The 55,745-nt window shown below is 55.9% G+C and carries 59 protein-coding genes and 1 other RNA gene (2 of these 60 cut by a window edge); 39 read left to right on the top strand and 21 right to left on the bottom strand.

Features of this window, described 5'->3' with window-relative positions; all coding sequences use genetic code 11:
* Positions 1-404, bottom strand: the 5' portion of a protein-coding gene (locus R0J87_RS12120; RefSeq protein ID WP_498886371.1) for a transglycosylase SLT domain-containing protein. 1,546 nt of this gene lie to the left of the window's left edge; 404 of the gene's 1,950 nt are visible here — the first part of the coding sequence; the start codon lies at positions 402-404; its stop codon lies off the left edge, out of view.
* A 117-nt stretch (positions 405-521) separates the two neighbouring features.
* On the opposite strand from R0J87_RS12120, the gene R0J87_RS12115 reads away from it, so the two are divergent.
* The 4 genes from R0J87_RS12115 to sixA all read left to right on the top strand — a co-directional run bounded on the left by R0J87_RS12115 (position 522) and on the right by sixA (position 4,616).
* Entirely contained in the window at positions 522-869 is a 348-nt protein-coding gene (locus R0J87_RS12115) for a YkvA family protein (RefSeq protein ID WP_498886369.1), read from the top strand.
* Between the two features lie 97 nt (positions 870-966).
* Positions 967-2,871, top strand: a complete 1,905-nt coding sequence (htpG, locus tag R0J87_RS12110) for a molecular chaperone HtpG (protein WP_498886368.1) — start codon at positions 967-969, stop codon at positions 2,869-2,871.
* 116 nt (positions 2,872-2,987) lie between these two features.
* A complete protein-coding gene (locus tag R0J87_RS12105; RefSeq protein ID WP_404342186.1) occupies positions 2,988-4,055 on the top strand; it encodes an NAD(P)H-dependent glycerol-3-phosphate dehydrogenase in 1,068 nt (355 codons plus the stop codon).
* Positions 4,056-4,133: 78 nt separating this feature from the next.
* Complete coding sequence (gene sixA, locus R0J87_RS12100; RefSeq protein ID WP_404346041.1) at positions 4,134-4,616, top strand: phosphohistidine phosphatase SixA; 483 nt, start codon at positions 4,134-4,136, stop codon at positions 4,614-4,616.
* A gap of 104 nt (positions 4,617-4,720) precedes the next feature.
* Here the strand turns inward: sixA and gatB are convergent, their stop codons facing one another.
* From gatB to gatC, 3 genes are read right to left on the bottom strand one after another with little or no spacing between them, the layout of a single operon-like run.
* Entirely contained in the window at positions 4,721-6,175 is a 1,455-nt protein-coding gene (gene gatB / locus R0J87_RS12095) for an Asp-tRNA(Asn)/Glu-tRNA(Gln) amidotransferase subunit GatB (protein WP_404342184.1), read from the bottom strand.
* A complete protein-coding gene (gene gatA / locus R0J87_RS12090; RefSeq protein WP_498886367.1) occupies positions 6,175-7,635 on the bottom strand; it encodes an Asp-tRNA(Asn)/Glu-tRNA(Gln) amidotransferase subunit GatA in 1,461 nt (486 codons plus the stop codon). Before gatA ends, gatB begins: the two co-directional genes overlap by 1 nt.
* Positions 7,636-7,694: 59 nt before the next feature.
* A complete protein-coding gene (gene gatC, locus R0J87_RS12085; RefSeq protein ID WP_083005849.1) occupies positions 7,695-7,982 on the bottom strand; it encodes an Asp-tRNA(Asn)/Glu-tRNA(Gln) amidotransferase subunit GatC in 288 nt (95 codons plus the stop codon).
* Positions 7,983-8,211: 229 nt separating this feature from the next.
* On the opposite strand from gatC, the gene R0J87_RS12080 reads away from it, so the two are divergent.
* Genes R0J87_RS12080 through tldD form a run of 7 tightly spaced genes read left to right on the top strand, consistent with a single transcriptional unit; the run spans position 8,212 to position 18,158 of the window.
* Positions 8,212-9,249, top strand: coding sequence for a rod shape-determining protein (locus R0J87_RS12080; protein ID WP_018915723.1), 1,038 nt, complete (start codon positions 8,212-8,214; stop codon positions 9,247-9,249).
* A 23-nt stretch (positions 9,250-9,272) separates the two neighbouring features.
* Positions 9,273-10,217, top strand: coding sequence for a rod shape-determining protein MreC (gene mreC, locus R0J87_RS12075; protein WP_404342179.1), 945 nt, complete (start codon positions 9,273-9,275; stop codon positions 10,215-10,217).
* Positions 10,217-10,705, top strand: coding sequence for a rod shape-determining protein MreD (mreD, locus tag R0J87_RS12070; RefSeq protein ID WP_404342177.1), 489 nt, complete (start codon positions 10,217-10,219; stop codon positions 10,703-10,705). Before mreC ends, mreD begins: the two co-directional genes overlap by 1 nt.
* Positions 10,698-11,330 (top strand): Maf family protein, encoded by a 633-nt coding sequence (locus R0J87_RS12065; RefSeq protein ID WP_404342175.1) that lies wholly within the window; start codon positions 10,698-10,700, stop codon positions 11,328-11,330. The genes mreD and R0J87_RS12065 overlap by 8 nt, the downstream gene beginning before the upstream one ends.
* A 59-nt stretch (positions 11,331-11,389) precedes the next feature.
* Positions 11,390-12,853 carry a ribonuclease G gene (gene rng, locus R0J87_RS12060; RefSeq protein ID WP_498886365.1) on the top strand — a complete coding sequence of 488 codons (1,464 nt, stop codon included), beginning with the start codon at positions 11,390-11,392 and terminating at the stop codon, positions 12,851-12,853.
* Positions 12,853-16,707: a YhdP family phospholipid transporter gene (locus R0J87_RS12055; RefSeq protein ID WP_498886364.1), complete on the top strand. Its 3,855-nt coding sequence runs from the start codon at positions 12,853-12,855 to the stop codon at positions 16,705-16,707. The genes rng and R0J87_RS12055 overlap by 1 nt, the downstream gene beginning before the upstream one ends.
* Positions 16,704-18,158, top strand: a complete 1,455-nt coding sequence (gene tldD, locus R0J87_RS12050) for a metalloprotease TldD (protein WP_498886363.1) — start codon at positions 16,704-16,706, stop codon at positions 18,156-18,158. Before R0J87_RS12055 ends, tldD begins: the two co-directional genes overlap by 4 nt.
* A 9-nt stretch (positions 18,159-18,167) precedes the next feature.
* Here the strand turns inward: tldD and yjgA are convergent, their stop codons facing one another.
* Positions 18,168-18,689, bottom strand: coding sequence for a ribosome biogenesis factor YjgA (yjgA, locus tag R0J87_RS12045; RefSeq protein WP_498886362.1), 522 nt, complete (start codon positions 18,687-18,689; stop codon positions 18,168-18,170).
* A gap of 95 nt (positions 18,690-18,784) precedes the next feature.
* Between yjgA and pmbA the strand changes: the two genes are divergently transcribed.
* Positions 18,785-20,125 (top strand): metalloprotease PmbA, encoded by a 1,341-nt coding sequence (gene pmbA, locus R0J87_RS12040; RefSeq protein WP_498886361.1) that lies wholly within the window; start codon positions 18,785-18,787, stop codon positions 20,123-20,125.
* Between the two features lie 15 nt (positions 20,126-20,140).
* Here pmbA and R0J87_RS12035 read toward each other — a convergent pair whose 3' ends face one another.
* From R0J87_RS12035 to R0J87_RS11990, 10 genes are all read right to left on the bottom strand, one after another.
* Positions 20,141-20,410 (bottom strand): HPr family phosphocarrier protein, encoded by a 270-nt coding sequence (locus tag R0J87_RS12035; protein ID WP_404342169.1) that lies wholly within the window; start codon positions 20,408-20,410, stop codon positions 20,141-20,143.
* A 60-nt stretch (positions 20,411-20,470) separates the two neighbouring features.
* Positions 20,471-21,379 (bottom strand): RNase adapter RapZ, encoded by a 909-nt coding sequence (gene rapZ / locus R0J87_RS12030; protein WP_498886359.1) that lies wholly within the window; start codon positions 21,377-21,379, stop codon positions 20,471-20,473.
* Positions 21,380-21,445: 66 nt separating this feature from the next.
* A complete protein-coding gene (ptsN, locus tag R0J87_RS12025; protein ID WP_498886357.1) occupies positions 21,446-21,913 on the bottom strand; it encodes a PTS IIA-like nitrogen regulatory protein PtsN in 468 nt (155 codons plus the stop codon).
* A 4-nt stretch (positions 21,914-21,917) separates the two neighbouring features.
* Complete coding sequence (gene hpf / locus R0J87_RS12020) at positions 21,918-22,226, bottom strand: ribosome hibernation-promoting factor, HPF/YfiA family (RefSeq protein WP_027335376.1); 309 nt, start codon at positions 22,224-22,226, stop codon at positions 21,918-21,920.
* 97 nt (positions 22,227-22,323) lie between these two features.
* A complete protein-coding gene (locus tag R0J87_RS12015) occupies positions 22,324-23,739 on the bottom strand; it encodes an RNA polymerase factor sigma-54 (RefSeq protein ID WP_404463253.1) in 1,416 nt (471 codons plus the stop codon).
* Between the two features lie 105 nt (positions 23,740-23,844).
* The gene (gene lptB, locus R0J87_RS12010) at positions 23,845-24,570 is read right to left on the bottom strand and encodes an LPS export ABC transporter ATP-binding protein (protein WP_404346040.1); all 726 of its coding nucleotides are present in this window, start codon (positions 24,568-24,570) and stop codon (positions 23,845-23,847) included.
* A 44-nt stretch (positions 24,571-24,614) separates the two neighbouring features.
* Positions 24,615-25,109: a lipopolysaccharide transport periplasmic protein LptA gene (gene lptA, locus R0J87_RS12005; RefSeq protein WP_404342162.1), complete on the bottom strand. Its 495-nt coding sequence runs from the start codon at positions 25,107-25,109 to the stop codon at positions 24,615-24,617.
* 24 nt (positions 25,110-25,133) lie between these two features.
* Positions 25,134-25,706 carry an LPS export ABC transporter periplasmic protein LptC gene (gene lptC, locus R0J87_RS12000; protein WP_404342160.1) on the bottom strand — a complete coding sequence of 191 codons (573 nt, stop codon included), beginning with the start codon at positions 25,704-25,706 and terminating at the stop codon, positions 25,134-25,136.
* Complete coding sequence (locus tag R0J87_RS11995; protein WP_404342158.1) at positions 25,706-26,248, bottom strand: KdsC family phosphatase; 543 nt, start codon at positions 26,246-26,248, stop codon at positions 25,706-25,708. Before R0J87_RS11995 ends, lptC begins: the two co-directional genes overlap by 1 nt.
* Positions 26,249-26,292: 44 nt before the next feature.
* The gene (locus R0J87_RS11990) at positions 26,293-27,279 is read right to left on the bottom strand and encodes a KpsF/GutQ family sugar-phosphate isomerase (RefSeq protein WP_404342157.1); all 987 of its coding nucleotides are present in this window, start codon (positions 27,277-27,279) and stop codon (positions 26,293-26,295) included.
* A gap of 281 nt (positions 27,280-27,560) precedes the next feature.
* On the opposite strand from R0J87_RS11990, the gene R0J87_RS11985 reads away from it, so the two are divergent.
* The 9 genes from R0J87_RS11985 (at position 27,561) to hisD (ending at position 34,339) form a co-directional block, all read left to right on the top strand.
* Positions 27,561-28,382, top strand: coding sequence for an ATP-binding cassette domain-containing protein (locus R0J87_RS11985; RefSeq protein WP_404342156.1), 822 nt, complete (start codon positions 27,561-27,563; stop codon positions 28,380-28,382).
* The gene (gene mlaE / locus R0J87_RS11980) at positions 28,383-29,183 is read left to right on the top strand and encodes a lipid asymmetry maintenance ABC transporter permease subunit MlaE (protein ID WP_404342154.1); all 801 of its coding nucleotides are present in this window, start codon (positions 28,383-28,385) and stop codon (positions 29,181-29,183) included.
* A gap of 15 nt (positions 29,184-29,198) precedes the next feature.
* Positions 29,199-29,663, top strand: coding sequence for an outer membrane lipid asymmetry maintenance protein MlaD (gene mlaD / locus R0J87_RS11975; RefSeq protein ID WP_498886356.1), 465 nt, complete (start codon positions 29,199-29,201; stop codon positions 29,661-29,663).
* A gap of 14 nt (positions 29,664-29,677) precedes the next feature.
* Complete coding sequence (locus tag R0J87_RS11970) at positions 29,678-30,331, top strand: MlaC/ttg2D family ABC transporter substrate-binding protein (protein ID WP_404342150.1); 654 nt, start codon at positions 29,678-29,680, stop codon at positions 30,329-30,331.
* On the top strand, positions 30,328-30,660 hold the full coding sequence (locus R0J87_RS11965) for an STAS domain-containing protein (protein ID WP_404342148.1): 333 nt from the start codon (positions 30,328-30,330) through the stop codon (positions 30,658-30,660). The genes R0J87_RS11970 and R0J87_RS11965 overlap by 4 nt, the downstream gene beginning before the upstream one ends.
* Positions 30,661-30,801: 141 nt before the next feature.
* Positions 30,802-31,053, top strand: coding sequence for a BolA family protein (locus R0J87_RS11960; protein ID WP_188638385.1), 252 nt, complete (start codon positions 30,802-30,804; stop codon positions 31,051-31,053).
* A 10-nt stretch (positions 31,054-31,063) separates the two neighbouring features.
* Positions 31,064-32,326 carry a UDP-N-acetylglucosamine 1-carboxyvinyltransferase gene (murA, locus tag R0J87_RS11955; RefSeq protein WP_498886355.1) on the top strand — a complete coding sequence of 421 codons (1,263 nt, stop codon included), beginning with the start codon at positions 31,064-31,066 and terminating at the stop codon, positions 32,324-32,326.
* A 29-nt stretch (positions 32,327-32,355) separates the two neighbouring features.
* Positions 32,356-33,009, top strand: a complete 654-nt coding sequence (gene hisG, locus R0J87_RS11950) for an ATP phosphoribosyltransferase (protein ID WP_404342145.1) — start codon at positions 32,356-32,358, stop codon at positions 33,007-33,009.
* 13 nt (positions 33,010-33,022) lie between these two features.
* Positions 33,023-34,339 (top strand): histidinol dehydrogenase, encoded by a 1,317-nt coding sequence (hisD, locus tag R0J87_RS11945; RefSeq protein WP_498886353.1) that lies wholly within the window; start codon positions 33,023-33,025, stop codon positions 34,337-34,339.
* Positions 34,340-34,370: 31 nt separating this feature from the next.
* On the opposite strand, the gene R0J87_RS11940 is transcribed toward hisD, so the two are convergent.
* Positions 34,371-35,636, bottom strand: a complete 1,266-nt coding sequence (locus R0J87_RS11940) for a Do family serine endopeptidase (RefSeq protein WP_498886352.1) — start codon at positions 35,634-35,636, stop codon at positions 34,371-34,373.
* A 140-nt stretch (positions 35,637-35,776) separates the two neighbouring features.
* On the opposite strand from R0J87_RS11940, the gene R0J87_RS11935 reads away from it, so the two are divergent.
* A complete protein-coding gene (locus tag R0J87_RS11935) occupies positions 35,777-36,538 on the top strand; it encodes a Nif3-like dinuclear metal center hexameric protein (protein WP_498886351.1) in 762 nt (253 codons plus the stop codon).
* 77 nt (positions 36,539-36,615) lie between these two features.
* Here R0J87_RS11935 and R0J87_RS11930 read toward each other — a convergent pair whose 3' ends face one another.
* Positions 36,616-37,053, bottom strand: a complete 438-nt coding sequence (locus R0J87_RS11930) for a ZapG family protein (protein WP_498886349.1) — start codon at positions 37,051-37,053, stop codon at positions 36,616-36,618.
* 215 nt (positions 37,054-37,268) lie between these two features.
* Between R0J87_RS11930 and zapE the strand changes: the two genes are divergently transcribed.
* From zapE to R0J87_RS11890, 8 genes are all read left to right on the top strand, one after another.
* A complete protein-coding gene (gene zapE / locus R0J87_RS11925; RefSeq protein ID WP_498886347.1) occupies positions 37,269-38,450 on the top strand; it encodes a cell division protein ZapE in 1,182 nt (393 codons plus the stop codon).
* Between the two features lie 176 nt (positions 38,451-38,626).
* Positions 38,627-39,055 (top strand): 50S ribosomal protein L13, encoded by a 429-nt coding sequence (gene rplM / locus R0J87_RS11920; protein ID WP_044629965.1) that lies wholly within the window; start codon positions 38,627-38,629, stop codon positions 39,053-39,055.
* Between the two features lie 13 nt (positions 39,056-39,068).
* Complete coding sequence (rpsI, locus tag R0J87_RS11915; protein WP_044629966.1) at positions 39,069-39,458, top strand: 30S ribosomal protein S9; 390 nt, start codon at positions 39,069-39,071, stop codon at positions 39,456-39,458.
* Positions 39,459-39,665: 207 nt separating this feature from the next.
* Positions 39,666-40,265: a ubiquinol-cytochrome c reductase iron-sulfur subunit gene (petA, locus tag R0J87_RS11910; protein ID WP_404342131.1), complete on the top strand. Its 600-nt coding sequence runs from the start codon at positions 39,666-39,668 to the stop codon at positions 40,263-40,265.
* The gene (locus R0J87_RS11905; protein WP_404342129.1) at positions 40,265-41,524 is read left to right on the top strand and encodes a cytochrome b; all 1,260 of its coding nucleotides are present in this window, start codon (positions 40,265-40,267) and stop codon (positions 41,522-41,524) included. The genes petA and R0J87_RS11905 overlap by 1 nt, the downstream gene beginning before the upstream one ends.
* On the top strand, positions 41,524-42,291 hold the full coding sequence (locus R0J87_RS11900) for a cytochrome c1 (protein ID WP_404342127.1): 768 nt from the start codon (positions 41,524-41,526) through the stop codon (positions 42,289-42,291). The genes R0J87_RS11905 and R0J87_RS11900 overlap by 1 nt, the downstream gene beginning before the upstream one ends.
* A 150-nt stretch (positions 42,292-42,441) precedes the next feature.
* Positions 42,442-43,068: a stringent starvation protein SspA gene (sspA, locus tag R0J87_RS11895; protein WP_253501747.1), complete on the top strand. Its 627-nt coding sequence runs from the start codon at positions 42,442-42,444 to the stop codon at positions 43,066-43,068.
* A gap of 61 nt (positions 43,069-43,129) precedes the next feature.
* Entirely contained in the window at positions 43,130-43,642 is a 513-nt protein-coding gene (locus R0J87_RS11890; RefSeq protein WP_404342124.1) for a ClpXP protease specificity-enhancing factor, read from the top strand.
* A gap of 77 nt (positions 43,643-43,719) precedes the next feature.
* On the opposite strand, the gene R0J87_RS11885 is transcribed toward R0J87_RS11890, so the two are convergent.
* Genes R0J87_RS11885 through R0J87_RS11870 form a run of 4 tightly spaced genes read right to left on the bottom strand, consistent with a single transcriptional unit; the run spans position 43,720 to position 46,822 of the window.
* Positions 43,720-44,292 (bottom strand): BON domain-containing protein, encoded by a 573-nt coding sequence (locus tag R0J87_RS11885; RefSeq protein ID WP_404342122.1) that lies wholly within the window; start codon positions 44,290-44,292, stop codon positions 43,720-43,722.
* A 44-nt stretch (positions 44,293-44,336) separates the two neighbouring features.
* Entirely contained in the window at positions 44,337-44,930 is a 594-nt protein-coding gene (locus R0J87_RS11880) for a phosphoheptose isomerase (RefSeq protein ID WP_498886343.1), read from the bottom strand.
* Between the two features lie 22 nt (positions 44,931-44,952).
* On the bottom strand, positions 44,953-45,324 hold the full coding sequence (locus R0J87_RS11875; RefSeq protein WP_404342120.1) for a YraN family protein: 372 nt from the start codon (positions 45,322-45,324) through the stop codon (positions 44,953-44,955).
* Positions 45,314-46,822: a penicillin-binding protein activator gene (locus tag R0J87_RS11870; protein ID WP_498886342.1), complete on the bottom strand. Its 1,509-nt coding sequence runs from the start codon at positions 46,820-46,822 to the stop codon at positions 45,314-45,316. The genes R0J87_RS11875 and R0J87_RS11870 overlap by 11 nt, the downstream gene beginning before the upstream one ends.
* Positions 46,823-46,934: 112 nt before the next feature.
* Here R0J87_RS11870 and rsmI point away from each other — a divergent pair, with 112 nt between their 5' ends.
* The 9 genes from rsmI to murD all read left to right on the top strand — a co-directional run.
* On the top strand, positions 46,935-47,792 hold the full coding sequence (gene rsmI / locus R0J87_RS11865) for a 16S rRNA (cytidine(1402)-2'-O)-methyltransferase (protein WP_498886340.1): 858 nt from the start codon (positions 46,935-46,937) through the stop codon (positions 47,790-47,792).
* Positions 47,793-47,824: 32 nt separating this feature from the next.
* Positions 47,825-48,196: RNase P RNA component class A (gene rnpB, locus R0J87_RS11860), an RNA gene on the top strand.
* Positions 48,197-48,248: 52 nt separating this feature from the next.
* The gene (gene rsmH / locus R0J87_RS11855; RefSeq protein WP_404463243.1) at positions 48,249-49,202 is read left to right on the top strand and encodes a 16S rRNA (cytosine(1402)-N(4))-methyltransferase RsmH; all 954 of its coding nucleotides are present in this window, start codon (positions 48,249-48,251) and stop codon (positions 49,200-49,202) included.
* Between the two features lies 1 nt (position 49,203).
* Entirely contained in the window at positions 49,204-49,539 is a 336-nt protein-coding gene (ftsL, locus tag R0J87_RS11850; RefSeq protein WP_404342112.1) for a cell division protein FtsL, read from the top strand.
* Positions 49,536-51,242: a peptidoglycan D,D-transpeptidase FtsI family protein gene (locus R0J87_RS11845; protein WP_498886337.1), complete on the top strand. Its 1,707-nt coding sequence runs from the start codon at positions 49,536-49,538 to the stop codon at positions 51,240-51,242. The genes ftsL and R0J87_RS11845 overlap by 4 nt, the downstream gene beginning before the upstream one ends.
* Before the next feature lie 16 nt (positions 51,243-51,258).
* Complete coding sequence (locus tag R0J87_RS11840) at positions 51,259-52,749, top strand: UDP-N-acetylmuramoyl-L-alanyl-D-glutamate--2,6-diaminopimelate ligase (protein ID WP_498886335.1); 1,491 nt, start codon at positions 51,259-51,261, stop codon at positions 52,747-52,749.
* Positions 52,749-54,104: a UDP-N-acetylmuramoyl-tripeptide--D-alanyl-D-alanine ligase gene (locus R0J87_RS11835; RefSeq protein WP_498886333.1), complete on the top strand. Its 1,356-nt coding sequence runs from the start codon at positions 52,749-52,751 to the stop codon at positions 54,102-54,104. Before R0J87_RS11840 ends, R0J87_RS11835 begins: the two co-directional genes overlap by 1 nt.
* A 9-nt stretch (positions 54,105-54,113) precedes the next feature.
* On the top strand, positions 54,114-55,196 hold the full coding sequence (gene mraY, locus R0J87_RS11830; RefSeq protein WP_188638406.1) for a phospho-N-acetylmuramoyl-pentapeptide-transferase: 1,083 nt from the start codon (positions 54,114-54,116) through the stop codon (positions 55,194-55,196).
* A 69-nt stretch (positions 55,197-55,265) separates the two neighbouring features.
* Positions 55,266-55,745 carry the 5' portion of a UDP-N-acetylmuramoyl-L-alanine--D-glutamate ligase gene (murD, locus tag R0J87_RS11825; protein WP_498886332.1) on the top strand. The gene runs 900 nt beyond the window's last position, so 480 of the gene's 1,380 nt are visible here — the first part of the coding sequence; the start codon lies at positions 55,266-55,268; its stop codon lies beyond the right edge, outside the window.

The following is a 55,745-nucleotide window of genomic DNA, read 5'->3' as shown; positions in this document are numbered from 1 at the left end:
TCGAGGAGCGCAGTGTAGTAGTAGCACTGGCGCGCTGTGCCAGAAGGCTCGCCATCGGCAACGGTGAGTAGATCGCCGTAGCGTCCTGCATAGCCATAGTTGGCAATGGCTTGGCCGCGCATCCACTCTGAGAGGGGGGAGTCGGCGTGCTGGTCAATAAATTGAAGCACCTGGCTGGCTGCGACGTTGGGGAGCTGGTTGCGTAAACGGTGATACTCCACGTAGCCGCTGAGAATATGCCCTTCAATGGCGCGTTCGTCGATTTGCTGCCACTGCTGTTGGCGTGCGGCTTCAAGTGCATCACGCATGGCGTCATCGGAGGCCGCCCACGCTCCTGCGGGTAAGCCGATAATAACCGCTGCGCACAGGGTGCGAAGGGTAGAACGAAATGGCGTAGCCGGCATGGCACTCCCTCTTGCTCGCTGGTAGGGTCAAAGACGCAATAGTGAACTATACGGACAAGTGAACTATGCGGACAAATAGTGTTCAGACAATCGTGACACTTGGAGGATTCAATTACGATGGCACGATTATCCACTTGGTGGTTATTTCGTCGACTGAAAACGCGCGCTTGGGCGATTAAGCGTATTGCCCGTGCGCTGAAACTCTTTTTACCCATGACCCGAGATGTGCTGCGGGGCAACTTTAGGCCTATTCCTTGGTCAGCGTTCGGCACTATGGCGTTGGCCTTAGCGTATTTGGTGATGCCGTTTGATTTAATTCCAGACTATCTGGTACTGCTTGGCGTCGTTGATGATGTATTGATTGTGGGCTGGTTGCTCAATCGTGTCGATGCACAGCTGGCCGACTACCGCGCCTGGAAATATGCTGCTGAGTCAAACGCCGCTTCTTCGCATACACCTTCTTGAAATCCCTTCGCTTATCCCCATATTGAGTTCACCACCTTTTCCGCCCCTGCCGAAGGGCAGGGGCGCTAAGCACACGTGATCAATGAGGGCTAAGCGCATGACGACTGCGACCCACGAAGAAACTCTTGGCTTTCAAACGGAAGTTAAGCAGCTCCTGAACCTGATGATCCACTCCCTGTACTCCAACCGGGAGATTTTCTTACGCGAGTTGATTTCCAACGCCGCGGATGCCTGCGACAAACTGCGCTATGCCGCACTCGACAACGATGCCTTGTACGAAGGCGATAGCGAGCTGCGTATCGAAATCGAACATGACCGCGATGCCAACACCATTACCCTGCGGGATAACGGCATTGGCATGAACCGGGAAGACGTCATCGCCAACCTGGGGACGATTGCGCGCTCCGGCACCGCAGAGTTCTTAAAGCAGCTCTCCGGCGAGCAGCAAAAAGACGCCAAGCTCATCGGCCAGTTCGGGGTTGGTTTCTATTCAGGCTTTATTGTGGCCGATGAAGTAGCCGTGCGTACCCGTAAAGCGGGCACCGCTGCTGCTGAAGGCGTTGAGTGGCGCTCTAAAGGCGAAGGCGAGTTTACTGTTGCTGATATCGAGCGTGAGGTGCATGGCACTGAAATCACGCTGCATCTGAAAGAGGATGCTAAAGAGTTTGCCGATGACTACCGCCTGCAAGGCTTAGTACGCAAGTACTCTGACCATATCGAAGTGCCCGTTTGCATGCCGAAGACAGAAACGGCGAAAGACGATGAAGGCAACGATATTGAAGGTAGCGAAGTCACCACCTGGGAAACGGTTAACGAAGCTACTGCGCTGTGGGCACGTCCGAAAAGTGAGGTAACGGATGACGAGTACAAAGCGTTTTATAAGCACGTCGCCCACGACTTCAGCGACCCGTTAACCTGGAGCCACAACAAGGTAGAGGGCAAGCTGGACTACACCAGCCTGCTGTATGTGCCAGGCCGCGCCCCGTTTGATATGTTTGAGCGTGACGGCTCTCGCGGTGTGAAATTGTATGTTCAACGCGTCTTTATTATGGACGATGCCGAACAGTTCCTGCCGCTCTACCTGCGCTTTATTAAAGGCGTGCTGGATACCCGCGATCTGTCGCTGAACGTTTCCCGCGAGTTGCTGCAGCAGGATCCCAAAGTCGACAAGATCAAAGGGGCGTTGACCAAGCGTGCGTTGGATATGCTTAAGAAGCTATCCAAAGAGAGCGAGCAGTACCAAACGTTCTGGAACACGTTTGGTAGCGTGCTGAAAGAGGGGCCGGGTGAAGATTTCGCCAACCGTGAAAAAGTAGCAGGACTGTTACGGTTTGCTTCCACCCACACCGATAGTGCGACGCAAGAGCACTCGCTGGCCGATTACATCGAGCGGATGAAAGAGGGCCAGAAGAAGATTTACTACGTGGTGGCGGATAGCTTCAACGCAGCGAAAAACAGCCCGCATCTGGAGATCTTCCGCAAGAAAGGCATTGAGGTGCTGCTGCTCTCTGACCGCATCGACGAGTGGCTGATGAGCCATTTGACCGAGTTTGACGGTAAGTCGTTTGCTGACGTGGCCAAGGGCGACTTGGATCTTGGCGATGTAGAAGACGAAGCTGAGAAGAAAGCTCAAGAAGAGACCGCGAAGGCGAAAGAAGCCCTAGTGAAGCGCGTTAAAGAAGCGCTGAGCGATGGCGTTCAAGAAGTGAAAATCACTCACCGTCTTACCGACTCGCCTGCCTGTGTCGTACTGCCGGAGCACGAGATGGGCTACCAGATGCGCCGCATTATGGAAGCCGCTGGTCAGAAAATGCCCGAAGTGAAGCCTATCCTTGAGCTGAACCCGGATCACGCGCTGGTCGCGCGCCTAGAGAGCAGCGAAGGCGATATGTTTGGCCAACTGGCGCATATCCTGTTGGATCAGGCGATCATTGCAGAGGGTGGGCAGCTGGATGACCCGGCGGCCTATGTGAAGCGTCTTAATAGCGTACTCACGGCCTAAGTACTGCCGGTGACGTAGACGCGGCCCGCTTGGCTTTCCAAGCGGGCCGCTTGTTTTTGGACGGTTAGTGATAAAGTAATCGCCCAACGTATGAGATTAACGATCAGGATATTGCCATGGCGGATGAACAGCAGATAAAAGTCGCGGTGCTGGGAGGCGGCAGCTTTGGTACCGCGCTTGCCAGTATTGCAGCAGATAACGGTGCCGCTGTGCGCCAGTGGATGCGTGACGAAGCGTTGGTGGCGCAAATTAATCAAGAGCATCGTAATGGACGTTACTTGCCTGATTACGCTATCAATCCAGCGGTCGTTGCCTCTTCTGATTTGGCAACGGCGCTGGCAGGCGCTGAGTTGGTGCTCATTGCTATTCCGTCCAAAGCTTTTCGCAGCGTTGTTCAAGCGGCGAAGCCTTGGCTGCGGCCTGAGCAAATTCTGGTCAGTACAACGAAGGGCATTGAGCAGGATAGCTTCATGCTCATGAGCCAAGTATTGGAGCAAGAAACCGGTTTCCCTCACATTGGTGTCATTGCCGGGCCTAACTTGGCGTCTGAAATTGCCGATAAGCAGCTGACCGCCACGGTGATTGCCAGCGCCGACGCCTTAACGCGCACACGAGTGCAACAGGCGCTAGGCTGCCGCTACTTTCGCGTTTATGCCAGTAACGACCGCCACGGCGTTGAGCTGGGGGGCGCGCTAAAAAATATTTATGCCATTGCCGCAGGGATGGCGGCGGCGTTAGGCATGGGTGAGAACACCCGGAGCATGCTGATGACCCGAGCACTGGCCGAGATGAGCCGTTTTGCCGTTGCCCAAGGGGCAAACCCGATGACGTTTTTGGGGTTGGCGGGAGTGGGCGATTTGATTGTGACCTGCTCTTCTAACCTGTCGCGCAACTACCGAGTCGGCTACGCGCTTGGAGAGGGGCGGAATTTAGAAGAAGCGGTGGAAGCCCTTGGGCAAGTGGCGGAAGGGGTTAATACGGTGAAGCTCGTGTGTGCTAAGGCTCGCGAGATGGGCGTTTACATGCCGTTAGCCGAAGGTTTAAACCGCGTGCTGTTTGACGGGGTGCCTGCCCAGGAGATGGCGCGTACGCTGATGATGGGCGAGCAGAGTAGCGATGTGGAGTTTATTCTGCCCCGCGAAGCGGTCCAGCAGGCGCATCGTGATCAAGCACAACAAGACTGAATACAATAACGCTAGGTAGATGATTAGCCAGAGGACGTTGGCATGCAAAGCAGTATGAAACGTGAAGCAGATAGTGAGATGAACCATGTGTTGATTATGCGCCACGGTGAAGCAGCACCTGGATTTCCTGACCATGCGCGGCCACTGACGTCTCGCGGAGAGCAGGAAGTGGAGGCGATGGCGCGCTGGCTGGCGCAGCGTGTCGAGCAAGGTGAGCTTACGTTGCCAACGTTGTATGCGAGCCCCTATGTGCGTGCTCAGCAGACCGCCCAGCGCATTAGCGATGCGCTGGGCGCACCACTGCAAACCCTATCGTTCATTACCCCAGAGGATATAGCGGCGGATGTTAGCGAGTGGTTGATACATCACAATGATGAAGCACCGATTATGCTGGTCAGCCATATGCCGCTAGTGGGTGATTTGGCGGGTTTGCTGGTTGAGGGGGCGCCAAGCCAGGGGTTGGGGTTTCCTACGGCGGCGATTGCCGAACTTGAAGCGGACGTGTGGGCAGCGGGCTGCGCACAGCTAAAGCGTTTTACCCAGCCCAGCCAGCTGGTTTAACGGCATAAAAAAAGCGGCTGCCGAAGCAGCCGCTCTTCACACGATGATGCACTGGCTATTTATAGCAGGGCCTCTTATAGCAGGGCCTTTTATAGCAAGTCCTCTTACAGCAGGGCATCCAGCTTCTCTTTCAGCACACCGTTTACCTGCTGTGGGTTAGCGGTGCCGCGGGATGCTTTCATCACTTGGCCCACGAAGTAGCCAATCATCTTGCCGCGCTTTTCAGGCTCAGAGTCACGGTACTGCGCTACCTGGGCTGGGCTCTCTGCGATGACCTGATCGATCATCGCTTCAATCGCGCCAGTGTCGGTCACCTGCTTTAAGCCTTTGGCTTCGATAACGGCATCCGCGCTCTCGCCCTGGCCATTCCATAGCGCTTGGAACACCTGCTTAGCGGCTTTACCGTTAATGGTGTCATCCAGCACGCGACTGATGAGTTCGCCAAGCTGTTGGGCTGACACGGGGCTATTTTGAATGCTGAGATTCTCGCGGTTCAGCGCGCCGGAAAGCTCGCCCTGTACCCAGTTGGCCGCCTGCTTGGCGTCGCCACATACCCGGTGTACTTCCTCGAAAAACTCCGCCATTTCACGGCTGGCCGATAGCACATTAGCGTCGTAAGCCGACAGCCCCAGCTCATTCTGGAAGCGAGCGCGTTTATCGGCGGGCAGCTCCGGCAGTTGGCTGCGCAGGTGGTCTAAGTAGGCTTGATCCAGCACCACCGGTAGCAGGTCGGGGCAGGGGAAGTAACGGTAGTCGTTGGCTTCTTCCTTGGTGCGCATGCTGCGGGTTTCGTCGCGCTCTGGATCAAACAGGCGGGTTTCTTGAACCACTTTACCGCCGTCTTCAATCAGCTCAATCTGACGCTCGACTTCAAACGCAATGGCGCGCTCCACAAAGCGGAACGAGTTAACGTTTTTAATTTCGGCGCGAGTGCCAAATGCCTCTTGCCCTTTAGGGCGTACTGACACGTTGACGTCGCAGCGCATCGAGCCTTCGGCCATGTTGCCGTCGGAAATGCCCAGATAGGTGACGATGGAGTGGATCGCTTTGAGATAGGCGGCCGCTTCTTTCGCGCTGCGCATATCTGGCTCAGAAACGATCTCTAACAGCGGCGTGCCTGCCCGGTTCAAGTCAATGCCGGTCATGCCCTGGAAATCTTCGTGCAGCGACTTGCCTGCGTCCTCTTCCAGATGGGCGTGGTGGATGCGAATCCGTTTGGTGGTGTCGTCATCCAAGGTAATCTCAACGTCACCAGCACCCACAATGGGGTGGTACATCTGGCTGGTTTGGTAACCCTTGGGAAGATCCGGGTAGAAGTAGTTTTTACGATCAAAGATCGAGACTTCAGGAATCTCAGCATGGACGGCCAAGCCAAACTGAACCGCCATGGCCACGGCCTGCTCATTAAGTACCGGCAGGACGCCCGGCAGGCCCAAATCAACGGCACAGGCCTGGGTATTTGGTTCGGCGCCAAACGCGGTGGAGGCACCGGAAAAAATTTTAGAGCGCGTTGCGAGCTGAACGTGAACTTCCAGCCCAATCACGGTTTCCCATTGCATTAGGCGTTCTCCTCGGCAAAGGCAGGCAGTTGAAGGTGCCAGTCGGTGGCTTGCTGGAACTGGTGCGCGACGTTGAGCAGCTGCGCTTCTGCAAAGTGAGTGCCCAAAATCTGTAAGCCTACCGGACGGCCGCCTGCAAAACCTGCGGGAACGCTGATGCCAGGAATACCCGCCAGGTTAACCGCAATGGTGTAGATATCCTGCAGGTACATGGAAACCGGGTCTTTCTTCGCGCCGAGGTCAAAGGCCGGCGTGGGAGAGGCGGGGCCCATCAGTACATCGACATCCTCAAAGGCGTCGAGGAAATCTTGACGAATCAGGCGGCGCACTTTCTGCGCTTTGGTGTAATAAGCGTCGAAGAAGCCTTCCGATAGCGTATGCGTGCCAATCAGAATACGGCGCTTCACCTCTTCACCGAAGCCTTCCGCTCGCGAACGAGTGTAGAGGTCGATCAAGTCTGCAGGAGCATCGCAACGATGGCCAAAGCGCACGCCGTCGTAGCGCGACAGGTTAGAGGAAGCCTCGGCAGGGGCGATGACGTAATAAGCGGGAATCGCGTAGTGCGTATGCGGCAGGCTCACTTCGCGCACCGTGGCACCCAGCGACTCATAGACTTTCACCGCGTCATGCACGGCTTTTTCTACTTCCGGGTCTAAACCGTCGCCAAAGTACTCTTTCGGCAGGCCGATTTTAAGCCCGGAGAGCGGCGCGTTCAGGGTCTCGGTGTAGTCCGGTACGCCACGGGCGACGCTAGTGGAGTCGCGAACATCGTGACCGGCAATCACATTCAGCAGGTGCGCACAATCTTCAGCGGTGCGCGCCATGGGGCCTGCCTGGTCCAGGCTTGAAGCGTAAGCAATGATGCCGTAGCGAGAAACGCGCCCGTAGGTGGGCTTTAGGCCGGTAATGCCGCAGAACGCCGCTGGCTGGCGAATGGAGCCGCCGGTGTCGGTGCCCATCGCCGCAGGCACAAGCCCCGCTGCCACTGCCGCTGCGCTGCCGCCGGAGCTACCGCCAGGAACGGCGGAGAGGTCCCACGGGTTTTTAACCGCGCCGTAATGGCTGTTTTCATTGGAGGAGCCCATGGCGAACTCGTCCATATTAGTTTTGCCTAGGCTAATGGTGCCAGCGGCGCGCAGTTTTTCCACCACAGTAGCGTTATAGGGCGCGATAAAATTATCGAGCATCTTTGAGCCACAGCTGGTTTTAACGCCTTGGGTACAAAAAATATCTTTGAGGGCGAGCGGAATGCCGGTGAGTTTGCCCGCTTTGCCGTCGGCACGGGCCTTATCGGCCGCTTCCGCTTCGCTGAGGGCCTGTTCAGCGGTCACTGTAATAAAGCTATTGAGCGAGCCATCGGCTTTCTCAATGCGCTGTAAAAAATGGGAAGTCAGCTCTCGGCTAGAGAGTTCACCGCTTTTTAAAGCGGCGGCGAGCTGCGTTACGGTTTTATCATGCATAACCCAGAAGCTCCGTTCAGGGGCGATTAAAAGAAGCAGAAACGAGCGGTGCGATGGAGTTATTCAACCACGCGTGGCACCAAATAAAGGCCGTTTTCCACTGCCGGAGCACAGCGCTGGAAAGCGTCGCGCTGGTTCGTTTCCGTGACTTCATCGGCACGTAGGCGCTGGGTAGCGTCTAGGGGGTGGGCAAGCGGGGCAACGCCGTCGGTGTCCAGGCTTTGTAGCTGGTCGACCATGTCCAGGATGCGGCTTAGATCGTCGACAAAGCCACTGGCTTGGTCATCGCTAACGGCGAGTCGGGCCAAGTGTGCGGCCCGGCGCACATGAGATTCTTCAAGCGCCATGATCGAGGTTTCCTCGCAAACGTGATGGAACATATTCCGCTTTCAGCGGTATACATACAGTCATCTTAAATTCGTCTTGTGGAGCAGACGTGGAAAATAGCCGCAAAAGGTACCACATAATGCCCCCTTCAGGCACTATCAGGCGCGACTCGTGCTTGCTGCCAAGGGGTTGCGGTGATACCGTTTGCATCCGCACAGGGTTCCCGGTCTGCACTAGGTAACAACATCCATGTTCAAACGTTTGAGGGGGCTGTTTTCCAGCGATCTGTCGATCGACTTGGGTACGGCCAACACACTGATTTATGTACGCGGTCGTGGCATCGTGCTCGATGAACCGTCCGTGGTCGCCATTCGTCAATCTGGCAATATGCGCAGCGTGGCGTCGGTAGGTGCCGATGCTAAACGTATGCTCGGCCGCACGCCTGGTAACATTACGGCGATTCGCCCGATGAAAGATGGCGTGATTGCTGATTTCACCGTTACCGAGCAGATGCTTCAGCACTTTATTCGTAAAGTGCACCAAAGCACCTTCCTGACGCCGAGCCCACGGGTTCTGGTATGCGTACCGTGCATGTCCACCCAGGTGGAGCGTCGTGCGATTCGTGAGTCCGCTGAAGGGGCGGGTGCCCGTGAAGTGTTTCTGATCGAAGAGCCGATGGCGGCTGCGATTGGCGCAGGGCTGCCGGTCGAAGAGGCGCAAGGCTCCATGGTCGTGGATATCGGTGGTGGTACCACTGAAATTGCGATTATCTCGCTCAACGGCGTTGTTTACTCAGAATCTATCCGCGTAGGCGGTGACCGTTTTGATGAGGCGATCACCGCGTACGTGCGCCGCCACTATGGCAGCTTGATTGGTGAAGCGACCGCCGAGCGCATCAAAGAAGAGATTGGCTGTGCCTACCCCGGTGGCGAGCTGCGCGAAATTGACGTGCGTGGTCGCAACTTGGCAGAAGGCATTCCGCGTAGCTTCACGCTGAACTCTCACGAGATTCTCGAAGCGCTGCAGGAAACGCTCGGCTCTATTGTCGCCGCCGTTAAGAGCGCGCTTGAGCAGTCTCCGCCCGAATTAGCGTCCGATATCGCTGAGCGCGGCCTCGTGCTTACCGGCGGTGGCGCGCTGCTGCGTGACCTGGACAAGCTGATTGCTGAAGAGACAGGCTTGCCGGTCATCGTGGCTGAAGACCCGCTGACCTGCGTTGCGCGTGGTGGCGGTAAGGCGCTGGAAATGATTGACCAGCATACCTTTGAGTTACTGTCGAGCGACTAATCGCAGCGGTTTAACGCGGGGGATTGCCTATTAAACCGCTGTTCTCACACGGGCCGTTACCCGGTTACCGGCTGTTCTTCTGTGTGCTGGCGGCAAGCGCTTTGATGTTTGTCGACCATCGTTTTACTCGCATGGAAGACGTTCGCGCCCAGATGACCATGGTTGTTGCGCCCATACAGTGGGTGGTGAGTGTGCCTAGTGACTTACTGAATTGGGGCGCGCTTGCGCTCTCCGATCAGCAGGCGCTGGTGGACGAAAACCGCCGTTTGCGCGAACAAATCCTAACGCTTTCCCATCGTGGCCAGCGCCTTGCCAATCTAACGGCTGAGAACACTGAGCTTCGTAACCTGCTTAGTGCCGCTGAGCGCCGTGATATTCCCTATATCACGGCAGAGCTGCTTTCGCTGGATAACGACCCTTTTAGCCATCAGATGGTGGTGGGGCGTGGGCACCGCAACGGTGCCTATGTGGGCCAGCCGGTTATTGATGCCTCTGGTTTGGTAGGGCAAATCACAGCGGTCTCAGCGTACTCTAGCCGAGTGCTGCTGCTAGCCGATGCAAGTCATGCGCTACCGGTTCAGGTCAATCGTAATGGGCTGCGCTTTATTGTTCAGGGCACAGGGCGCTATGGCAGTGTGAACGTTCTTCATGTGCCTGACACCGCGGATATTCGAGAAGGTGACCTGCTAACGACCTCTGGGTTGGCCGGACGTTTTCCGCCTGGCTACCCCGTGGCGCGCGTCACTGAGGTGTATCACGACCCGGGCCAGCCGTTTGCACGGGTGGTGGCTGAGCCTTCAGCGCAGCTTCAGCGCTCGCGCCATTTTCTACTGCTCTTTCCGCCCCCTCGTGAAGAGTTAGATGCCTCTATTTGGGATGAGTCCATGGATATTTCTGCCGAAGCGCTACATGCTGCTCAGCGGCTTGGGCAGCAGCCAACTCCCCCAGTCGTGCAGGAGGAACGCTAATGGCGCGTGCGCCGATAGTGCCCCTGGCAGTCGTCTGGCTAAGTCTAATCTTTGCACTCTGTTTACAGGTGATGCCGCTAGCCGACGGCTGGCAGGTGTTTCGCCCAGAATGGATTGGGCTCATGCTCATCTATTGGTGCATGCGCGCCCCAGACCGCGTCGGGGTTTTCCATGGCTTTGTGTTTGGTCTACTGATGGATCTCATTGAGGGCACCGCACTGGGTCAGCATGCATTAATCTTATCGTTACTGGCGTTTTTAGCCGCCCTGGTATACCCAAGATTTCGCGCTTATTCGTTAGTGCAGCAGTCGGTGCTGGTTCTTGTGCTACTCGGCTTGGTGCAGTTGATTGAGCAGTGGCTGCGAACGCTAACAGGGGATTTCTCTATCCATCTCTCTTTCCTGATCCCTTCACTGGTCAGCGCGTTCTTATGGCCGTGGCTCTCTACTATGTTTAAAGCCATTGAGCGGCGGATTGCCAATGCGTGAACATGATGACGCGCCGATAAGGGGCGCTAAGCCAACGGTGACGCCCGCGCTGTGTTTGGCATCGGCGTCTCCAAGACGCCAGGCGCTGCTTGCCTCAATCGGCGTCCCTGTCTGTGTTATGCCTAGCGATATTGATGAAACGCCCCACGGCAATGAGTCGCCCCAGGCCTATGTTGAACGGCTAGCGGTGGCAAAAGCGCAAGCGGCGATGGGGAAAACTTCGCTTCCCGTGCTAGGGTCCGATACGGCAGTGGTCATTGATAACACGATCTTAGGCAAGCCTAATGATCAGCAGCATGCCGCTGATATGCTGAGCATGCTCTCAGGTCGCACCCATCAGGTACTGACGGCAGTAGCAGTAAGCGGGCCGCTGGGTATACTCTCCAGCTGTGTGACCACGAATGTCACCATGCGCGAGTTAACAGCAGAAGAGATCGCCTGCTATTGGTTGACGGGAGAGCCAGCCGATAAGGCGGGAGGCTATGCAATTCAAGGTTTAGCCGCCATCTTTATTGAACATATTCAGGGTAGCCACTCCGCTGTTGTTGGGCTGCCACTATTTGAAACAACGCACTTGCTACGCCAGCAAGGGGTTCCCGTTTGGGCGGGCCGTTATCCTTCGTAACCACCGACTCATCGCCTGCTGCGCTGGTAAGGAATAGGACATCCAACAAGGAATTTTGCATGAGTGGTGAAGTCCTCATAAATCTAACGCCCATGGAGACCCGCGTTGCGCTGGTGGAAAACGGCGTATTGCAAGAGGCGCTGATAGAGCGTTCTCGCAGGCGCGGTATCGTAGGCAATATCTACAAAGGCAAAGTAGTGCGCGTACTGCCTGGCATGCAGGCTGCTTTTGTTGATATTGGCTTAGAGCGCGCAGCGTTTATTCATGCCCACGAAGTTATGCCGCCTGGTACCTCCAACGATGAGCAGCAGACCATCGGGCAGCTTCTGCATGAAGGCCAGTCGCTCGTGGTGCAGGTCACCAAAGATCCTATCGGTACCAAGGGTGCGCGGCTCACGACGCATCTTTCTATTCCTTCTCGCTATTTAGTCTATATGCCCGACTCGCCTCATCACGGCGTGTCGCAGCGCATTGAAGATGAGCGCGAGCGTGAGCGTTTGAAAGCGCTGCTGGATAAAAGTATTGAGGAGCAGACTATTGATGTGACGGGCGGCTTTATCGTCCGCACGGCGGCTGAGGGAGTTGGCGACCAAGAGTTGGCCAGCGACATGTACTTCCTGCTGCGCATTTGGCGCAAGGTGAGCGAGCGCAAAATTACTGCCACGCCGCCTAGCGTGATTTATGACGACCTGCCGCTGTTCATGCGCACGCTTCGGGATGTGATGCGCGATGATATTGAAAAAGTGCGCATCGACTCCCGGGAAAACTTCGTCAAGCTTGTAGAGTTTGCTGAAGAGTTTATGCCCGATGCCGTTGACCGCATCGAGTACTACCCGGGTGAGCGCCCGATTTTTGATCTTTATAGCGTTGAAGACGAGATTCAAAAGGCGCTCGGGCGCAAGGTGCAGCTCAAGTCCGGTGGGTATCTCGTCATTGACCCTACTGAAGCGATGACGACCATCGATGTAAACACCGGTGGGTATGTGGGGCACCGCAACCTCGAAGAGACCATTTTTAAAACCAATTTAGAAGCCGCGACGGCGATTGCGCGTCAGCTTCGGCTGCGCAATTTGGGTGGCATCATCATCATTGATTTTATCGATATGATCGATGTGGAGCATCAGCGCCAGGTACTGCGGGTGCTCGAAAAAGCGCTAGAGCGTGACCACGCTAAAACCAAGTGTACCGGAGTTACCGAGCTGGGCTTGGTTCAGCTGACCCGCAAACGCACCCGTGAAAGTCTAGAGCAGACGCTGTGCGAAGCCTGCCCTACCTGTGGTGGGCGCGGCACGCTGAAAACGCCTGAAACTATATGCTATGAGATATTCCGTGAAATTTTGCGCGAAGAGCGGGCTTATAGCGCCGAGACGTACATGGTGTTGGCATCGCAGCCGGTGGTAGACCGTTTGCTAGACGAGGAGTCCGCTGCCGTTGCCGACCTCGAGACGTTTATCAATAAAACGATTCGTTTTCAGGTCGAGCAGCACTACTCCCAAGAGCAGTACGACATCGTACTGATGTAATGATGGACCCTCGCTCTCTTTTTCGCGGCTTTCTCATCACGTTAGCCGCTCTATTGGGTACGCTGGCAGTGCTGATGCTGGCGCTGCGGCTTTTCGCCAGTCAAGTGGATGCGCTGACCCCGCGATTTGAGGCGCTGTTAGAAGCGCGGGTTGGCGTGCCGGTCACCATTGACCGGGTGGTGCTTTCCCTAGAGCGCAGCGAGCTACATCTTCAGCTCGAGAATCTCCATGCAGAAACAGCGGATGATCAGGCCCTCATCGGGCTTGATCGCTTGTCGCTGCGTCTGGATATATGGTCAACGCTACGACATTTAGCACCGGTCTTTAGCGATGCGCGCATGTTCGGGCTCGAGTTTCATCTCTATCAACAGCCTGATACGACCTGGGGCTGGCCTGCTCCGGCTAAGCTGCCGCTTGGCGTGGCTCCTCAACCAGAGGTGAGCCTTGAGTCACTGGACGCTTGGGCAGGCCTACTGCTGCGTCAGCGGCTTTGGGTGGATGATAGCCGCGTTATGTTGCATGGTCAGCAGCAAACGGTGATGTTGCATGCACCTTCATTGCTGTTAAATGGCGATCAGCGCCGCACACGGTTAGAGGGGGCGCTCAACATTGTTGAGAGGCCCGATACGCTGGAGTCTGAACTTCCCGCAATGACCATGCGCGCGGAAATGCAGCCCGGCCAACAAGGCTTCAGCGATTTTTCTGCCGCGCTACAGCTCGATATGCAGTTAGATCATCTAGTGGTTCTGGCGGCACTGCTTCGCCCCGATCAAATGCCCTTCCTGGAGCAGGTAGGCGGGCAGGTTCAGCTTTGGGGGCGCTGGCAACAAGGCGCGCTGGCGGATGCGCGACTGGATATCGATGTGCCCGAGCTAACTCTGCGTAAAGACGTAGAGTATGCCGTTTTGCGCAATATACATGCCAGCGGGCAGTGGTTGCGTAACGGTGAAGGCGGTGAGGCTTGGCTGAGTGGCAATGCAGAAACCGTCGAGTGGGCACAACCCGAGGGCATCAGCGATGGTCCGGCTCTCCCGCGTCACTGGTATCTATCCCACCAACCAGGGCAGTGGGAGCTGCGAACCAGCGCGTTCGAACTCTCCTCCTTGGCGGCGTGGCGCGAGTATGCACTGCTGCCGGAATCCCTAACGCGAGTACTGCAAACGCTCTCACCCCGTGGGCAGGTGCAAGGCTTACGCCTTGGGCAGCGAGACGGGCGCTGGGGAGTCGATGCGGCGCTCACCAACGTTGCCGTGCTGCCTTGGCAGCAAGCCCCTGGCGGCGGCCCCCTGGATGCCTGGGTGCAAGCCCGAGATCTCCGTGGTCGCGTGACGTTTAACAGCGCGGGTGACAGCACGCTCTATTTTCCTGAACTGTTTGAAGTGCCGATGCAGCTTCGTCATGCCGAAGGCGTGGTGGAGTGGGTTTACGATGGCCCCAACACCATGATTAGTGGTCGCGACCTGAACGTTGATTGGGATGGCGCTAAGGTGAGTGGTGGATTTGGTCTTATCGCCGGGCAGCAAAACGGCCAGTTTGGCTTGGATATCGCGTTTGCCGATGTGGATGCACTCTCCCGCCCGCTCTCTCAGTGGCTGCCGATGAAGGCATTTGACCCAGCGCTTAGAGAGTGGCTGGAAAATGATATCGGTGGTGTGGTGCCTCAAGGGTCGTTGAAACTAAGCCAGCCCTTGGGGCCTGCAGCCTCTGCGGAACAGCTATCGGCCACGCTGGCGCTGGAGATTGCCCAAGGCCACCTGCCGATTGCACCACAGTGGCCGCGCTTGGAGGAAGTAGCGGGCCGCCTGTTGTGGAAGGGCGGCGTGCTTCAAGCGGAGGTGGAGCGTGCCCAAAGTCAGGGTGTGGAAGTCTCTCAGGGGGCGATCCGCATGGAGGCAGAGCAGCCGCTGCAGCTGTCGGGCCGCTTGCAGAGCGATGGTGCGTCACTGCTATCGTTTGTTCAGGCCATACCAGAGATCGGCATGCTTCCGCTTAGCGACCTCTCAGTTGATGGCAGTATCGACGGAGATATTGCCCTTGTGCTGCCGCTGGAGAATCTTGAAGCGTTCCAGTTAGAGATCAATGCACGGCCAGCTCTATCCAATGTTGAGTATGCGTCTCTCCCTATTGGCCTGCGTCGCGTAGGCGGTGCGCTCAATTGGCAGCAGGCAGGGGGAGAGCATGCGCTGTTAGGGGTGTTGGTAGGGCAGTGGTTAGGCGGTGATATTCGGGCGGAGCTGCTGGCCGATGAGCGCATTGCTCTGCAGGGTGACGTAGATACTTCTGCGCTGTGGTCACTGGTAGAGCTGCCCGTTGAGCAGGCGCGCCAAGTGATCAGTGGTCGTACCCAGTGGCAAGGGGAGGTCTCACTTGCAGCTAACCCAACGTTAACGCTTGAGAGCCGCCTGCTGGGCATCACCAGTGCGCTGCCTGAACCCTTCGCTAAAACAGGCGACCAGCCATGGCCATGGCAATTAAGCGCAGAGCTTGAAAGCGGACGAGTGTCTACCCAGCTCGCAGATAAGGCCGCCGCGAGATTTCAGAGGCTCGATGACGGTAATCTCGCCATGGAGGCAGTGCTCGGCAATGCAGTGCAACGCCCCAATTGGACCAGTCAGCCTGGTTGGCGCTTAGAGGCTGGAGTAGAAACCTTAGACCCCATGGCGTGGCATGCTGCGCTATCACCGTTGATGTCAGAAGGTGCATCGGTGTCGGCGGGTGATGGTGAAAGCACGCCGCTAGACATTTCACTGCGCACCGACTGCTTACGATTTCGAGACGAGTGCTTTGGCGCCTTTAGCGCCTCTGGCGCGCTATCTGGCCAGCGTGCAGCGCTTGAGCTTGAGGGTGATATGCTGTCAGGGCGCGTCGATTACCAACCGACCAGCGAGCGGCCGCTGGATATCGCGATTCGCACGTTGGTGCTGGACCGCTTGTTGGATCTGCCTGCCAAACAGCACGATGCCACGGCCGCAGCTCCAGACTCCTGGGTAGATGCCATAGAAACGCAGCATGCACCCGCGGTGGCGATACCTGGCTGGCTCGCAGAGTTGCCTAACGGCAGGCTGCGCCTAGCGGATATGAGCGTTGGCGGAACCCGCTTTGGCCCATTAACGGCTTACTGGCAAACCGATGATCGCCGCTTTTCACTTTCGCCCGTTGGCTTAACCCTTGGGCAGCTCTCTTTACGGGGCGAACTTATCTGGGAAGGCAATGCTGTCAATAGCCGTACTCAAGCAGATATCTCTATTCAAGGCGGAGATGTGGGAACGGCGCTGGAGCGGCTTAATCAGCCGGTCGCTATGCGCAGCCGAACGACCGACCTGACGGCGCAATTAACCTGGCCCGGCGCACCCTGGCAGATGGAGCTAAGTCGAGCCGGCGGCGAGATGAGTGCGGACATTCGCGATGGCCGGTTTGTAACGCTTGAGTCGACGCCAGCCCGTTTAGTGGGGCTGCTCAACTTTGATAACATCTTGCGTCGCCTGCGGTTTGATTTTTCGGACTTAACCGGTCAGGGTACTGCCTTTGATCGAGTACACGGTACTGCCGATGTGGCACAAGGACAGCTACTGTTACGTGGCCCCCTACAAATTGACGCACCCGCTACCACGCTGACCTTAACGGGAAGTGTTAACCTCTTACAGCGTGAACTTGACCAGCGTCTAGGCGTCACACTGCCTGTTAGCCAAAGTTTACCCCTTGCAGCTATTGCTGTTGGTGCTCCCATTGTCGGAGGCGCGCTGTTTATTGCTGACCAGCTTTTCGGCGATGCGCTGGATCAAGCGACCACTATTTATTATCGCGTGCGAGGCCCTTGGACCTCGCCGCAAGTGACTTTAGAAGGCCCCCAATGACCGCACATAAAAGCGATATAGAGTCTGCTGTTTCCATTTTGCTAACGCCAGGTGGCCTCGATTTGAACGCTCTGGATGCTGGCCTTGGCTATGCCATGGGAGCGGGGGTTGATTATGCTGACCTGTATTTTCAGCGCACCTGGCAAGAGGGCTGGGTGCTGGAAGATGGCGAAGTTAAAGAGGCCAGCTATAACATTGATGGCGGCGTTGGCGTGCGCTCGCTGGCCGGTGAAAAAACCGGGTTTGCGTACTCTAACCAAATTACGGCCGACGCGCTGATGGATACCGGCCGTACCGCCTCTGGCATTGTGCGTAGCGGCAAACAGTTGCCGGGGCAGAAAGTAATGCCAGTTAGCGCGGCGTCCTACTATGCAGGTATCGACCCACTGGCGGGTCTTTCGGCAGAAGACAAAGTCGCCATGCTCAAAGAGGCGGATCGCGTAGCTAGAGCGGCCGACCCCAGTATTAGTCAGGTCAGTGCGTCCCTGTCGGGCACCTACGAAGTGGTCCTGGTACGCGCCAGTGACGGCACCTTAGCAGCGGATATTCGTCCTCTGGTGCGTTTTAACGTGAGCGTGATTGCGGCCAAAAATGGACGTCGTGAGCGTGGCAGCGCTGGCGGTGGCGGGCGTTACTCGATGTCGCGTCTGCGTGATGAGGGCGTTGCCGAACGCTATGCGAAAGAGGCGGTGCGCCAAGCACTGGTCAATCTTGAAGCCATTGATGCGCCGGCAGGGCAGATGCCCGTTGTGTTGGGCGCTGGCTGGCCGGGGATTTTGCTGCATGAAGCGGTAGGTCATGGCTTGGAAGGTGATTTTAACCGTAAAGGCAGCTCCGCCTTTGCGGGTCGTATGGGGCAGCGCGTGGCGGCGAAGGGCGTTACGGTGGTCGATGATGCCACAGTGGCGGATAGCCGCGGTGCGTTGAGTATCGATGACGAAGGTACTCCTGGACAGTACACGCCATTGATTGAAGACGGCATTTTAACGGGCTATATGCAGGATAAGCTCAACGCCCGCTTGATGAAGATGGCGCCTACCGGCAACGCCCGCCGCGAGTCGTTCGCTCATCTGCCGATGCCGCGTATGACCAATACGGTAATGTTGGCTGGCCAAGATGATCCTGCCGACATTATTAAAAGCGTGAAACGCGGCATTTACGCCGTGAGTTTTGGCGGTGGGCAGGTGGATATTACCTCGGGCAAGTTCGTGTTTTCGGCCAGCGAAGCCTACATGATTGAAGACGGTAAAATCACCGCGCCAGTGAAAGGTGCAACGCTGATTGGTAACGGGCCTGAGGCCATGGGTCGCGTGTCGATGATTGGCCACGATATGGAAATGGATACGGGGATCGGTGTGTGCGGCAAAGAGGGGCAGGGCGTACCGGTGGGGGTTGGCCAGCCCACCCTGAAATTGGATGAGCTAACCGTGGGTGGCACGCAGTCGTCTTGAGGCTGTGATCTACAGTGCTAGCGTGTCGCGCAGGTGTTTAAACAGCTTGCGCGAGCTCGTTGGAGGCTTACCCTGTTCGCGTTCTTTACGGGCATTGCGCACTAGCTGGCGCAGTGCCTGGCGGTCTGCGTTGGGGTAGTCGGCCATAAACAGGTCTACGCCGTCATCGCCTTCATCGACCATGCGGTCGCGCCATTTTTCCAGGCGGTGAAACGCGTGATCGAGCTGCTCTTTCTCTTGTTCGATGGCATCAAAAACGCCCTGAATGGCCGTTAGATCCTCTTTGCGGATCAGTTTGCCAACGTATTGCATATGGCGACGACGGCCTTCGTGAGAGCGAATGCGCGAGGTCTCTTCAATGGCTCGCAGCATATCGTCTGAGAGAGGGAAGCGCGCTCGTTCAGCGGGCCTCATGGCAATTAAGGTTTCGCCAAGCGCTTGAAGAGCATGCATTTCACGCTTTAGCTGAGATTTACTCGGGCGCTCTTCTTGTTCATCGATATCGATAGGCTCGGGGCGTTGCTTCGGCATATAAGAACTCACAGATTAGATTCGTTTGCAGCATTATATCAGGCTGCGACCATAACATTGATTCGCCAATGCGATTCAGGCGAAAAGGAGGCCATATGGCACAGGCATTTGATGCATCGGCGCAGCAAGCGCTGCTGACAAAGCGCGCTGAAGAGGCGCTTGCCCTAGCAAAGCAGCTGGGGGCGGATGCCGCTGAAGTAGGCGCCAGTGTGGACCAGGGCATGGGAGTCAGCGTCCGTTTGGGAGAGGTGGAAACCGTTGAACTATCCCGTGACCAAGGCATTGCAGTCACTCTGTATGTGGGAAAACGCAAAGGTAGCGCTTCCTCTACCGATGCCAGCAGCGCCTCCATTCGGGCCACGGTTGAAAAAGCGCTCTCGATTGCACGTTATACCGGTGAAGACCCCACGGCTGGCCTTGCTGATGCAGGGCTGATGGCTACCGAGTTGCCAGACCTTAAAGTGCATTACCCCTGGGCGCTCTCCACTGACGAAGCCATTGATCTAGCGCTGCGCTGCGAGCAGGCGGGCCGTGAGGTGGCGGGTATTCATCAGTCGGAAGGCGCTTCTTTGTCTAGCGGTGAGGGCGTGCGTGTCTATGCCAACAGCCACGGGTTCTTAGGGACGCAGAAAGGCAGCAGTCACTCGCTCTCCTGCATGCTGATTGCTCAAGACGACAAAGGGATGCAGCGGGATTATGACTACACCTCGGCGCGCAACCCTCAGCACCTGCGTGAACCCGATGCGGTAGGCCGCGAAGCGGCAGCGAGAACGCTGCGTCGGCTGGGGGCGCAGAAGCCTCCAACAGGTACTTTTCCGGTGCTATTCGACCCTACGCTTGCCAGCGGTTTAGTCGGCCATTTGATGGGCGCGCTGGCGGGTGGTGCGCTCTACCGAGAAGCGTCATTTTTATGTGACCGCTTGGGTAGCCCGCTATTTCCTGAGTGGTTTGGGCTTGAAGAGCGCCCAATGGAAATAGGCGCGACGGCCAGTTCACCGTTTGATGCAGAAGGGGTGCAGACGCGCAATAACCGCTTTATTGATCAAGGCCAAGTGGCGAGCTATATGCTCTCTGCCTACAGCGCACGCCGCTTGGGTATGCAGACCACCGGTAATGCAGGGGGCGCGCGTAACTTGCGGCTGCTCGCGCCGTTAACGCCTCGGGCTGAATTGTTGAAGCAGATGGGGCGTGGTATTTGGGTGACTGAGCTGATGGGGCAAGGCGTAAACGGTGTCACCGGTGATTACTCCCGCGGTGCGGCAGGGTTCTGGGTGGAAAATGGCGAGGTTCAGTACCCCATTGAAGAGTTCACGATTGCCAGTAACCTAAACAAAATGTTCGCGGGGCTCTCGGGCGTAGGCGATGACACCGATACCCGTGGCAGTATTCACACGGGCAGCTGGCTTATTGATGCGATGACAGTGGCGGGTAGTTAATACGGCTGGCCTGGCTTACTGGTTTTCGTCAAATCGAGCGTCGAACAGGGCTTCAATCGCATCAAGCGCCTGTTCGGCGTCGTCTCCTTCCGCAGCGACGACCAGCTCAGTACCGCAGGGAGCCGCCAGCATTAGCAGTGACATAATGTTGGCGGCGTCGGCTTTCTGCTGCTGCTTGTAAACGACAATGTTCGCAGAAAATTGCTGGCCACATTTCACCAGTTTGGTGGCCGCGCGGGCATGAAGGCCACGCTGGTTGGTAAGGGTTAACGTTCTTTCGGGCACTCTGGTTCCTTTTTGCCGAGTGGGTCTTGATACTTGAGTCTTGCTCTGGGGTCTAATAACTCAGTGCGTACTGGCGGCGCACGGCTTTGCAGGCTCTTCGCTTAATGTGTACTGTAGGCCAAGCTCGCGGTGCCTTAATTGAACCTCTCCCGTTTGCTTAACAAGCTTTTGGGCGAGTTGTTCAACCATGTATACAGAGCGGTGCTGGCCGCCTGTGCAGCCAATCGCAACCGTCATATAGCTACGCTGACTATTTTGATAAGCGGGAAGCCATTTTTCCAGCCAGGCCTGAATATCATTCGACATCGCTTCGACGATTGGGTAGCCGCTTAAAAAGGCCACGATATTCGCGTCTCTCCCCGTATATTGGCGCAGGGTAGGATCCCAATAGGGGTTTGGCAGGCAGCGAACATCAAAGACTAAATCCGCATCCATCGGTACGCCGCGCTTATAGCCAAATGACTCAAACGTCAGGGTTAGCTGATCTTTGCGTTGGTGAGCGACTTGGTCAGTAATGCGGCGGCGCAGATCATGGACGGAGAGACGCGAGGTGTCGATCAGTAAATCGGCGAGATCGCGAATCTCATTGAGCGTCTCTTCCTCTTTATCGATGGCCTCTTCCAGGGTCATGTCGCTATCCCTTGTTAAGGGATGACGACGGCGAGTCGCGGAGTAGCGCTCTAACAAAATGCGCGCATCTGTGGTCAGGTAAATCACCTGAAACTGGATTTCTCGCTGACGTAGCTCTTCCAGCAGCGACGGCAGACGTTCAAGTGCCGTCGGCAGGTTGCGTGCATCGATACTGACCGCGATGCGAGTACGCTCACCCTGTTCGCGTAGCTCATCAATTAATGAGCCCAGTAGCATGGCGGGCAAGTTGTCGATAGCGTAATAGCCAAGATCCTCCAGCGCTTGTAAGGCGATAGATTTACCGGACCCAGAACGGCCGCTAATGATCACCAGTTGCATAGCGTTTCTCTTGGCTTTTAAACGTGGAAATAAGGTGTGGCTGCGCTGTATGAACCTGTTAAAACCTCAAGTGGCTTGCTCTCGGATTTTGGCGGTCATGAGTGCCAAAAGCTCTCTTTGGCTGGCGGCCTTGCGTAACTGCTGACGGGTATTGGCATCGTTCATAATGGTGGCCACTTGGCCCAGTAGAGCTAGATGAGTGTCATCTGCCTCTTCCGGTACCAGTAGAACGAAGACCAGATCCACCGGATCGCCATCAATGGCATCAAAATCGACCGGCTCGGCGAGCTTTAGAAAACCAGCGATAGGGGCATTGCAGTGTGGGCTGCGTGCGTGGGGGATAGCAACTCCGTTGCCTATCCCCGTACTGCCTAGGCGCTCGCGGCCAATCAGGCGACTGAACACTTCTTGGCTATCGAGGCTGGGTGTGTTTTGGGCGATAAAGGTGCTGAAGAACTCCAGCACCCGTTTTTTGCTGCCCCCGGGCACATCGTAAAGCACGCGCTCCGGGGGGAGGATGGTTTCCAACGTCATTGAGTTAACGCACGCCTGCGCCCTGGGCGCGAGCTTGTGCTTTTTCCTTATGTTTAACGAGTTGACGATCAATTTTGTCCGCTAGCGCATCAATGGCGGCATACATATCGTTATCAAGCGCTTCGGCGTGAAGGTCTGCCCCTGCGGCATGCAGCGTACAGGCTGCTTGCTGGCGCTCCTTCTCAACAGATAAGGTCACTTGCACCGTGGTGATGTTGTCATAGTGGCGTTCAACGCGTTCCAGCTTTTCGTTAACGTAGTCACGCAAGGCGTCAGTCAGTTCAACGTGATGACCAGTGATGTTTACTTGCATTGACGTGCTCCTTATCCATCGGGCTGTACTTCGATTGTAACCCTTTTTACGCTATTGCAAAGCCCCTGCGACGAGTTTGTATCAGCGTACCGTTTAACTAGCGTAAACGGCGGCGCTCACTCGACGAGGGAATGCCCATCGACTCGCGATATTTAGCCACGGTACGTCGCGCTACGCTAATGCCACCCTCTTCTAGCAAGGTGACCAAGCGGCTGTCGGAGAGCGGCTTGCCTGACGGCTCTTCCTGAATTAGCTTTTTGATGCGCGCACGAATGGCAGTGCTGGAGTGGCTGTCACCGCCATCTTGGCCGCTCACTTGGCTCGAAAAGAAGTACTTGAGTTCAAACACGCCCCGCGGCGTATGAATGAATTTCTGGGTAGTCACGCGGGAAATCGTCGACTCATGCATCTCAACGGCTTCGGCGATATCCGCCAGAATTAGCGGTTTCATAGCCTCTTCGCCATGCTCTAAAAAGCCAATTTGGCGCGCAATAATCTCGCGTCCAACGCGTAACAGCGTGTCGTTACGGCTGGAGAGACTTTTAATTAGCCAGCGTGCTTCTTGCAGGTGCTCTTTGAGGAACTGGTTGTCTTGGCTTTTATCGGCCCGTTTGATCAAGCTGGCGTAGTCGGGCTGTATGCGCAGGCGCGGCAGTGCTTCTGGATTGAGTTCTAAATGCCAACCTTCATGATCATGACGTACCACTAGATCAGGGGTGATGTAGCTGTCATCAGTGATGCCGTAGGCGCTGCCGGGGCGGGGGTCAAGGCTGCGAATTAAACGGATGACATCGTCAAGCTGTTCGTCATCCAGGCTCAGGCGGCGCTTGAGTAACCGCATATCGTCTTTACCCAGCGCTTCCAAAAACTGACGAACCAGCCGCTTGGCAGGCATCAGTAGAGGCGTATCTTCGGGTAGTGCGGCAAGCTGCAGCATTAGGCATTCGCGGAGGTCTCGGGCAAACACGCCGGTAGGTTCAAACTGCTGCAAGCGCAGTAGGGTGTTTTCCATTTCCCGCGGGCTTAAGCTGTCGTGGCCTTGGGCTTTTAGCCCTTCACGAATGTCGTTGAGCGGTTGAGTGAGATAGCCATTGGCATCTAGCGCATCAATCAGGCTTTCCGCGATTGAATATTCCCGTGGGCTGAAGTCGGTCATGGCCAGTTGCCATAGCAGGTGGCCGTGAAGGCTTTGCCCGGCGGCTTGGCGCTCAAAGTCAGGCCCCTCGCTGCTGCCTCCCAGGCTGCCCGTATCTTGGTAGGTATCCGACCAGTCGCTGTCCACAGAGAGTTCGTTGGGAATGCTTTCCGACCACTCGGCCTCTTGTGGCTCGCTGACCGCCTGCTCGCCAAACTCATCCTCTTGTTCGAGCATGGGATTGGCATCTAGCGCCTGCTGAATTTCTTGACGGAGGTCCAGCGTGGAGAGCTGTAGCAGAGCAATAGCCTGCTGCAGCTGAGGTGTCATGGTCAGCTGTGTACCGATGCGCAATTGGAGAGAAGCTTTCATGACCATCTGAGAACCACTCGTTAATCAGAAAGCTCCACCCTAGAGCGAGTTGTGGCTCGGTGCAAGTGCAATAAGCATGCCACTAAAAGAAAAGTTTGTGTAGGTCACGGTTTAAAGGCGGAAATCTGCCCCTAGGTAAACGTCTCGAACCTTCTGGTTATTGAGGATTTCCTGGGAGTTTCCACTGGCAATGATGTGTCCGTCGCCAACAATGTAAGCGATATCACAAATATCCAGCGTTTCACGCACGTTGTGGTCGGTGATCAATACACCGATATGTCGCTTCTTGAGTGCGCGAATGATGGTTTTAATTTCACCTACGGAAATAGGGTCAACCCCTGCAAAGGGCTCGTCCAGCAGAATAAAGGCAGGTTCTGTGGCTAAAGAGCGGGCAATTTCCACCCGGCGGCGTTCGCCACCCGACAGGCTCATGCCCAGGTTGTCGCGAATGTGGGTAATATGAAAATCTTCGAGCAGTGATTCAAGGCGTGCTTCCCTGGCGCTGCGGTCTAGCTCTTTGCGCGTCTCTAAAATGGCCATGATGTTATCGGCGACTGAGAGCTTGCGAAAAATAGAAGCTTCCTGGGGTAGGTAGCCAATTCCTGCTATTGCGCGCTCATGCATAGGCGCATGAGTAAGGTCCAGGTCGTCAATGCCGACGCTGCCCGCATCGGATTTGACGAGCCCTACAATCATGTAGAACGACGTGGTTTTGCCCGCTCCGTTAGGGCCCAGCAGCCCCACGACGCTGCCCTGAGTGATTTCCAGATTAATATCTTTCACGACCCGGCGGCGTTTGTAGCTCTTCGCCAAATGGTGGGCGTAGAGCGTTTTCACGGGTGCGAAATCTGTAGAGGTTGATGCTGCCACGTGGCCGCTCCCTATTGTTCGGGCTGAAGAGTCATGCGAATACGCTGGTTGTCGCTACCGCTCACCTCGGAGCGTGCTTGTACCACTTCCTGATCAATGAAGTACTCCAAGCGACCCCCTTGGAAACGATCACCCTGTTGGGTCAGCTCTGCCTGATCAATAAGCTCTACCCGGCGCTCAGCGACGTGATAAATGATTCGCCGAGCCCAGCCTTCCATCGGGGTGTCCTGGTCTTCTAGCTGGTTGCGCAAATAGGCGCGTTCGCCGGTGGCGATGGCTTGAGAGAGCTCGCCTGCATCATTGCGCTGGATCTCTACGCGCTCGCCACGCAGGTGCATTTCGCCCTGGCGGATATCGACGTTGCCGGAGTAGACCGCCGTGCCTGCCCGCTGGTCAAGGTCCAGCCGATCAGCTTCTACCTGAATAGGGGCTTGGCCTTGAGCCAGCGCAGCCGTGGTCAGCGGTAACGTTAAAGCAAAGAGTGCAGTGCGGATTGAGGCATTCATCGCGACTCCTAGGGGCATGAGTGGCTAAGGGGAACGAGTGGCAGGCGGATGAACGCCGCGCACATTGTTGGTCAAGCGGACTTGGCTGTCATCTAGCCACACATCCATTCGTGATGCTTCCATGCGCTGAGGCGGCTGCTGTAATAGCACGGGCGTATCACTCCAGGCATGGCGTGTAACGCCATCATAGTTTAATTGCTCGGTATCAAGCTGCCAGCCCTCTTCCGGTGCGAGCAGGCGTGCAGAGCCATTCAGCGTTAGCGCCTGTGTCTCTGTGTTTAAGGTCCCGGTATTCGAGGTGGCTAGCCACTCACGCTGTTCACTATCAAACAGCGTGGCGCGGGGAGACATCACGTCGGTCATGGCTGTTTGCGGGGTGTGCACCAGCCGTGGAGTGACCAAGGACTGTTGAATAGCACCTGATTCGCCAAATAGGGTAATTTCGGCGTTCTCTAATACGTGCCCAGGTTCTTGAGCACGCGCCTCCTGGTCAATCTCGCTCTCCTGGGGGCCACGGGGATCTAGCCAGACCAGGACGCCGCCTAAGGCGACGACCATCACCGTGATCCAAACCCGTTTTTTTACCCTAAAACCCATTATGAGTTCCCGTGTAGGTACGTATCGAGCACGGCATCCCAGTGCCCTTGAGAGGTTAACAGCGTATCGCAAATCTCGCGCACCGCGCCGTGGCCGCCAAGGCGTTCGGTGATCCAGTCGGCGTGGGTATGCATGTAATCTGGGGCGTTAGGCACCGTAATGCCGACTCCTGAGCGCTTGATAGGCGCAAGGTCGGGCAGGTCATCACCGCAATAAGCGACCTGCTCTAAGGTGATATCAAGACGCTGGCAGAGCGCACGAAGCGTGGTCAGCTTGTCCTCACAGCCTTGATGTACATGGCTAATGCCCAAGGCAGCAGCGCGTTGGCTGACCATGGGGGAGTCACGGCCGGTAATCAGCGCCACATGGATGCCGACACGCTTAAGCAGCTTGAGGCCATGCCCATCCTGGGTGTGAAACGCCTTAATTTCGATACCGTCGGCCTGAAAGTAGAGGCGGCCATCGGTCAGTACGCCATCCACATCCAGAGCAAGCAGTTTTACGCGGCGAAGCCGGTCGAGTAGTGCATCAGGTAGGGCCATATAGCCTCCTTAACATCCATGGCAAAAAAAGCGTTATTACGCCGTTAAATCACGCCGCTGGCGAGCAGGTCGTGCATATGCAGCGCGCCGATCGGGCGCTGCTGTTCATCCACCACTGCAAGCGCGGTAATCCGGCTGTCTTCCATAATGCGAACAGCTTCGGCGGCCAGCACGTCAGGGCCAATGCGTTTGCCTGGGCGTGTCATAACATCGTCAACGCACACATCGCGCAGGTCGTGGAATTGGTCGAGCGTGCGGCGCAGATCACCATCGGTATAAACGCCCGCAAGGCGGCCTTCGCTATCCACCACACAGGTGAAACCAAGACCTTGGCGGGTGATTTCTAGCAGCGCATCACGTAGTGGGCTGCCTAACGCAACCTTTGGCAGCCGTGCACCGTCGTGCATGAGGTCTCGTACCCGCAGTAGTAGACGCTTACCCAGGCTGCCGCCGGGGTGAGACAGAGCAAAGTCTTCAGCTGTAAAGCCCCGTGCTTCAAGTAGCGCGACAGCCAGTGCGTCGCCTAAGGCGAGCGCCGCTGTTGTAGAGCTGGTGGGTGCTAAATCAAGGGGGCACGCTTCACGCTCTACGCCACTGTCTAAGTGGGCGTCAGCATGGCGAGCCAGGGTCGAGCCAGGCCGTCCTGTCATGCTCACCAGCGGTGTGCCAAGCCGCTTGAGCAACGGCAGCAGGGCGGTGACTTCGGCTGTTTCTCCGGAGTTGGAGAGAGCCAGCACCACATCGGCGCGGGTAATCATGCCTAGGTCACCGTGGCTGGCTTCACCAGGGTGAACGAAAAAGGCGGGCGTGCCAGTGCTTGCTAAGGTCGCGGCAAGTTTTCCGGCAATATGCCCTGATTTCCCCATGCCCGTGACAACCACGCGGCCTTGGCAGGCAAGAATCAGCTGGCAGGCGTGGTCAAAGCCTTCGTCAAGCTTGGCTTGCAGGCCTCCAATCGCCGCTTGCTCGATTTGCAAGGTGCGCAGCGCACTTTCACGCAGTTGGCTGGGTGTAGAGAGTGGCTGGCGCATGACGTGTCTCGTTTTCATGATGTGGTTAGGTGACAGATAAGAATAACATCTTGGCGCGGTATTTAGCTAAAGCGTGCCTTTAGGCGGCCGTATTAGCCCGTGGGATTGACGAGCGCCGTCAGGCATTCCTTGTACAGCAGTGATTTGCGCGACTGTTACTGAGAGTAGCGTTAAGATACGATGTTCGATAATATTTCGAAAACACTGTTTTTTAAACTGCCCCGCGGCTTGTCGGTTTATACTGACGCGTTCTGGCATCAACGATGAAGGTCAATCAGCATATGACGGATGTTCCCTTCATACAGGTTGAAGACGTCTACTTTTCTCGTGGTGAAAGCGAGATTTTTCGCGGCGTGAGCATGACCATTCCGCGCGGTAAAGTGACTGCGATCATGGGGCCCAGCGGTACGGGCAAAACAACGCTGCTCAAGCTTATCGGTGGCCAGCTCACCCCCGATCGCGGGCGTATTCTCATTGATGGGCAGGATGTGCATCGCCTGTCGCGTAAAGCATTGTTTACGCTGCGTAAGCGCATGGGCATGCTGTTTCAGAGCGGCGCCTTGTTTTCGGATCTGGATGTGTTTGAGAACGTTGCTTTCCCGCTGCGCGTGCATACGGATCTGCCCGACACCATGATTCGTGATTTGGTGCTGCTAAAGCTTCAGGCGGTAGGGTTGAGAGGCGCACGGCATCTAACGCCGGCGGAGCTTTCCGGTGGTATGGCGCGCCGCGTAGCGCTGGCTCGCGCTGTGGCGCTTGATCCAGAGCTTATTCTCTATGATGAGCCGTTTGTAGGGCAGGACCCTATTTCGATGGGCGTGCTGGTTCAACTGATCAAACGCCTCAACCAAGCGCTATCGCTCACCTCGGTTGTCGTTTCTCACGATATCAAAGAGACGTTGAGCATCGCTGATTATCTTTACTTAATCGCAGATGGTCAGGTTGTGGCGCACGGTACTCCAAGCACGTTAGAAGTGAACCAAGACCCGCGCGTTAGCCAATTTATGCACGGCGAGCCAGACGGGCCGGTGCCGTTCCATTATCCGGCAGAGACGCTCTACCGGGATATTCTCGGTTACGATTTAGCAACGAAGGCAGGGTAGATGCAGTCTAAATTTTCACACTACGCGGCGCGAGTAACACGCCTGGGTAGTAAGGGATGCGATGTGGTGGAAGCCCTAGGGCGTGCCACCGTGTTTCTTGCTCAGTCAGCAGTGGGTGTGCCCTCGCGAGAGGGGTGGTCGTTATGGCTGCGTCAAATGCACTTTGTGGGCGTGTTGTCGCTGGCTATCGTACTGGTATCAGGGCTGTTTATCGGCATGGTGCTGGCGCTGCAGGGATATACCATCTTAGTGGATTTTGGCGCGGAACAGGCGCTGGGCCAAATGGTGGCGTTATCGCTTCTGCGTGAGCTGGCACCGGTGGTGGCGGCACTGCTGTTTGCAGGGCGGGCTGGGTCTGCCTTGACCGCTGAGATCGGTTTAATGAAAGCCACCGAGCAGCTCACCAGTATGGAAATGATAGGGGTAGACCCACTACGCCGCGTAGTGGCGCCCAGGCTGTGGGCGGGCTTTGTGGCGCTACCTATTCTCACCGTGGGCTTTAGCGTGGTGGGTATCTGGGGCGGCTACTTAGTAGGCGTTGAGTGGCTAGGGGTCTTTGAAGGCTCTTACTGGAGCAATATGCAGGCCAGCGTCTCGTTTATTGATGACATCGGTAACGGCATGATTAAAAGCGTGGTGTTTGCGCTTGTCGTCACCTGGATTGCGGTATTTCAGGGCTATGACCTAGTGCCCACGTCAGAAGGGATTTCGCGAGCGACTACGCGCACAGTGGTGTACTCCTCACTGGCGGTGCTAGGGCTGGATTTCGTTTTAACCGCCGTCATGTTCGGCGGCCTTTAAGGGTGGAGTAATGTCATGAAGCGCAGTAAAACCATGGAGTTTGGCGTGGGGCTGTTTATGTTGGCAGGAATTGTCGGGCTAGTATTCCTTGGCCTATGTGTCAGCGGCTTAACGCTTTCAGCGCCCTCAGATACGTTCCGCCTGGAGGCTAATTTTGCCAATATCGGCGGATTGAAGCCGCGTGCTCGCGTTACGATGGCCGGTGTAACGGTGGGTCGTGTAGAAGCTATAGAGCTGGATACAGAGTGGTACGACGCCCGTGTGACGCTCAGCTTGAACAGCGAGCTTGAGGGCCAGCTTTCTCAGGATTCGACGGCAGCTATATTAACGGCAGGCCTGCTGGGTGAGCAGTACATTGGGCTAAGCGTGGGCGGTGCGCCTGACATGTTGGAGGAGGGCGATGTGATTCGCGATACGCAGTCTGCGCTGGTGCTTGAAGAACTAATTCAGCAATTTGTATCCAATATGGTCAGCAACTAAAAGAGGTCAATCTGATGCAACTTACACTATCTACTGTTGTTCAGCGGTTAGCGCTTGCCTGCATGCTGCTGATGACTCCGCTGCTGGCCCAGGCGCAAACAGCCTCGCCAGAGGCAATGATTCGTGAAAATATCGAATCCTTCATGAGCCAAATCAATGGCAAAGAAGATTACTACGCCAATAACTTAGACGAACTTAAAGCGCTGGTGAACGACAGCTTGAACGACGTGGCGGATTTCCGCTACATCGGGGCGAGTGTGATGGGTAGCTATTTCCGTAATGCAACGCCCGAGCAGCGTAGCCAGTTTGCTAACGTATTTCGTCAAACGCTGATTGATACTTATACCCGTGGTTTGGTCACGTTTGATTACGACGAGCTTCGTGTGCTGAGCGACCAGCGCGGCCAGCGTCATGAAGACCAAGCCAGTGTGGATATGGAAGTGGTCGCAAACAGTGGCCAGGTTTACCCTGTGAGCTACAGCCTGCGTCTTTCTGACGGCCAGTGGCGCGTCGTCAATGTGATTGTGAACGGGATCAACCTTGGTTTGACTTTCCGTAACCAGTTTGACCAGGCCATGCGCGAAAATAACCGCGACTACGATGCGGTGATTCGTGGATGGGCGCCAGAGATTGGTGTGGATGAGCTAGAGCAGGGAGGCGACGCGTGACGTCGCTGCTCTCCCGTTCAGAGGTGTCTTTAACCGTGCAGGGCGACACGCTGCTCGCGACGGGCGACCTCGTCATCAGTGCGGCAGCTGAGGTGGCTGCTGCCGGGGTGAAGTGGCTGCGTGGTACAGAGCATTCGGAAGTCTGTTTTGACTTCGGCCAGATTTCGAAGGCCAGCAGTGTTGCTATCAGCGTCTTGTTTGAGTGGTTGCGGGCCTGTCACGCATTGAACGTGACGGTTCGCTCGATTGTATTGTCAGCCCCGCTCGAGCGGCTGGCTTCTCTCGCAGAGCTAGACGCGCTTAGCTCGCCGCCCACCGCTTCTGTTTAATATAAAAGACCCTGCCAGAGCAGCCTTCGGGCTGCTCTGTTGATTGATGGGGTCACCCAGCATCGCCAAGCGTGCTGCTTTTCTTTATCATGTTCGCCTATTACTTCCTATTTCAATGACCCCAAAGGAGTTTCCTGTCTCATGCAACCCAACGAGGTAAAAGCACTGCTTGAATCCCGCATCAGTGGATGTGAGTTTCACATCCAGGGTGAAGGCTGCAATTTTCAGGTAATTGCGGTTGGTGAAGCCTTTGAAGGTCTTTCTCCAGTGAAGCGTCAACAGCTTGTTTACGCCGCGTTAAGCGAGGAAATTGCCTCCGGCGCGCTGCACGCTATCAGCATTAAAACGTTTACTCCGACGCAGTGGCAAACTGCGTCGGAAAACGCTGAGTAACGGCCGCTCCATGGATAAACTCATTATTACGGGCAATGACTCGGTAGACGGCGAAGTTTGGGCGAGCGGTGCGAAAAACGCAGCGCTGCCGATTTTGTGCGCAAGTCTTTTGGCCGATGGGCCGGTCGTGATCGGTAATTTGCCGCATTTGCAGGATATTACCACCACGCTTGAGCTATTGGGCCGCATGGGCGTTGAGCCTGTGATGGGTGAAAAGATGACCATTCAGTTGGATGGCTCTCAAGTGACCCAGTGTCACGCGCCCTATGAGCTGGTGAAAAAAATGCGTGCCTCTATCTTGGTGCTGGGGCCGCTGCTGGCGCACTTTGGCAAAGCGGACGTTTCCTTGCCAGGTGGCTGCGCCATTGGTTCACGCCCGGTGGATTTACACTTGCGTGGCCTGGAGGCCATGGGTGCCGAGATTCACGTTGAGGCAGGCTATATTCGTGCCCGTGTCGATGGCCGCTTGAAAGGCGCCACCATCTTTTTCGACACCGTAACCGTGACCGGTACAGAAAATCTGCTTATGGCAGCAACGCTCGCCGACGGCAGAACTGTTCTTGAAAACGCCGCTCGTGAGCCTGAGGTAGTCGATCTGGCCGAGTGCCTGATTAAGATGGGTGCCCAGATTCGTGGCCATGGTACGGACACCATCATCATTGATGGCGTGGCCTCGCTGCATGGCTGCGAGCACGATGTAATGCCCGACCGTATCGAGACCGGTACCTTCCTGGTGGCGGCTGCCATGACCGGTGGGCGTGTCAAAGTGAAGCGCACGCGTGCCGATATTTTGGAAGCCGTGCTTGCTAAGCTCGAAGAGGCGGGTGCCGAGATCGATAGCGGTGAAGATTGGATTTCGCTGGATATGCACGGCAAGCGCCCAAAGGCGGTCAACATTCGCACCGCGCCGTATCCCGCGTTCCCGACCGATATGCAGGCCCAGTTTGTGGCCATGAATGCGGTCGCTGAAGGGCACTCACGAGTGGTTGAAACGATTTTTGAAAACCGTTTCATGCACGTTCAAGAGCTGAATCGCATGGGTGCAGACATCGTGCTAGAGGGCAACGCCGCCTTAATTAAAGGTGTCGATAAGCTTTCGGGTGCCCCGGTCATGGCAACGGATCTTCGCGCGTCGGCGTCGCTGGTTATTGCGGCGATGATGGCTGAGGGCGAGACCCTCGTTGATCGCATTTACCATATTGATCGTGGCTACGAGTGTATCGAGGAAAAATTACAGCTGCTGGGGGCGAAAATTCGCCGCATCCCCGGTTAAGCCACGCGGACAACCACTGGCCTTACATCATGAGTAAGCAACTGATTTTAGCCCTCTCCAAAGGGCGCATCCTGGATGAAACCCTGCCGCTGTTGGCAGATGCGGGCATTACGCCCGCAGAAGATTTAAGCAAAAGCCGCAAATTGCTTTTCGATACCAATTTGCCTGACGTGAAGCTGGTGATTATCCGCGCCACAGATGTGCCCACCTACGTACAGCTGGGCGCTGCGGATGTCGGTATTGCGGGTAAAGATGTGCTGCTTGAGCATGGCGCTGAAGGGCTTTATGAACCGCTTGATTTGGACATTGCCCGCTGCAAACTGATGACCGCTGGTGTAACAGGGCAGCCGCTTGCCAAAGCGCGCCGCCGTGTGGCCACCAAGTTTGTCAATGTGGCGCGCCGTTATTATGCCGAGCAGGGCATCCAGGCGGAAGTGATCAAGCTTTATGGTGCCATGGAGCTTGCCCCGCTGATGAATTTAGCCGATGAGATCGTGGATATTGTGGATACCGGCAATACGCTGCGTGCCAACGGTATGGAGCCCCGTGAACTCATTGCGCATATCAGCACTCGCTTAGTGGTTAACAAGGCGGCCATGACCATGAAGCACGACCGCATCAAGCCGCTGTTGGCTCGCTTGGAAAGTGCCGTTAAAAAGCGTCAGACGCAGCCTATTGAATGACACGAGGTTCATCATGAGCGATACCACCACAGCCACCATTGCACGCCTTTCCACGACTGAATCAGCATTTCATCAGCATCTTGATGCACTGCTGGATTGGGAGGGCGTCTCTGATAAAGCGGTCCAGGCTCGTGTTGAGGAAATTCTGGCAGACGTCAAGCAGCGCGGCGACCAGGCGGTGATTGAAGCCACCAACCGTTTTGACCGTTTAGCGGTTGAGTCGATGAGCCAGCTGCGTCTGACGCCAGAGCAGTTAAAAAAAGCCTATGACGGCTTACCTTCTGAGCAGCGTGACGCCTTGGCGACCGCTGCGGAGCGTATTAAACGCTACCACGAACGGCAAAAACCGACCTCTTGGCAGTATGAAGAGGCCGACGGCACGGTACTAGGGCAAAAAGTAACGCCGCTGGATCGAGCGGGTATTTATGTCCCAGGTGGCAAGGCGGCGTACCCTTCTTCTGTGTTGATGAATGCTATTCCTGCCCATGTGGCGGGGGTGCGTGAGATCGTGATGGTGGTGCCTACCCCCGATGGGGTGTTAAACGATCTGGTTCTGGCTGCTGCCCACTTAGCCGGCGTGGACTACGTGTTCACTATTGGTGGGGCACAGGCAGTTGCTGCACTGGCTTACGGTACGCAAAGCGTTCCTCGTGTAGATAAGATCGTTGGACCGGGGAATATCTATGTGGCGACCGCTAAGCGGGCGGTATTCGGTCAGGTCGGCATCGATATGATTGCTGGGCCTTCTGAAATTATGGTGGTATCCGATGGGCAAACAGACCCGGACTGGATCGCTATGGACCTCTTTTCTCAGGCAGAGCACGATGAGGATGCCCAGGCAATTCTGGTGAGCTGGGATGCCGCGCATCTAGATGCCGTGGCAGCGTCTATTGAACGGCTGTTGCCGACACTTGAGCGTGAAGAGATTGCGAGGGCATCGCTGAAGCGCCGTGGCGCGCTGATTCTATGTGAAGACCAGGCCGAAGCGATGGATATGATTAACCGTATTGCTCCAGAGCATTTGGAGCTATCGGTGGCAGAGCCTGAGGCGTGGCTTGACGGTATCCGTCATGCTGGCGCTATCTTTATGGGTCGCCACACCTCTGAAGCGCTAGGGGATTACTGCGCAGGACCTAACCATGTCCTGCCTACCTCTGGAACGGCGCGTTTTTCCTCGCCGCTTGGCGTGTACGATTTTCAGAAGCGCTCCTCTATCATTCACTGCTCCCCAGAAGGGGCGTCAGAGCTTGGTAAAGTTGCCTCTGTCCTTGCTCGCGGTGAGTATCTCACTGCCCATGCTCGCTCCGCCGAATATCGCATCCGCGATTGACAGGCAGTGAGTTCGGTCCGGCAGGGTGGCGTTAAGAGCCGCTCTGCCGGTCGGCTGACGTCGCGTTGGTCGGCACCGGTCGTTCCCCCACCTCTAGCGTCATTTCCATGCGCTCGCCACCGCGGACGATAGTGAGTGGCAGTGTCGTACCCGGTGGAATAGACGCGATATCGCTCATGGTAGCGCGGGCATCTAAAATGACTTTACCGTCAATAGAGAGCAGCACATCGCCGGGTTGCAAGCCTGCTTGAGCGGCAGGTCCACCGCTCACCACGCCTGCCACAATAACGCCCTGGGGGGTGCGCAGCCCAAAGGAGGCGGCCAGTTCGCGAGAAAGGGCCTGCGCTTCAATGCCTAGCCAGCCTCTAATGACCCGCCCGCGTGTCACCAGTTCATCCAGGATGCTATGGGCAAGGTTGGCAGGAATCGCAAAGCCAATGCCTTGAGAGCCGCCGGAGCGTGAAAAGATGGCGGTATTAATGCCAACCAGCGAGCCGTCCGGGTTAACAAGTGCGCCGCCTGAGTTGCCAGGGTTGATGGCCGCATCGGTTTGAATAAAGTCCTCGTACGCATTCAGCCCAAGGTGGCTGCGCCCGGTAGCGCTGATAATCCCCATCGTCACCGTTTGGCCTACGCCGAAGGGGTTGCCAATTGCCAGTGCGACATCGCCAACGGCTACCTCTTCTGAGTCCGCCAGTTCAATGACCGGTAAATCTTCAAGGTCAATTCTCAGTACCGCAAGGTCACTTTCTGGGTCCGTGCCAATGACGTCTGCCAGGGTTTCTCGCCCGTCTCGTAGGGCAACCTGGATTTGATCGGCACCATTAATGACGTGATGGTTCGTCAGTACATAGCCATCACTGCTGACGATAACGCCAGAGCCAAGGCTGGAGAGCATCCGCTGATGGGTCGTCGCATCATCGCCGCTAAAAAACTGCTGGAAAAAAGGGTCTGACATTAACGGGTGCTGGTCACGCTCTACAATGCGTGATGAGTAAATGTTCACCACCGCAGGCGCTGCCTGATTAACCGCGTTAGAGTAGCTGGCCGGGCCTTGATTGCGGGTTAGGGGAGCCGCTTGTCGAATATCGGGGGCGGGGCGGCTAGCGTTTTGTTCGTTGCTGGTGGTGGGCACCAGAGCGGGCGGTGGTTCTACAAGGGTGGGCGTTTGCACCGCGGCAGGCGGGGTCTGCCGGAACGGATTGGGAAGCTGCTCGGGGAACGCGAGCAGTAGCACGGTGGCGAGTAAAAGCCCCGTGATAATGGGCCATAAATAGGGCAGCACAGAACGGTGCATGCGAAAGTTCCTCAGCGTGTGGCAGTCTAAACGGTCGCGAGGTTCGCGATAACGTGAAGCGAGTTTTACAATGGCACTATGGTAACACCGAATGCCGCTGTGCCTCACGGTGGCTGAATGAATTGCAATAAGGAGTGAGTGTGAATCACCGCGATCAGCTAGTGGCGGCGTGCGACCATCAGTTGCGCGCTGCTCAGTTTAAAGATTTCACCATTAACGGCCTGCAGATTGAAGGGCGTGAACAGGTGCGGCGGGTGATGACCGGTGTGACGGCCTGTCAGGCGCTGCTAGACGAAGCGGTGGCATGGCAGGCTGATATGGTGCTGGTGCATCACGGCTATTTTTGGAAAAACGAGCCGGTGGCGATTACCGGCATGAAGCAGCGGCGTATTAAAACGTTGCTAGCCAATGATATTAGCCTGTTGGCGTACCACTTGCCGCTGGATGCCCATGCTGAGATGGGTAATAACGCGGAGCTGGCCAAGCGTTTGGGGTGGAAAGTAGAGGGGTGTTTGGACGGTGAGCTAGGGGAGGGATTGCTCTGGTCGGGGCGCTTGGTCGCGCCGCAAACCATTGGCGAACTCGCTGAGCAAATAGGCCGCACGTTGTCGCGTACGCCGCTGGTGGTAGAAGCGCCCAGCCGCGAGCCCGTTGAGCGCATTGCTTGGTGCACAGGCGGAGCCCAGGACATGATTGCAGCGGCCTATGAGGCCGGGGCGCAAGTGTTTGTGTCGGGTGAAATATCCGAAAGAACCACGCATTTGGCACGAGAGATGGGAATTCACTATATTGCAGCGGGGCATCATGCCACCGAGCGCTATGGCGTGCAGGCCCTGGGCGAATGGCTGGCCAGTGAGTTTGGGGTGGAGCATCGTTTCGTAGATATTGATAATCCGGCTTAGCGCCAAATAAGGCGGATTGCCTTTGCCAAAGCACCGCTCTGTTGGCGGTGCTTTGGCGCTCGTTGGGCTAAACGAGATTAGTAGCGCGGAGGTTGGGCGGGAGTGCTGTCTAGTGACTTACTCTCTTTCAAGCCGAAGTCTTCTGATAGCGTACCGTTTTTGCCTGCCGCGTAATCCCTGGGCATCGCGACATTCTGGTCGCTGTCGGCGTTGGGCGTTGGCTGGGACGACGGCTTAACGTTACTGAGCTTCCACTGAGCAGCCTCGCTATCTACTTGCTGCTCAAGCTGATCCGCTTCATGGCGAATATTTTCCAAGCGCTCCTGAATGCTGGTTAAGTGACTGCTCATGCCTTTTTTCAGATCAGCGATTTGGTGTTCACGCTCAAGCAGGGTCTGCTTGAGCGCGGCGACATCCCGCTCACCTTTGCTGAACAGTCGGTAACACACCAAGCCGATAATAAAACCGACGACTAAGCCAATGATTGCAAAAGTGAATGGCGAGCTTGCTTCCACAGTTTTCTCCCTAATGTAATGCGCGCCGCTGAACACAGGGCGTGGCTTTAAAAACAGCCCCATTATAGGCGCGTCTCAGTCGGTTGGGTCAATCCGCTCATGCGCTTAGCGTTTAAGCGGCGTATAATTAGCCCCATTTTATTGAGCAAGCTCTGTCAGGCGTGCGTTGGCGCGTCGGCGGTATGGCTTAGACAACGCGTTGCGGGAGCACAATAATGCCATCAGTATCTGCACGTCAGGCGTCCGATCAAACGCGCCGACCAACGCCGCTTGAGCGCTACCAAGAAGACCTAAAGCGAAGCGACTTTCAGTACGACCCGTCCCAGGAAGAGGCTGTTAAACATCTGCAACGCCTCTATGACGATCTGGTGGCTGCGCCCACCACCGTGCCAAAAGCGGTGGTGGCCAGTAAAGGTATCAAGGCCAAAATGGCAGGCCTGCTGGGCAAGAAGAGTGACCCGGCCAAGCCACCCGTGCCACAAGTACAGGGTCTCTATTTTTGGGGAGGCGTGGGGCGTGGAAAAACCTATTTGGTAGACACTTTTTATGAGGCGCTGCCTTTTCCTGAGAAGATGCGCACGCATTTCCACCGTTTCATGCAGCGCGTGCATAACGAGCTGACGCACTATAAAGGTGAGAAAAACCCGCTGACGCTGATTGCCGGTAAGTTTGCAGCTGAGGCGCGAGTCATTTGCTTTGATGAGTTCTTTGTTAAAGATATTACCGACGCCATGATTCTAGCGAATTTACTGGAAGCGCTGTTTGAGCGCGGCGTGGTGTTGGTGGCGACATCCAATATTATTCCAAATGACCTGTATAAAGATGGCTTGCAGCGCGCTCGCTTTATCCCAGCGATCGAACTGGTCAATCGTCATTGTGAGGTGGTGAACGTCGATTCGGGCGTGGACTATCGCCTCCGTGCGCTTGAGCGAGCGGAAATTTTCCATGCCCCTTTAGATGAGGCTGCTGAGCAGGAGTTGGCGCGCAGCTTTAGAGAAATTGCCGGTCAGCCGGGTGAGGAGGGCGCACCGCTGGAAGTTAACCATCGGGTGCTGAAAACCCGCCGTTTGCACGATGATGTCGTGTGGTTTGAGTTTGCCGAACTGTGTGATGGCCCCCGTAGCCAAAATGACTATATCGAACTTGCCCGAGAGTTTCATACGGTACTCGTGGCTAACGTGCCGCGAATGGATGGTAAGACAGACGACCAGGCGCGGCGCTTTATTAATATGGTGGATGAATTTTATGACCGCGGCGTCAAGCTATTGATGTCCGCTGAGGTGCCGGTAGAGTCGCTGTACAGCGATGGCAAGCTGACGTTTGAATTCCAGCGCACTTTGTCGAGGTTGCAGGAAATGCAGTCTCGTGAGTACTTAGCGTTGCCGCATAAGCCCTAGGGTAGTAGCACGCGCTAAAAAAAGTAATAGAACACTTAACTTGGGCGGATACTTACTGTAGAATGCCGCCTCGCTACATGTTGCTGGCTAAGGTCTGCAACCAAAAAAAATAGGGATGGTGCTACGCCGCTTAGCGGTGTGAGTCGCCCAACACACTTAATCTGGTGATTTCATCCATGAAGACGTTCAGTGCTAAGCCGCAGTCCGTCCAGCGCGACTGGTACATTGTCGACGCTACGGACAAAACGCTCGGTCGTCTGGCAACCGAGATTGCTCGCCGCCTGCGTGGCAAGCATAAGCCCGAATTTACCCCTCACGTTGATACCGGCGACTACATCGTTGTGATCAATGCAGAGAAAGTCCAAGTAACCGGTAACAAGGCGAAGGCTAAAACCTACTACCGCCACACAGGTTACCCGGGCGGTCTGCGCTCCATGACATTCGACAAGATGCTCGACCACGCTCCTGAGCGTATCATCGAGTCTGCCGTTAAAGGCATGCTGCCGAAAGGTCCGCTGGGTCGCGCCATGTACTCCAAGTTAAAAGTGTACGCCGGTGCCGAGCATCCGCATGCTGCCCAGCAGCCGCTTGAACTGAACATCTGAGGAAATCTTCGCCATGACACAGCAGTATTACGGTACCGGGCGCCGCAAGACTTCCACCGCTCGTGTGTTCCTGAAGCCGGGTTCCGGCAAAATTACCGTCAACAACCGTGAGCTTGACCAGTACTTCGGTCGTGTTACCGGTCGCATGGTTGTTCGTCAGCCGTTAGAACTGACAGAAACTCTGAACCAGTTCGACGTATACGTAACCGTTGAAGGCGGCGGTGGCTCTTCACAGGCTGGCGCCATTCGTCACGGCATTACGCGTGCCCTGATGAACTACAACGAAGACCTGCGTCCTACGCTGCGTGCCGCTGGTTATGTAACCCGCGATGCTCGCCAAGTTGAGCGTAAGAAAGTCGGTCTGCGTAAAGCACGTCGTCGTCCGCAGTTCTCCAAGCGTTAATCTACGCTATGCGGCAAAAACGCCCAGGTCAAAGACCTGGGCGTTTTTTATTGGAATATCAAAAAATTATAACGCTCGTACCACCATGGTCCGGGGCGGTTGTTCTTGTGCAGAGCGCTTTGTTTTTTTAACATAGACTGTATTTGATATTCGTCGTCGCAAGACGCCTTTGCGACGGAACGGGTAAGCTGATGGGAGAAACCAGAAATGGCAGATAACGGCGTAAACAAAGGCCGGCGCCGTTTCCTCGTAGGCGCCACCTCCGTTGTGGGGGCGGTGGGCGCTGTCGGGGTTGCGGTCCCCTTTGTGGCATCTTGGCAGCCTAGTGCCAAGGCAAGGGCGGCAGGTGCGCCGATTCAAGCAGATATCTCTAAGCTTGAGCCGGGGCAGCGTATGACCGTCGAGTGGCGTGGTCGCCCGATTTGGATTATCAACCGTACGCCTGAGATGATCGAGCGTACCGAGGCGTTAGGTGCAGATAGCCTGGCGGATCCAGAGTCAGAAGTGCCACAGCAGCCTGCTTATATCCAGGGTGGACTGCGCTCCATTAAACCTGAGATTGGCGTATTGATTGGTATCTGTACGCACTTGGGCTGTTCTCCTCTGTTCCGGCCTGAGCCGGATGCGGAAGGGGTGGGTGTTGATAACTGGCCGGGTGGTTTCTTCTGCCCATGTCACGGCTCTCGCTTTGACTTAGCCGGTCGCGTCTTTAGCAACGTTCCCGCGCCGACTAACCTTGAAGTGCCGCCCTATCGCTTTGAAAGCGATGACATCATCGTGGTCGGCGAAGATGAGGAGAGTGCCTAATGGCTAATCCAAATAAGGCGAAGGCCGAAAGCGGCATCATGCGCTGGGTGGATGATCGTTTCCCTGCGACGCAAATGATGCAAGACCACTTAACCAAGTATTACGCACCGAAGAACTTCAACTTCTTCTATATTTTTGGTGTGCTGGCGCTGCTGGTGCTGGTAAACCAAATATTGACCGGTGTGTGGTTGACCATGAGCTTTAACCCATCAGCCGAAGGTGCGTTTGCGTCGGTTGAGTACATCATGCGTGATGTGGAGTGGGGCTGGCTGATTCGCTACATGCATACCACAGGGGCGTCAGCCTTTTTCGTGGTGATTTATATGCATATGTTCCGTGGCTTGATGTACGGTTCTTACAAAGCCCCGCGTGAGCTGGTGTGGATCTTTGGTATGACCATCTACCTGCTGCTGATGGCAGAAGCCTTTATGGGTTATCTGCTGCCTTGGGGGCAGATGTCTTATTGGGGCGCTCAGGTCATTATCTCACTCTTCTCTGCGATTCCTGGCATTGGCCCGGATCTCGCTCAGTGGGTACGCGGTGACTTCCTGATCTCTGGTATCACGCTTAACCGTTTCTTCGCACTGCACGTTGTTGCGCTGCCCATCGTCATTTTGGCACTGGTCGTACTGCACATTATCGCGCTGCACGAAGTGGGCTCTAACAACCCTGACGGTATCGACATTAAGCAGAAAAAAGACGAGACCGGGAAGCCTCTTGATGGCATTCCGTTCCATCCTTACTACACCGTTAAAGACTTGGTGGGTATTGCGATCTTCCTGTTTGTTTTCTGTGTGGTGGTGTTCTACTTCCCTGAAGGGGGTGGTTATTTCATTGAGAAGCCGAACTTTGAACCGGCTAACCCGCTGAAAACACCTGACCATATTGCGCCCGTTTGGTACTTTACGCCGTTCTACGCCATTCTGCGTGCGATCACCTTCTCGCTTTTCGGGCTTGACGCTAAGTTCCTGGGTGTTGTCTGCATGGGTGCAGCCATTGCTGTGCTGTTCGTGTTGCCGTGGCTTGATCGCAGCCCCGTGCGTTCCATGCGCTATAAAGGCTGGATGTCTAAAGTCATGTTGCTACTGTTCTGCATTAGCTTTGTGATTCTGGGTGTTCTAGGTGTGTTGCCGTCAACCACTGGCCGCACGATTCTAGCGCAGGTGTGTACAGCCATTTACTTCGCCTTCTTCCTGCTGATGCCGTTCTACACCAAGCTGGAGAAGACCAAACCCGTTCCGGAAAGGGTGACTGGCTAATGAAAAAGCAATTATTAGCACTGCTCTTCGCAATAGTGCCGGTAACCGCGATGGCGGCTGGTGGCGCTAGTGTGCCCCACAGCATGGATCCAGACCTAAGTGATCAGGCGTCACTGCAAAATGGCATGAAGCTCTATGTTAATTACTGCATGGGCTGTCACTCGCTTGAGCATCAGCGTTTTTCGCGTGCCGCTGACGACCTGGGGATCCCTCAGGATCTGGTGGAAGATAACTTAATCTTCTCTTCCGATTTGGCCTTTAACGACCAGATGCACATTGCGATGGATCGTGGCGATGCAGAGTCTTGGTTTGGCGCTCCGCCGCCCGACCTAACGCTGGAAGCGCGTCTACGTGGCACTGACTGGGTCTACTCCTACCTGTTAGGCTTTTACAAAGATCCGAGCCGTCCGACCGGCGTGAACAACACGGTCTACGAGCTGGTGGCGATGCCTAACGTGCTGGAGCCGCTCCAGGGTGTTCAGGAGATGGTATGTGCCGAAACCGATCAGCCGGTGGCTGGTCATGAGCCTGATCCGCTGTCGGGTAAGTACCAGTCTTGTGATGTGCTGCAAGTCACTCAGCCTGGTGCAATGGAACCTGCGGAGTTTGAGGAAGCGGTGTATGACCTGACCAACTTCCTGGCCTACGTGGGTGAGCCTTCCAAGCTGCAGGCACAAGCTTTAGCACCTAAGGTGCTCATCTTTATCTTTATTTTTGGTGTGATTGCCTACCTGCTCAAGCGTGAGTACTGGCGAGACGTCCACTAATTCGTAAAGTGAGATAGGCAGTACGGGCGCACGGCGAAAGCCGTGCGCCTTTTGCTTGTCTGTAGTGTCGTTATGTATCGCTGGCTACCTTCCCATAAGAGGGGGCTGGCATGTTATTATCGAAAATTGTTTTGATGCGAGGATGCTTTCATGGGTGTTGTGGCCAAGCGGTCGTCAATGATCTTTTACTCGGGTAGTGATGATCATTTCAGTCATCGAGTACGCATTGTTCTGGCTGAAAAGGGAGTAGCGGTCGACATCGTTGATGTCGCTGAGGAGCAGCCGCCTGAAGAGTTAGCAGACCTCAATCCGTACAACAGCGTTCCGACGCTGCTGGATCGTGACCTGGTGCTTTATGAGTCCAAGGTGATGATGGAGTATCTGGATGAGCGTTTTCCTCATCCGCCCTTGCTGCCGGTATACCCCGTAGCGCGAGCCCAAAGCCGTTTGTGGATGCATCGCATTGAGCGTGAGTGGTGCCCGATGCTAGAGCAGATTCGCACCGGTGGTAAGAAAGAGGCCGACAAGGCACGTAAAGAGCTGCGTGAAAGCCTGATTGGCATTTCGCCTATCTTTGAAGATATGCCTTATTTCATGAGTGAAGAGTTTACGCTGGTCGACTGCTGCCTAGCGCCGATCCTATGGCGTTTGCCTGAGCTCAACATTGAATTGCCTGAAAAACAGGTGAAGCCGTTACTGGGTTATATGTCGCGGGTATTTGAGCGTGAAGCGTTTAAAGCATCTTTGAACGAGCGTGAAAAAGAGATGCGCGCTTGAATTCATTCGGCCTCTTCGCCCAGTGGGCAAGAGGCCATACTTGTTAGGAGGAGGGAGTCTTATGAAATCGAGCCGTCCCTATCTCGCCCGAGCCCTCTATGAGTGGCTGTTAGACAATGAGTTGACGCCCTATCTGGTGGTAGACGCTACTCAGCCTGGGGTGGAAGTGCCGCGTCAGTTTGTTCAAAACGGACAGATTGTACTTAACGTCGCGCCCACCGCTGTGCGCGATCTGTTTATGGAAAACCAGGCCATCGGTTTTAACGCTCGTTTTGGCGGTCAGCCTATGCAGGTGATGATCCCTACGCCTGCGCTGATTGCTATTTATGCACGAGAAAATGGCGCGGGTATGGTATTTGGTCATGAGCCGGAATTAGATGCTGCCAGTTTTGATGAGCAAGACGATGAGATGGGGGAGAGTGCTGGATCAGAGCAAGGAGCCGCTGAGGCGTCCAAGCCTGAGCTAACGCTGACAGAACCCACCTCTGACAACGTATCTAATAAGCCAGCCTCTGAGAAAGAATCAGGCGCTGACAAGCGCAAGAAAAAGCCGACGCTGCGTGTGGTTAAATAGGCAGCTATCCGCTCAGTAGTTATTAAGAAAAAGCCTCGCCAATTTATTGGCGAGGCTTTTTTAGTGGTGCTTAAGCGTTAATCCAGATAATCAAAAACCTTGACGATGCGTTGGATGCCGCCTACTGAAGAAGCGGCATTGACAATGCGGTCTGCCTCTTCACGGGTCACCATGCCCATTAGATAGACGCTGGCGTTTTCTGTGGTGACCTTCAGTTTTGACGAGTCGATGCGGTCATTGGTAGCTAAGTGGCTAATGACATTGGTAGTAAGCCAGGTGTCGGTGAGCCGTTGAGTTGCTGGCAAGTTGGCGGCTATGGTGAGTTCGTTGTGAACCTTATTGACGCCACGTAGATTGGAGGCAACGTTGCCTGCCATGCTTTTCAGCTCTTCGCTGGGAACCTGTCCTACCAGCAGTAGTGAGCCGTTATAGCTATGCGCACGAATGCGAGCATCTCCTAGGCGGGCATCGGCACGCGCCAGAGCGCGTTCGACTTCGCGTTCAACGGTGGCGTCGACTGCTTCTACGTCATTGCTGCGTTGGCCATAGTTAGATGGGTTGGAAGCGCTGTTGTTAGCGCAGCCGCTGATGGCGATCACGCTGCACAGCGTTGCGGCGAGTAGAGTTTTCGATGAAAAGCGCAGGGCCATATGGATGACTCCTTGATCAGTAATTATTCGCAAGACGCACGCTATTAGTCAGCGCCACCAAACAGTTGTTCGTCAATTAGATCACAAAGGCAGTGTATAACGAGAAGATGTACTTCTTGTATGCGGGCTGTTGACGTGGCCGGGACACGAATTTCGCAGTCATCTTGGCCCAATAGCGAGGCCATGTTGCCACCATCGCGTCCGGTGAGGGCCACAACGGTCATATCGCGGTCATGGGCTGCTTGAATTGCTTGCACGATGTTAGCGGAGTTGCCGCTGGTAGAGATCGCCAGCAGTACATCACCGGGTTGGCCCAGTGCACGAATTTGCTTTGAAAACACCTCGTTGTAGCTGTAGTCATTAGCGATAGAGGTTAGCGTTGAGGTGTCAGTAGTCAGTGCCAATGCAGGCAGGCTGGGACGTTCGCGCTCAAAACGATTCAGTAACTCAGAGGAGAAGTGTTGGCTGTCACCGGCGCTGCCGCCGTTACCGCAGGCAAGGATTTTTCCCTCATTCACCAAGCACTGCACTATCATTTGGCTGGCCACTTCAATAAAAGGAGGCAGCACTTCGCTGGCATAGGTTTTGGTATCAATGCTGGCATTGAAGTGGCTGAGTATACGGGATTGAAAGTCCATCAGGGCTTCCTAGTTAAGAGTATTAATAAGCGTCAAAAGCCGCTTTCTCCCAATGAAACTCGAGAGTGGGCGGCGTGCCTGTAATGGCTAGAATATCAAAGCGGCAGGGGCAGGAAAGGTTGTGTCGAGCAATATAAAGCGTCGCTGCGCGGATTAAGCGGCGGCGCTTTTGTGCGTTAACCATTTCTAGCGGGTGCCCATGACGCGTGGTGGCGCGGTGTTTGACCTCAACAAAAATCAAAATATCCTGTTCATACATGACCAAATCCAGCTCGCCGCCTTTAACGTGATGATTGCTAGCGACGAGCCGGAGACCACGCTGTTGCAGCCATTGAGCGGCTAAGCGCTCAATGGCTGCGCCGCGATGGCGGGCAGTTTGCGGACTATTGCTCATTACCCATTAGGCCAGGAATTAAGATAGGTGCCGGTGTGCCGTTTTGGAATTTTGCCCAGGGTAGCTCGCGGTGAATGCGGCCGTCGTTGGACAGTGACAGCGTGCCGGTGCTGCCGTTTAGGCCGTTCAAGCCAGACAGATCCGACATGCGTTTGGCAAGCTCGTAAGCATCCACACCCATGGCCATTAGGCGGAACATAGAGGCGTCTGCCTCATCGCGCAGCTGCTGGTAAGTGGAGTAGAAGGGTAGAACTTCTTCGCCCCCTACGGCTGCATCGGGAATTTGCCACGGAATATCCATAAACATCACGTCGTTGAGATCTTGATCAAGGCGCGTTTGAACGCGTCCTTCATGCAGATGCGACGTGGCATAGATGGGTAGGTCGGGGGCGTAATAGTAATCCATCGTAGGCGGTACTTGGCGCGCGTAATCCGGCAGTGCAAGCAGGAAGAGGGCGTCAATGTTACCCAGTCGGGCGCGCTCGCCGCTAACATTCAGTGCAGTTTGCACCGCGTTAGAGACTGGGCTGCTTGGGTTGTAGCGCACCGCGTTGGTGACTTCACCGCCTAGACGCTGGTACTCATTCCAGAAAGCTTCACCTACCCGTCGGCCCCAATCATTATCTGGCACCATCACTGACATTTGGCGGTGGCCATCCTGGTGGGCGCGGCGTGCTGCTTGGCGTGCTTCATCTTCTGCTGATAAGCCGTACTGCAGTAACCGCTGTGCCTGGTTGCTAGCGCCGCTGCCATAGTTTAATGCCAGAGTGGGGAGCGGTACGCTATCGCGTTGTTCAAGTTGAGTGACTTGGTCTTTATCAAGCGGACCTATCATTAGCTGAGCATTTGTTTGCTGAGCACGGCTATACAGCTCGTCTAGCGAGTACTGCGCGGCATCGATAAAGGTCAGTTGAATGCCGTCTGCGCTGATTTCATTATGGCGACGCATGGCGGTGGCAATGGTATTGGCCACGCTGCTGAGTGGGCCAGACTCAGGGAGCGCTACCACCATCCGGCGGATTTCCGTGCCATCGAGCTCAGGAAGGGTGACTTGTACTTGATCGGGCTGCTGGTTAAGTGCTTGCTGTGCCCACTGCTGGCGCTCGGCCAGTGTTTGCTGTTGGTTGGCCTGCATGGGCAGTTCATCGTTTAAGACCTGCGTAGCGCGCAGCACGGCACGGGGGTCATCAAGCCCGCGGGCTAGTTCTGAAAACAGCATGGCCCAGCGGACGCGGTCTGTATCGTTGAGCATCGCTTCATCGATGCTGCTGGCAGCATCAAAAGCGTTTTCACGCTGGCCTTGGCGGGCCAGAATATTGGCGGCTTCCAGGCGTGTACGAGCTGCCTGTTCGGGGGCCTGTTGCTCAGCTTGGCTCAGCAAGCGGCCAGCATCCTGGTCCGGCACTCGATCGACCACGCTGGGGGGCTGCATGGCGCACCCGGTGATGAGAAGTGCCATGAAGGCAGTGGCCAACAGGCCACGAAGTGACTGTTTCATGTATCCTTCCTTAGTTTCCATTTGCGCTGTCGCGGTCTATCAGCAGGTTAGCGTGGCTTTCCACTAGCATAGCGCACCGTCAGGGCAAGCCATTAACAAATCGGGAGTCACGATGACACACCAACATCCGGGCACATTGTACGTGGTTGCCACGCCAATTGGGAATTTGGACGACTTAACACCCCGTGCCGCTCGGGTATTAGCCGACGTTTCGCGTATCGCAGCAGAAGATACGCGTCACAGCGCGCGGCTGCTCGCCCATTTTGGGGTGAATACGCCGATGATTTCCCTGCATGAACACAACGAGGCGCAGCGAGTCGATACGCTAGATAGCTATCTGGCGGCGGGCGAGAGTATTGCGCTCATTAGTGACGCTGGGACGCCGCTAATTTGTGACCCTGGGTTTGTATTAGTGCGTGAGCTGCGCGCTAGGGGACGGCATATTGTGCCATTGCCCGGCCCGTGTGCGTTGGTAACGGCTCTCTCGGGTGCGGGGCTTCCCACCGACCGCTTTACCTTTGGCGGTTTTTTGCCCGCAAAGCCCAGTGCTCGTCGTCAAGCGTTAGAGAAATGGCAGGCCCGTGAAGAGACGCTGGTATTTTATGAGTCGCCTCACCGTATTGCCCATACCCTGGATGCCCTGTGTGAGCAAATGCCAGAGCGCACGGTTGTATTGGCAAGGGAGCTGACGAAAACGTTTGAAACGTTTCTGCAAGGATCGCCTGAGGCGCTGCGAGACCAGTTGGCGGCAGACCCCAATCAGGGCCGCGGTGAGTTTGTGGTGATTATCTCAGGCGCACCCCCTGCTGTGCAGGGAGATGAGCAGTCGATTGACGCCAATGAACTGTTGGCGGCCCTGCTGGCAGAAGGGGTGGGAGTCAAACAAGGAGCGTCGATTGCGGCCAGAATGCTGGGCGGGCGTAAGCAAGAGTGGTACGCCCGATTGCAGGCAATGAAAGGTCAGCATTGAGGCGAACGCAGGGCGCTGGTATGCTTGCCGCCGGAGTTGGCCAGACAGTCGCCGCTAATGTGCTTGTAAGGGCCGTTAGGGGAGGAAAGTCCGGGCTCCATAGGGCAGAGTGCCAGGTAACGCCTGGGCGGCGTAAGCCGACGGAAAGTGCAGCAGAGAGTAGACCGCCTAAGCCCATGAAATAAACCTCAGGGGCCGGTAAGGGTGAAAGGGTGCGGTAAGAGCGCACCGCGCGCCTGGCAACAGTGCGTGGCATGGTAAACCCCACTCGGAGCAAGACCAAATAGGGACCCAACGGCGTGGCCCGCGCTGGGTCCGGGTAGGTTGCTTGAGCGCTGTGGTGACGCAGCGCCTAGAGGAATGACTGTCCACGACAGAACCCGGCTTATCGGCCGACTCCCCATTTCCATGAAAGGCGTGCCAAGCACGCCTTCCCAATTTTTGTGTGAGAGTAACATGCCTTCTGCTGACGCTGATCAGGTCACCCGCTTTCGTCATACCAGCGTTTTATTGGAAGGAGCGGTAGATGCACTGGTGCATGACCCGGATGGAGCCTACCTAGACGGTACCTTCGGGCGTGGCGGTCACTCCCGGCTGATTCTTTCGCGTTTGAGCGAGCAAGGCCGCTTAATGGCCATGGATCGCGATCCTCAGGCCATTGCCGCTGCGGCTGAGATAGAAGACTCCCGTTTTCAAATTACCCAGCGTGAATTTGCTCATTTAGCTGAGTTTGCCAAAGAGCAGGGGCTCTATGGCAAGCTATCCGGTGTGCTGCTGGATGTGGGCGTCTCTTCCCCACAGCTTGATGATCCAGAGCGCGGTTTTAGCTTTATGCGCAACGGCCCGCTAGATATGCGCATGGACCCCACCCAGGGCGAAAGTGCCGCCGAGTTTTTGGCGCGTGCCAGCGAAGCCGATATCGCCAGCGTTTTTAAAACCTATGGTGAAGAGCGCTACGCCAAACGGCTGGCCAATGCCGTGGTGAAGCGGCGCGTGGAAAAGCCCTTTACCCATACGGTTGATCTGGCCGAGGTGTTGAAGGCCGCACATCCCGCCTGGGAAAAAGGCCGTCACCCTGCCACGAAAGCTTTCCAAGGCCTGCGTATTTATCTCAATGGGGAACTTGATCAGCTAGATGCCGCCTTAGAAGCAGCGCTTGAAGCGCTGGCGCCGGGTGGATATCTCGTCGTGATCAGCTTCCACTCCTTGGAAGATCGACGTGTGAAGCGCTTTATTCGCCATCACGTGCGCGGTGACACCCATTTACCACGCGGTGTGCCCATTCGCGATGATCAGTTGAATCGTCGCCTTGAAGCGCTGGGCAAGGGCAGTCGCCCCAGTGATGAGGAAGTGGACGTGAACCCACGCGCACGTAGTGCCGTTATGCGAGCGGCGCGTAAACGAGGGTAATATGAGCATGGAACGGCTAGTGCATTGGGCTTCCACGCTGAGGGCAGAGTGGCCGTTTAAACTGCGTCTTCGCCTGTGGCCTATGACCATGGTGGCGCTGTTTTTAGCCTGTCTTTTGACCGGCTTGGCTGTTGTAGCTACCACGCACATGACTCGTGTGCAGTTTGCCGAATTACAGCGCTTAGAGCAGGAAGAGAATCAGCTTCAGACCGAGTGGGGCCAGCTGTTGCTGGAAGAGGGGGCCTGGTCAACGCCAGCCCGTATTGAGCAGATTGCCACGGAACGGCTAGAGATGCGTATTCCTGACGTAAATGATGTCGAGGTGATTCGGCCATGATGCGCAACGGTCGGGGAGGGAAGTCCCGCCAATATCCTATTGCGCCTCCGCTTGCCGGTGGGCGCTTCTTCTTTATTTTGCTCGCGGTGGGTATCGCTTCTGTCATCCTGATTGGGCGCATTACTCTCCTACAGGTGATTGATCGCCCGTTTCTACAGAGCCAAGGGGATGCCCGCACGCTGCGCCACGAAACGATTTCAGCTCACCGCGGTATGATCACTGACCGTAACGGCGAGCCTTTAGCGATTTCGACGCCGGTAGTAACGCTGTGGGCAAATCCGCAAGAACTCCCTTCTGACGCTATCCAGCGTGTCATGCTGGCGCAGGCGTTAGGCATGTCGTTGGACGACTTTGAGTCCCGTGTGTCTCGCTACAGCAGTCGAGAATTTATGTACTTGCGCCGTCAAATGACCCCGGAGGCAGCGCAGCGGATTCTTGATTTACGCACGCCCGGTGTTTACCCCCAGCGCGAGTACAAGCGCTACTATCCCGCTGGTGAAGTGGCCGCCCAACTATTGGGGGTCACCAACGTTGATGACGTTGGCCAAGAGGGGTTAGAGCTCTCTTATCAACCCTATCTGGCAGGTCACCCAGGGCAGCGGCGCGTAATTAAAGATCGGCGCGGCCGGTTGGTGCGTGAGCTAGGCGTTATTCGTGATGCGCAACCCGGCGGAGAGCTCGCTCTAGCGATTGATCAGCGCATCCAGTACATGGCTTACCGCGAACTGCGTGCTGCAGTAGCTGAACATGAGGCGGACGGTGGTGTGCTGGTGATGATGGACGCCCGCACGGGTGAGGTGCTGGCCATGGCGAACCTTCCCTCTTATAACCCCAATAATCGCGCAGGCCTCGATCCTAGAGGACTGCGGAATCAGGCAGTCGTGGATGTCTTTGAGCCGGGCTCAGTGATGAAGCCCCTCGCCATGGCCGCTATTCTTGAGAGCGGTATTGTTGGGCGCGACGCCGTCGTAGACACTTCCCCGGGCTGGATGAGAATTGATCAGTTCACGATCCGAGACTTCCGTAACTACGGGGAACTTGATCTCCCCGGTATTCTTGAAAAGTCCTCAAACATTGGTATGTCGCGCCTAGCGCTGCAGCTAAGCGATACGGCGATTTGGGAAAAGTATAATCAGTTGGGCTTAGGGCAAAGCCCTGGCACAGGTTTCCCAGGTGAGTCGACGGGGAGCTTACCTGCCCCCGTACAGTGGTCGCGTAGCGAGCGCGCAGCTCTTTCTTATGGCTATGGCCTCTCTGTCTCCGCCTTGCAGCTGGCGAGCGCTTATACCGCGTTAGCGAACGACGGTGAACGGCTCCCTCCTTCCCTGTTAAGGTTGTCTGAGCCGCCACAGGGTATTCCTGCCATATCGCCCGACGTAGCCAATGATTTGCTTGAGATATTGGAAACCTCTGTCGGTGCTTACACAGGTGGGCGACGCGCGCGGGTTGAGGGGTACCGTGTGGGCGGCAAAACGGGCACCGTGCGTAAAACGGGCCAGCAAGGTTATGCCACTGATGCGTATCGCAGCGTCTTTGCGGGTATTGCCCCTATTTCAGATCCGCGCATAGTAACCGTCGTGATGATCGATCATCCTAAGGCGGGCGAATTCTATGGCGGTGCGGTCGCGGCACCGGTGTTTTCCAGCGTCACCGGTAATGCTTTGCGGCTACTTGATGTGCCGCCTGACCACGAGGCCGAATAGTGTTTAAGGAGATGGCATGACCGTATGCCCAGATCAGTTATGGAAAGCGTTGCAACACGTCTGGCCCAGCGCCAATCTACCGGCGTTGCCTGACCTGCCTCAGCAGCTCAATTTGATCACCGATTCTCGCACGCTGGCCACCGGAGACGTGTTTGTTGCCGTGCCCGGTAGTCAACGTGATGGGCGCGAATACATCGAGCAAGCATTGGCTAAGGGTGCCTCGTTGGTGCTAGCTCACACAAAAGAGAGTGACCCGTGGTTGCAAGAGCGCGTGCTCTTTCTTCCCCACCTTTCAATGCGCCTGGGTGAGTTAGGTCGCGCGTTATTTGACGTGCCGCCCGGTTTGGAAGTGATTGCTGTCACGGGGACTAACGGCAAAAGTTCGGTCACTCACTACTTAGCAGAGTTAAGTGAGCAGTTGGGAGTCGCTGCTGGCGTGATTGGTACCTTAGGCGTGGGCCGTCCGGGCAAGCTTCTAGATAGTGGCTTAACGACCCCCGGCCCGCTGGCGCTTCAAGCAACGCTTGGCGAGCTGGCACGTCAAGGGGTGAAGCGTGTAGCCCTTGAGGCATCTTCCCATGCGTTGGATCAGCATCGTCTAGACGCGGTGGATGTGAATGTAGCGGTTTTTACCAACCTCACCCGTGACCATCTGGATTATCACGGCAGCATGGCGGCATACGCGGCTGCAAAAGCCAAATTGTTCCGACGCACTGAGCTAACTCTTGCCGTGGTGAACGGCGATGACCCGCTCGCAAAACTGATGCTAGCAGGCTGCGATAGTCACGTGCGTGTGCTGGCCACCGGTGCGGATGAGGCAGTGACGCTGCGCGTTCTTGATTGGCAGCCCCATACGCAGGGGCAACAGGCCCTTGTCGCGACCCCCGAAGGCGAAAAAGTGCTGCAGTTGGGCCTGATGGGCCGTTTTAATCTAGATAATGTGCTGCTTGCGATGGCCGTGCTTTACGGGCTTGGCGAGCCACTTGACGATCTCTTTGCCGCTGCGGCCAAACTTGCCCCTGTTCCGGGGCGCATGGCGTGCTACGGCGGCGATAAAGCCCCTAGTGTGGTAGTGGATTACGCGCATACACCTGATGCGCTGCACAGTGCCATGGGTGCCTTGCGTGCCCATCTGGGGGGGCAAGGAAAGCTCTGGTGCTTATTTGGATGTGGCGGCGAGCGGGATGCCGGTAAGCGGGCTGAGATGGCCAAAGTGGCTGAGCAGTTGGCGGATCGCATCGTGGTGACCGACGATAATCCCCGTCATGAAGTCGCCGAGCAGATTCGACAGCAGATCCATGCGGGCTTTACGGGCAGTGTGGCGGTAGATGATATAGGCGACCGGCGTCAAGCCATCCTTCACGCCGTGCATCAGGCTGCCGCTGACGACGTTATCTTGATCGCTGGAAAAGGGCATGAGGCGTATCAAGAGATTGAGGGCGTTCGGCATGCTTTCCAGGATGACGAGCAGGTGCTGCAAGCCTTGGCGACGCGGGGAGTTGCCTAATGTGGGCATTGGCAGAAATTGCCGCAGCGCTTGGCTGCCATGTCTCGGCAGAAAATGCCTCCTTGCCTATTTCATCGGTCGTCACCGATACGCGCAAGATTGAGCCTGGGTGTCTGTTTATTGCCCTAAAGGGGCCGCGCTTTGATGGCCACGAGTTTGTTGAACAAGCTCGGGAGCAGGGGGCAGCCGCCGCTTTGGTTGAACGCGCTGTTGATAGTGCGCTGCCTCAACTTATTTGTTCGGATACCCGGCTTGGACTGGGTCTGGTCGCACGAGCGTGGCGTCAGCGGTTTACATTGCCACTGGTAGCGGTCACCGGCAATAGCGGCAAAACCACCGTGAAAGAGATGACCGCGGTGCTGCTCGCTCCGCTGGGCAGCGTGTTAGCCACTGAAGGAAATCTTAATAACGATATTGGTGCCCCGCTAACGCTGCTGCGTTTATCCCCTCAACATCAAGCGGGTGTTGTTGAATTGGGTGCTAACCATCTGGGTGAAATCGCTTGGACCAGCCAGCTAGCGGCCCCGCAAGTCGCCATTATCACCAATGTGACGGGTGCCCATGTGGGCGAGTTTGGTGGTATGGGGCAGATTGCTCAGGCAAAGAGTGAAATTTTAGCCGGTCTTGGCACCCAGGGTACTGCTGTTATTAATCGTGATGACCGTTACTACAGCTTTTGGGCTGCCTGCGCTACTCCGCGGCAGATTGTAAGCTATGGCTTACATGAGGATGCGGACGTTCACGCACGGGCACTTTCCTGTGACCCCCAGGGGCGGTATGCTTTCACGCTTGTTGCGAACGGTCACGTCTTGGGTGACGTGCAACTGCCGCTTATCGGTAAGCATAATGTGAGTAATGCCCTGGCCGCTTCGGCTGCGGCATTGGCGCTCGGGGTTTCGGCAGAGCAAGTGGTGTCTGGATTAAGCCGGCTTGCTTCGCTGTCTGGCCGATTGAGCGTCGTGCCAGGCCTGCGCCAAGCCACCCTGCTGGATGATACTTACAATGCCAATCCAGGGGCGGTGAAAGCTGCCTTGGATGCACTGGCTAGTTTTCCTGCGCCACGCTGGTGTGCCTTGGGAGCGATGGGTGAACTGGGTGGCGAGTCGCATGCCTTGCATGCAGAGATCGGTCGCTATGCCGCGTCGTTAGGGGTGGATGCCTTGCTCACTTATGGCGAGGCGGCGCGCGCGGCATCGGAAGCCTTTGGTCGCGGGCAGCATTTTGACGACCACGAGACGCTAGTGCGTCATGTTATTAATACTCTTCCGCCTAACGCCACGCTGTTGGTGAAAGGGTCGCGTAGCGCAGGCATGGAAACTGTCATTGCCGCGCTACGTGCGGATGAAACAAGGTAAGCGCCGTTCATGTTACTTCATTTGGCGAATTTTTTAGCCCAATATCAGTCTGCGTTTCAAGTTTTTAACTATCTAACACTGCGTGTCATTCTGGCGGCACTCACCGCACTGATGCTCTGTCTCTGGCTAGGCCCGTGGGTGATTCGTCGCCTGGTAGAAGGGCAGATTGGGCAGGCGGTGCGCGATGATGGCCCGCAGTCACATCTTTCTAAAGCGGGCACTCCCACCATGGGTGGGGCAATGATTTTGCTCGCCATTGCTATCAGCACGTTGGTATGGGGCGACTTAACCAATTATTACGTTTGGGTAGTGTTGCTCGTTACCCTGGGCTTTGGGGCGGTTGGTTGGGTCGATGATTACCGCAAGGTAGTTGAGAAGAATCCCCGCGGCTTGCCTGCCCGTTGGAAATATTTCTGGCAGTCGGTGGTGGGTATCAGTGCCGCTGTGGTGCTTTATCTGACGGCCACTACGCCAGCTGAAACCAGCCTGCTGATTCCCATGTTTAAGGATGTGGCGCTACCGCTGGGCGTGTTCTATATCGTCCTGAGCTATTTTGTCATTGTGGGCAGTTCGAATGCTGTGAACCTCACCGATGGTTTGGATGGTCTAGCGATCATGCCCACGGTGTTGGTGGCGATGGGGCTTTCTGTGTTTGCTTACGCTAGCGGTAATGCGGTATTCGCTAACTATCTGCATATCCCGTTTATACACGGCACTGGAGAGCTGGCGGTGTTCTGCGCCACGATCGCAGGCGCAGGGCTCGGGTTTTTATGGTTTAACACCTATCCTGCTCAGGTTTTTATGGGCGATGTAGGCGCACTTGCCTTGGGGGCTGCCTTAGGCGTGGTCGCGGTGATTGTCCGTCAAGAGATCGTCCTGTTCATTATGGGCGGTATCTTTGTATTGGAAACCGTCTCTGTGATTCTTCAGGTGGGCTCTTATAAGCTGACCGGCCGTCGTATTTTCCGTATGGCACCGCTACACCATCACTACGAGCTGAAGGGGTGGCCAGAGCCACGGGTGATTGTGCGCTTCTGGATTATTACCGTCGTGCTGGTGTTGCTAGGCTTAGCCACGCTCAAAGTTCGTTAATAAACGTTCGTTGATAAGAGAAACAGCGGGCGGCGTTCGCCGCCTTTGGCGCATGGCATAAGGAGCCGCATGGTGCAGGTACCTAACGGATATACGCTGGTGGTCGGGCTAGGGCTTTCTGGTCAGGCAATATGCCGCCACCTTACCCGACAGGGTATGCCGTTTATGGTGGCTGATACCCGTGAAAAGCCGCCTGGGCTAGAGGATTTTTATCAGGCTTACCCCGGTATTAAAGTGCACTGCGGTCCGCTAACGGCGTTGGACGTGAGTCAAGCGCATGAAGTGGTGCTGAGTCCAGGCGTTGACCCTCGCACGCCAGGCTTGGAAGGTTTGCTTGAGCGCCATAATCCCGCCACGGGCGAGCCAATGCTGGTAGGCGAGATCGCGTTGTTCAAACGGGAGGTTAAAGCGCCCGTTGCCGCGATTACAGGCTCGAATGCTAAATCTACGGTCACCACCCTGTTAGGTGAAATGGCCGCTTCAGCAGGTGTTAATGCGGCCGTAGGGGGTAACCTGGGGACGCCTGCCTTAGACCTTTTATTCCTTCAT

The organism is Halomonas sp. SIMBA_159 (genome assembly GCF_046536035.1).
GTDB classification, from domain to species: Bacteria; Pseudomonadota; Gammaproteobacteria; order Pseudomonadales; family Halomonadaceae; genus Vreelandella; species Vreelandella venusta_A.
The sequence above is the reverse complement of the archived record's forward strand: the minus strand, read 5'-3'. Positions and strand labels throughout refer to the sequence as shown.

Coding starts and splice junctions, on each gene's coding strand:
- R0J87_RS12115 (WP_498886369.1), top strand. CDS start 522: ATGGCACGATTATCCACTTGGTGGTTATTTCGTCGACTGAAAACGCGC.
- htpG (WP_498886368.1), top strand. CDS start 967: ATGACGACTGCGACCCACGAAGAAACTCTTGGCTTTCAAACGGAAGTT.
- R0J87_RS12105 (WP_404342186.1), top strand. CDS start 2,988: ATGGCGGATGAACAGCAGATAAAAGTCGCGGTGCTGGGAGGCGGCAGC.
- sixA (WP_404346041.1), top strand. CDS start 4,134: ATGAACCATGTGTTGATTATGCGCCACGGTGAAGCAGCACCTGGATTT.
- gatB (WP_404342184.1), bottom strand. CDS start 6,175: ATGCAATGGGAAACCGTGATTGGGCTGGAAGTTCACGTTCAGCTCGCA.
- gatA (WP_498886367.1), bottom strand. CDS start 7,635: ATGCATGATAAAACCGTAACGCAGCTCGCCGCCGCTTTAAAAAGCGGT.
- gatC (WP_083005849.1), bottom strand. CDS start 7,982: ATGGCGCTTGAAGAATCTCATGTGCGCCGGGCCGCACACTTGGCCCGA.
- R0J87_RS12080 (WP_018915723.1), top strand. CDS start 8,212: ATGTTCAAACGTTTGAGGGGGCTGTTTTCCAGCGATCTGTCGATCGAC.
- mreD (WP_404342177.1), top strand. CDS start 10,217: ATGGCGCGTGCGCCGATAGTGCCCCTGGCAGTCGTCTGGCTAAGTCTA.
- R0J87_RS12065 (WP_404342175.1), top strand. CDS start 10,698: ATGCGTGAACATGATGACGCGCCGATAAGGGGCGCTAAGCCAACGGTG.
- rng (WP_498886365.1), top strand. CDS start 11,390: ATGAGTGGTGAAGTCCTCATAAATCTAACGCCCATGGAGACCCGCGTT.
- R0J87_RS12055 (WP_498886364.1), top strand. CDS start 12,853: ATGATGGACCCTCGCTCTCTTTTTCGCGGCTTTCTCATCACGTTAGCC.
- tldD (WP_498886363.1), top strand. CDS start 16,704: ATGACCGCACATAAAAGCGATATAGAGTCTGCTGTTTCCATTTTGCTA.
- yjgA (WP_498886362.1), bottom strand. CDS start 18,689: ATGCCGAAGCAACGCCCCGAGCCTATCGATATCGATGAACAAGAAGAG.
- pmbA (WP_498886361.1), top strand. CDS start 18,785: ATGGCACAGGCATTTGATGCATCGGCGCAGCAAGCGCTGCTGACAAAG.
- rapZ (WP_498886359.1), bottom strand. CDS start 21,379: ATGCAACTGGTGATCATTAGCGGCCGTTCTGGGTCCGGTAAATCTATC.
- ptsN (WP_498886357.1), bottom strand. CDS start 21,913: ATGACGTTGGAAACCATCCTCCCCCCGGAGCGCGTGCTTTACGATGTG.
- hpf (WP_027335376.1), bottom strand. CDS start 22,226: ATGCAAGTAAACATCACTGGTCATCACGTTGAACTGACTGACGCCTTG.
- R0J87_RS12015 (WP_404463253.1), bottom strand. CDS start 23,739: ATGGTCATGAAAGCTTCTCTCCAATTGCGCATCGGTACACAGCTGACC.
- lptA (WP_404342162.1), bottom strand. CDS start 25,109: ATGAATGCCTCAATCCGCACTGCACTCTTTGCTTTAACGTTACCGCTG.
- lptC (WP_404342160.1), bottom strand. CDS start 25,706: ATGGGTTTTAGGGTAAAAAAACGGGTTTGGATCACGGTGATGGTCGTC.
- R0J87_RS11995 (WP_404342158.1), bottom strand. CDS start 26,248: ATGGCCCTACCTGATGCACTACTCGACCGGCTTCGCCGCGTAAAACTG.
- R0J87_RS11990 (WP_404342157.1), bottom strand. CDS start 27,279: ATGCGCCAGCCACTCTCTACACCCAGCCAACTGCGTGAAAGTGCGCTG.
- R0J87_RS11985 (WP_404342156.1), top strand. CDS start 27,561: ATGACGGATGTTCCCTTCATACAGGTTGAAGACGTCTACTTTTCTCGT.
- mlaE (WP_404342154.1), top strand. CDS start 28,383: ATGCAGTCTAAATTTTCACACTACGCGGCGCGAGTAACACGCCTGGGT.
- mlaD (WP_498886356.1), top strand. CDS start 29,199: ATGAAGCGCAGTAAAACCATGGAGTTTGGCGTGGGGCTGTTTATGTTG.
- R0J87_RS11970 (WP_404342150.1), top strand. CDS start 29,678: ATGCAACTTACACTATCTACTGTTGTTCAGCGGTTAGCGCTTGCCTGC.
- R0J87_RS11960 (WP_188638385.1), top strand. CDS start 30,802: ATGCAACCCAACGAGGTAAAAGCACTGCTTGAATCCCGCATCAGTGGA.
- murA (WP_498886355.1), top strand. CDS start 31,064: ATGGATAAACTCATTATTACGGGCAATGACTCGGTAGACGGCGAAGTT.
- hisG (WP_404342145.1), top strand. CDS start 32,356: ATGAGTAAGCAACTGATTTTAGCCCTCTCCAAAGGGCGCATCCTGGAT.
- hisD (WP_498886353.1), top strand. CDS start 33,023: ATGAGCGATACCACCACAGCCACCATTGCACGCCTTTCCACGACTGAA.
- R0J87_RS11940 (WP_498886352.1), bottom strand. CDS start 35,636: ATGCACCGTTCTGTGCTGCCCTATTTATGGCCCATTATCACGGGGCTT.
- zapE (WP_498886347.1), top strand. CDS start 37,269: ATGCCATCAGTATCTGCACGTCAGGCGTCCGATCAAACGCGCCGACCA.
- rplM (WP_044629965.1), top strand. CDS start 38,627: ATGAAGACGTTCAGTGCTAAGCCGCAGTCCGTCCAGCGCGACTGGTAC.
- rpsI (WP_044629966.1), top strand. CDS start 39,069: ATGACACAGCAGTATTACGGTACCGGGCGCCGCAAGACTTCCACCGCT.
- petA (WP_404342131.1), top strand. CDS start 39,666: ATGGCAGATAACGGCGTAAACAAAGGCCGGCGCCGTTTCCTCGTAGGC.
- R0J87_RS11905 (WP_404342129.1), top strand. CDS start 40,265: ATGGCTAATCCAAATAAGGCGAAGGCCGAAAGCGGCATCATGCGCTGG.
- R0J87_RS11900 (WP_404342127.1), top strand. CDS start 41,524: ATGAAAAAGCAATTATTAGCACTGCTCTTCGCAATAGTGCCGGTAACC.
- sspA (WP_253501747.1), top strand. CDS start 42,442: ATGGGTGTTGTGGCCAAGCGGTCGTCAATGATCTTTTACTCGGGTAGT.
- R0J87_RS11890 (WP_404342124.1), top strand. CDS start 43,130: ATGAAATCGAGCCGTCCCTATCTCGCCCGAGCCCTCTATGAGTGGCTG.
- R0J87_RS11885 (WP_404342122.1), bottom strand. CDS start 44,292: ATGGCCCTGCGCTTTTCATCGAAAACTCTACTCGCCGCAACGCTGTGC.
- R0J87_RS11880 (WP_498886343.1), bottom strand. CDS start 44,930: ATGGACTTTCAATCCCGTATACTCAGCCACTTCAATGCCAGCATTGAT.
- R0J87_RS11875 (WP_404342120.1), bottom strand. CDS start 45,324: ATGAGCAATAGTCCGCAAACTGCCCGCCATCGCGGCGCAGCCATTGAG.
- R0J87_RS11870 (WP_498886342.1), bottom strand. CDS start 46,822: ATGAAACAGTCACTTCGTGGCCTGTTGGCCACTGCCTTCATGGCACTT.
- rsmI (WP_498886340.1), top strand. CDS start 46,935: ATGACACACCAACATCCGGGCACATTGTACGTGGTTGCCACGCCAATT.
- rsmH (WP_404463243.1), top strand. CDS start 48,249: ATGCCTTCTGCTGACGCTGATCAGGTCACCCGCTTTCGTCATACCAGC.
- ftsL (WP_404342112.1), top strand. CDS start 49,204: ATGAGCATGGAACGGCTAGTGCATTGGGCTTCCACGCTGAGGGCAGAG.
- R0J87_RS11845 (WP_498886337.1), top strand. CDS start 49,536: ATGATGCGCAACGGTCGGGGAGGGAAGTCCCGCCAATATCCTATTGCG.
- R0J87_RS11840 (WP_498886335.1), top strand. CDS start 51,259: ATGACCGTATGCCCAGATCAGTTATGGAAAGCGTTGCAACACGTCTGG.
- R0J87_RS11835 (WP_498886333.1), top strand. CDS start 52,749: ATGTGGGCATTGGCAGAAATTGCCGCAGCGCTTGGCTGCCATGTCTCG.
- mraY (WP_188638406.1), top strand. CDS start 54,114: ATGTTACTTCATTTGGCGAATTTTTTAGCCCAATATCAGTCTGCGTTT.